General features: G+C 63.2%; 55 protein-coding genes (2 of these 55 only partly in view). 34 read left to right on the top strand and 21 right to left on the bottom strand.

The genetic code is table 11. The features are described 5' to 3' along the window. On the bottom strand, positions 1–822 hold the 5' portion of the coding sequence (locus NKH91_RS19465) for a glycosyltransferase family 2 protein (protein ID WP_352849480.1). 249 nt of this gene lie to the left of the window's left edge; the window shows 822 of its 1,071 coding nt (coding positions 1–822); its start codon is at positions 820–822; the stop codon falls past the left edge of the window. A 444-nt stretch (positions 823–1,266) separates the two neighbouring features. After that, positions 1,267–2,649, bottom strand: coding sequence for an FAD-binding oxidoreductase (locus tag NKH91_RS19460; RefSeq protein ID WP_352845198.1), 1,383 nt, complete (start codon positions 2,647–2,649; stop codon positions 1,267–1,269). Positions 2,650–2,875: 226 nt separating this feature from the next. Here NKH91_RS19460 and NKH91_RS19455 point away from each other — a divergent pair, with 226 nt between their 5' ends. Next, the gene (locus NKH91_RS19455) at positions 2,876–3,883 is read left to right on the top strand and encodes an AraC family transcriptional regulator (protein WP_352845197.1); all 1,008 of its coding nucleotides are present in this window, start codon (positions 2,876–2,878) and stop codon (positions 3,881–3,883) included. Positions 3,884–4,016: 133 nt separating this feature from the next. On the opposite strand, the gene efp is transcribed toward NKH91_RS19455, so the two are convergent. After that, positions 4,017–4,583, bottom strand: a complete 567-nt coding sequence (gene efp / locus NKH91_RS19450) for an elongation factor P (RefSeq protein ID WP_023717161.1) — start codon at positions 4,581–4,583, stop codon at positions 4,017–4,019. Positions 4,584–4,697: 114 nt separating this feature from the next. Here efp and epmA point away from each other — a divergent pair, with 114 nt between their 5' ends. From epmA to lpxK, 7 genes are all read left to right on the top strand, one after another. Next, positions 4,698–5,744 carry an EF-P lysine aminoacylase EpmA gene (gene epmA, locus NKH91_RS19445; RefSeq protein ID WP_352845195.1) on the top strand — a complete coding sequence of 349 codons (1,047 nt, stop codon included), beginning with the start codon at positions 4,698–4,700 and terminating at the stop codon, positions 5,742–5,744. 139 nt (positions 5,745–5,883) lie between these two features. Beyond that, positions 5,884–7,227 (top strand): TldD/PmbA family protein, encoded by a 1,344-nt coding sequence (locus NKH91_RS19440; protein WP_023717163.1) that lies wholly within the window; start codon positions 5,884–5,886, stop codon positions 7,225–7,227. Further along, a complete protein-coding gene (locus tag NKH91_RS19435) occupies positions 7,214–8,020 on the top strand; it encodes a 3'(2'),5'-bisphosphate nucleotidase CysQ (RefSeq protein ID WP_352845194.1) in 807 nt (268 codons plus the stop codon). The genes NKH91_RS19440 and NKH91_RS19435 overlap by 14 nt, the downstream gene beginning before the upstream one ends. 74 nt (positions 8,021–8,094) lie before the next feature. After that, complete coding sequence (locus NKH91_RS19430) at positions 8,095–8,340, top strand: DUF4170 domain-containing protein (protein WP_023717165.1); 246 nt, start codon at positions 8,095–8,097, stop codon at positions 8,338–8,340. A gap of 5 nt (positions 8,341–8,345) precedes the next feature. Then, entirely contained in the window at positions 8,346–9,125 is a 780-nt protein-coding gene (locus tag NKH91_RS19425; protein WP_023717166.1) for a lysophospholipid acyltransferase family protein, read from the top strand. Continuing rightward, positions 9,122–10,438: a lipid IV(A) 3-deoxy-D-manno-octulosonic acid transferase gene (waaA, locus tag NKH91_RS19420; protein WP_023717167.1), complete on the top strand. Its 1,317-nt coding sequence runs from the start codon at positions 9,122–9,124 to the stop codon at positions 10,436–10,438. The genes NKH91_RS19425 and waaA overlap by 4 nt, the downstream gene beginning before the upstream one ends. Before the next feature lies 1 nt (position 10,439). Continuing rightward, a complete protein-coding gene (lpxK, locus tag NKH91_RS19415; protein ID WP_352845193.1) occupies positions 10,440–11,468 on the top strand; it encodes a tetraacyldisaccharide 4'-kinase in 1,029 nt (342 codons plus the stop codon). A gap of 254 nt (positions 11,469–11,722) precedes the next feature. Here the strand turns inward: lpxK and NKH91_RS19410 are convergent, their stop codons facing one another. Both NKH91_RS19410 and NKH91_RS19405 read right to left on the bottom strand, forming a co-directional pair. Further along, complete coding sequence (locus tag NKH91_RS19410; protein WP_031193470.1) at positions 11,723–11,956, bottom strand: DUF2093 domain-containing protein; 234 nt, start codon at positions 11,954–11,956, stop codon at positions 11,723–11,725. A gap of 234 nt (positions 11,957–12,190) precedes the next feature. Next, the gene (locus NKH91_RS19405) at positions 12,191–13,096 is read right to left on the bottom strand and encodes a LysR family transcriptional regulator (protein WP_352481286.1); all 906 of its coding nucleotides are present in this window, start codon (positions 13,094–13,096) and stop codon (positions 12,191–12,193) included. 111 nt (positions 13,097–13,207) lie between these two features. Between NKH91_RS19405 and NKH91_RS19400 the strand changes: the two genes are divergently transcribed. Both NKH91_RS19400 and NKH91_RS19395 read left to right on the top strand, forming a co-directional pair. Next, entirely contained in the window at positions 13,208–14,101 is an 894-nt protein-coding gene (locus NKH91_RS19400) for a DMT family transporter (protein WP_352845192.1), read from the top strand. A 68-nt stretch (positions 14,102–14,169) separates the two neighbouring features. After that, complete coding sequence (locus NKH91_RS19395) at positions 14,170–14,988, top strand: hypothetical protein (RefSeq protein WP_352845190.1); 819 nt, start codon at positions 14,170–14,172, stop codon at positions 14,986–14,988. A 34-nt stretch (positions 14,989–15,022) separates the two neighbouring features. On the opposite strand, the gene mutL is transcribed toward NKH91_RS19395, so the two are convergent. Both mutL and NKH91_RS19385 read right to left on the bottom strand, forming a co-directional pair. Further along, the gene (gene mutL / locus NKH91_RS19390) at positions 15,023–16,882 is read right to left on the bottom strand and encodes a DNA mismatch repair endonuclease MutL (protein ID WP_352845216.1); all 1,860 of its coding nucleotides are present in this window, start codon (positions 16,880–16,882) and stop codon (positions 15,023–15,025) included. Positions 16,883–17,486: 604 nt separating this feature from the next. Continuing rightward, positions 17,487–18,389 carry a LysR family transcriptional regulator gene (locus tag NKH91_RS19385; protein WP_352845189.1) on the bottom strand — a complete coding sequence of 301 codons (903 nt, stop codon included), beginning with the start codon at positions 18,387–18,389 and terminating at the stop codon, positions 17,487–17,489. 103 nt (positions 18,390–18,492) lie between these two features. Here NKH91_RS19385 and NKH91_RS19380 point away from each other — a divergent pair, with 103 nt between their 5' ends. Next, the gene (locus NKH91_RS19380) at positions 18,493–19,482 is read left to right on the top strand and encodes a zinc-dependent alcohol dehydrogenase family protein (protein ID WP_352845187.1); all 990 of its coding nucleotides are present in this window, start codon (positions 18,493–18,495) and stop codon (positions 19,480–19,482) included. Positions 19,483–19,502: 20 nt separating this feature from the next. On the opposite strand, the gene NKH91_RS19375 is transcribed toward NKH91_RS19380, so the two are convergent. Then, positions 19,503–20,405: a LysR substrate-binding domain-containing protein gene (locus NKH91_RS19375; RefSeq protein ID WP_023717175.1), complete on the bottom strand. Its 903-nt coding sequence runs from the start codon at positions 20,403–20,405 to the stop codon at positions 19,503–19,505. Positions 20,406–20,496: 91 nt separating this feature from the next. Between NKH91_RS19375 and NKH91_RS19370 the strand changes: the two genes are divergently transcribed. The 5 genes from NKH91_RS19370 (at position 20,497) to NKH91_RS19350 (ending at position 26,081) form a co-directional block, all read left to right on the top strand. Continuing rightward, the gene (locus NKH91_RS19370; RefSeq protein WP_023717176.1) at positions 20,497–22,047 is read left to right on the top strand and encodes a trimethylamine methyltransferase family protein; all 1,551 of its coding nucleotides are present in this window, start codon (positions 20,497–20,499) and stop codon (positions 22,045–22,047) included. Positions 22,048–22,088: 41 nt separating this feature from the next. Further along, positions 22,089–23,738 (top strand): ABC transporter substrate-binding protein, encoded by a 1,650-nt coding sequence (locus NKH91_RS19365; protein WP_352845186.1) that lies wholly within the window; start codon positions 22,089–22,091, stop codon positions 23,736–23,738. Between the two features lie 105 nt (positions 23,739–23,843). Next, entirely contained in the window at positions 23,844–24,323 is a 480-nt protein-coding gene (locus NKH91_RS19360; RefSeq protein WP_352542343.1) for a DUF3828 domain-containing protein, read from the top strand. A gap of 4 nt (positions 24,324–24,327) precedes the next feature. Next, positions 24,328–24,885 (top strand): hypothetical protein, encoded by a 558-nt coding sequence (locus NKH91_RS19355; RefSeq protein ID WP_352845185.1) that lies wholly within the window; start codon positions 24,328–24,330, stop codon positions 24,883–24,885. Between the two features lie 11 nt (positions 24,886–24,896). Beyond that, entirely contained in the window at positions 24,897–26,081 is a 1,185-nt protein-coding gene (locus tag NKH91_RS19350; RefSeq protein WP_352845183.1) for a mandelate racemase/muconate lactonizing enzyme family protein, read from the top strand. A 29-nt stretch (positions 26,082–26,110) separates the two neighbouring features. On the opposite strand, the gene queF is transcribed toward NKH91_RS19350, so the two are convergent. Further along, a complete protein-coding gene (queF, locus tag NKH91_RS19345; RefSeq protein WP_023717181.1) occupies positions 26,111–26,572 on the bottom strand; it encodes a preQ(1) synthase in 462 nt (153 codons plus the stop codon). Between the two features lie 114 nt (positions 26,573–26,686). On the opposite strand from queF, the gene NKH91_RS19340 reads away from it, so the two are divergent. After that, positions 26,687–28,732, top strand: a complete 2,046-nt coding sequence (locus NKH91_RS19340; RefSeq protein WP_352640007.1) for an oxidoreductase — start codon at positions 26,687–26,689, stop codon at positions 28,730–28,732. Positions 28,733–28,873: 141 nt separating this feature from the next. Here NKH91_RS19340 and NKH91_RS19335 read toward each other — a convergent pair whose 3' ends face one another. Continuing rightward, a complete protein-coding gene (locus NKH91_RS19335; RefSeq protein WP_023717183.1) occupies positions 28,874–29,281 on the bottom strand; it encodes a hypothetical protein in 408 nt (135 codons plus the stop codon). 117 nt (positions 29,282–29,398) lie between these two features. On the opposite strand from NKH91_RS19335, the gene NKH91_RS19330 reads away from it, so the two are divergent. Together NKH91_RS19330 and NKH91_RS19325 are read left to right on the top strand one after the other, a co-directional pair. Next, positions 29,399–29,827: a MarR family winged helix-turn-helix transcriptional regulator gene (locus NKH91_RS19330; RefSeq protein WP_023717184.1), complete on the top strand. Its 429-nt coding sequence runs from the start codon at positions 29,399–29,401 to the stop codon at positions 29,825–29,827. 20 nt (positions 29,828–29,847) lie between these two features. Next, the gene (locus NKH91_RS19325) at positions 29,848–30,090 is read left to right on the top strand and encodes a type II toxin-antitoxin system Phd/YefM family antitoxin (protein WP_023717185.1); all 243 of its coding nucleotides are present in this window, start codon (positions 29,848–29,850) and stop codon (positions 30,088–30,090) included. A 5-nt stretch (positions 30,091–30,095) separates the two neighbouring features. On the opposite strand, the gene NKH91_RS19320 is transcribed toward NKH91_RS19325, so the two are convergent. Next, the gene (locus NKH91_RS19320) at positions 30,096–32,168 is read right to left on the bottom strand and encodes a putative bifunctional diguanylate cyclase/phosphodiesterase (RefSeq protein WP_352884105.1); all 2,073 of its coding nucleotides are present in this window, start codon (positions 32,166–32,168) and stop codon (positions 30,096–30,098) included. Positions 32,169–32,433: 265 nt separating this feature from the next. Between NKH91_RS19320 and NKH91_RS19315 the strand changes: the two genes are divergently transcribed. Both NKH91_RS19315 and tdh read left to right on the top strand, forming a co-directional pair. Further along, positions 32,434–33,621, top strand: coding sequence for a glycine C-acetyltransferase (locus NKH91_RS19315; protein WP_352845178.1), 1,188 nt, complete (start codon positions 32,434–32,436; stop codon positions 33,619–33,621). 68 nt (positions 33,622–33,689) lie between these two features. Then, positions 33,690–34,724, top strand: a complete 1,035-nt coding sequence (gene tdh, locus NKH91_RS19310) for an L-threonine 3-dehydrogenase (RefSeq protein WP_023717188.1) — start codon at positions 33,690–33,692, stop codon at positions 34,722–34,724. 199 nt (positions 34,725–34,923) lie between these two features. Here the strand turns inward: tdh and NKH91_RS19305 are convergent, their stop codons facing one another. Further along, on the bottom strand, positions 34,924–35,373 hold the full coding sequence (locus NKH91_RS19305) for a MarR family winged helix-turn-helix transcriptional regulator (RefSeq protein WP_023717189.1): 450 nt from the start codon (positions 35,371–35,373) through the stop codon (positions 34,924–34,926). A gap of 137 nt (positions 35,374–35,510) precedes the next feature. On the opposite strand from NKH91_RS19305, the gene hmgA reads away from it, so the two are divergent. The 5 genes from hmgA to NKH91_RS19280 are packed head-to-tail and all read left to right on the top strand — an operon-like array spanning position 35,511 to position 39,654. Then, on the top strand, positions 35,511–36,824 hold the full coding sequence (gene hmgA, locus NKH91_RS19300) for a homogentisate 1,2-dioxygenase (RefSeq protein ID WP_352588463.1): 1,314 nt from the start codon (positions 35,511–35,513) through the stop codon (positions 36,822–36,824). A 10-nt stretch (positions 36,825–36,834) separates the two neighbouring features. Next, complete coding sequence (locus tag NKH91_RS19295) at positions 36,835–37,734, top strand: MBL fold metallo-hydrolase (protein ID WP_352481276.1); 900 nt, start codon at positions 36,835–36,837, stop codon at positions 37,732–37,734. Between the two features lie 48 nt (positions 37,735–37,782). Continuing rightward, positions 37,783–38,805, top strand: a complete 1,023-nt coding sequence (locus NKH91_RS19290) for a fumarylacetoacetate hydrolase family protein (protein ID WP_023717191.1) — start codon at positions 37,783–37,785, stop codon at positions 38,803–38,805. Continuing rightward, the gene (locus NKH91_RS19285) at positions 38,802–39,095 is read left to right on the top strand and encodes a hypothetical protein (RefSeq protein ID WP_352481275.1); all 294 of its coding nucleotides are present in this window, start codon (positions 38,802–38,804) and stop codon (positions 39,093–39,095) included. The genes NKH91_RS19290 and NKH91_RS19285 overlap by 4 nt, the downstream gene beginning before the upstream one ends. Before the next feature lie 4 nt (positions 39,096–39,099). Next, complete coding sequence (locus NKH91_RS19280; RefSeq protein ID WP_352588457.1) at positions 39,100–39,654, top strand: DinB family protein; 555 nt, start codon at positions 39,100–39,102, stop codon at positions 39,652–39,654. On the opposite strand, the gene NKH91_RS19275 is transcribed toward NKH91_RS19280, so the two are convergent. From NKH91_RS19275 to hppD, 3 genes are all read right to left on the bottom strand, one after another. After that, positions 39,655–40,032: a type II toxin-antitoxin system VapC family toxin gene (locus NKH91_RS19275; protein WP_023717194.1), complete on the bottom strand. Its 378-nt coding sequence runs from the start codon at positions 40,030–40,032 to the stop codon at positions 39,655–39,657. Then, on the bottom strand, positions 40,029–40,253 hold the full coding sequence (locus NKH91_RS19270) for a type II toxin-antitoxin system Phd/YefM family antitoxin (RefSeq protein WP_023717195.1): 225 nt from the start codon (positions 40,251–40,253) through the stop codon (positions 40,029–40,031). The genes NKH91_RS19275 and NKH91_RS19270 overlap by 4 nt, the downstream gene beginning before the upstream one ends. Before the next feature lie 69 nt (positions 40,254–40,322). Next, positions 40,323–41,438, bottom strand: coding sequence for a 4-hydroxyphenylpyruvate dioxygenase (hppD, locus tag NKH91_RS19265; RefSeq protein WP_352845177.1), 1,116 nt, complete (start codon positions 41,436–41,438; stop codon positions 40,323–40,325). A 153-nt stretch (positions 41,439–41,591) separates the two neighbouring features. On the opposite strand from hppD, the gene NKH91_RS19260 reads away from it, so the two are divergent. Next, a complete protein-coding gene (locus NKH91_RS19260) occupies positions 41,592–42,059 on the top strand; it encodes an Lrp/AsnC family transcriptional regulator (protein WP_352816030.1) in 468 nt (155 codons plus the stop codon). 12 nt (positions 42,060–42,071) lie between these two features. Here NKH91_RS19260 and NKH91_RS19255 read toward each other — a convergent pair whose 3' ends face one another. From NKH91_RS19255 to aztA, 4 genes are all read right to left on the bottom strand, one after another. Further along, on the bottom strand, positions 42,072–42,410 hold the full coding sequence (locus NKH91_RS19255) for a protein tyrosine phosphatase family protein (RefSeq protein ID WP_023674411.1): 339 nt from the start codon (positions 42,408–42,410) through the stop codon (positions 42,072–42,074). Positions 42,411–42,596: 186 nt separating this feature from the next. Continuing rightward, the gene (aztC, locus tag NKH91_RS19250) at positions 42,597–43,523 is read right to left on the bottom strand and encodes a zinc ABC transporter substrate-binding protein AztC (protein WP_352845176.1); all 927 of its coding nucleotides are present in this window, start codon (positions 43,521–43,523) and stop codon (positions 42,597–42,599) included. Positions 43,524–43,545: 22 nt separating this feature from the next. Then, complete coding sequence (gene aztB, locus NKH91_RS19245; protein ID WP_352481316.1) at positions 43,546–44,421, bottom strand: zinc ABC transporter permease AztB; 876 nt, start codon at positions 44,419–44,421, stop codon at positions 43,546–43,548. Then, positions 44,421–45,227 carry a zinc ABC transporter ATP-binding protein AztA gene (gene aztA / locus NKH91_RS19240; RefSeq protein ID WP_352845174.1) on the bottom strand — a complete coding sequence of 269 codons (807 nt, stop codon included), beginning with the start codon at positions 45,225–45,227 and terminating at the stop codon, positions 44,421–44,423. Before aztA ends, aztB begins: the two co-directional genes overlap by 1 nt. 212 nt (positions 45,228–45,439) lie before the next feature. Here aztA and NKH91_RS19235 point away from each other — a divergent pair, with 212 nt between their 5' ends. Next, positions 45,440–45,784: a RidA family protein gene (locus tag NKH91_RS19235; protein ID WP_023674415.1), complete on the top strand. Its 345-nt coding sequence runs from the start codon at positions 45,440–45,442 to the stop codon at positions 45,782–45,784. A gap of 181 nt (positions 45,785–45,965) precedes the next feature. On the opposite strand, the gene hutC is transcribed toward NKH91_RS19235, so the two are convergent. Both hutC and NKH91_RS19225 read right to left on the bottom strand, forming a co-directional pair. Further along, positions 45,966–46,727, bottom strand: a complete 762-nt coding sequence (gene hutC / locus NKH91_RS19230) for a histidine utilization transcriptional repressor HutC (protein ID WP_352481271.1) — start codon at positions 46,725–46,727, stop codon at positions 45,966–45,968. Continuing rightward, positions 46,724–48,076, bottom strand: coding sequence for a formimidoylglutamate deiminase (locus tag NKH91_RS19225; RefSeq protein WP_352481270.1), 1,353 nt, complete (start codon positions 48,074–48,076; stop codon positions 46,724–46,726). Before NKH91_RS19225 ends, hutC begins: the two co-directional genes overlap by 4 nt. Positions 48,077–48,174: 98 nt before the next feature. On the opposite strand from NKH91_RS19225, the gene hutI reads away from it, so the two are divergent. The 6 genes from hutI to NKH91_RS19195 form a co-directional block, all read left to right on the top strand. Continuing rightward, positions 48,175–49,425, top strand: coding sequence for an imidazolonepropionase (gene hutI, locus NKH91_RS19220; protein ID WP_352588448.1), 1,251 nt, complete (start codon positions 48,175–48,177; stop codon positions 49,423–49,425). Beyond that, the gene (gene hutH, locus NKH91_RS19215) at positions 49,422–50,957 is read left to right on the top strand and encodes a histidine ammonia-lyase (RefSeq protein WP_352495270.1); all 1,536 of its coding nucleotides are present in this window, start codon (positions 49,422–49,424) and stop codon (positions 50,955–50,957) included. Before hutI ends, hutH begins: the two co-directional genes overlap by 4 nt. Positions 50,958–51,447: 490 nt before the next feature. Then, positions 51,448–52,257, top strand: a complete 810-nt coding sequence (gene hutG / locus NKH91_RS19210; RefSeq protein WP_352481267.1) for an N-formylglutamate deformylase — start codon at positions 51,448–51,450, stop codon at positions 52,255–52,257. Positions 52,258–52,289: 32 nt separating this feature from the next. Then, positions 52,290–53,960 carry a urocanate hydratase gene (gene hutU, locus NKH91_RS19205; protein WP_352481266.1) on the top strand — a complete coding sequence of 557 codons (1,671 nt, stop codon included), beginning with the start codon at positions 52,290–52,292 and terminating at the stop codon, positions 53,958–53,960. Between the two features lie 8 nt (positions 53,961–53,968). Then, complete coding sequence (locus tag NKH91_RS19200; protein WP_023717208.1) at positions 53,969–54,556, top strand: HutD/Ves family protein; 588 nt, start codon at positions 53,969–53,971, stop codon at positions 54,554–54,556. Between the two features lie 268 nt (positions 54,557–54,824). After that, positions 54,825–56,101: the 5' end (the start) of a glycoside hydrolase family 94 protein gene (locus NKH91_RS19195; protein WP_352884113.1), read on the top strand. 7,300 nt of this gene lie beyond the right edge of the window; the window shows 1,277 of its 8,577 coding nt (coding positions 1–1,277); it begins with the start codon at positions 54,825–54,827; its stop codon lies beyond the right edge, outside the window.

Genomic DNA, 56,101 nt, shown 5'->3' with positions numbered 1-56,101 from the left:
GATCCCGGTTTCAAAAAACCAGGCAAAGACGGCGTAGGCGCCAAAGACCCCCGCAAGCGCGGAAATGACCAACCCGCCCCAGAGCGCCAGGCGCAACGGCTTCTCGGAGAAACTGACGATGCCGTGAACCGCAAGGTGCATCATCTTCCAGAACGGGTATTTGGTCTGGCCCAGGGTTCGTGCGTGGCGCTCAAATGGCACGGCCGTCTGCTTGAACCCCATCCAGCCGAACATGCCCCTGACGAAGCGGTCATGTTCGGGCATACGCTTGAAGGTTTCCAGCGCCTTGCGGCCGACTAGGCGGAAGTCGCCGACGTCGCGCGGAATATCGACCGACGTCATTTTCTCCAGCAGGCGATAGAAAAGACTTGCCGTAAAGCGCTTGAACCAGGATTCGCCCTCGCGCTTGACCCGGCGGGCGTAGACGATCTCGAAACCTTCCTTCCACTTAGCCACCAGATCGAGAACGACTTCCGGCGGATCCTGCAGGTCCGCATCCATGACGATGACGGCATCGCCCGCAGCGGCGTCCATGCCGGCGGTAATCGCCACCTGGTGGCCGAAATTGCGGGACAATTCGATCAGCCGAAAGCGCGGCTCGGCGGCGACCACTTTTTGAAGGTATTCGACGCTTCCATCGCGGCTTCCGTCATCGACGAAGATGGCCTCCGTTTCGCCGTCCAGCCGGCCGATAAGCGAACTGATCCGCTCGATCAGCCGAGGCAGCACCTGTTCTTCATTGTATACGGGCAGGACCAGCGAGTAGCGCGGCGGTGACCTGTTCACCGTTATTCCCGGGCCTTGGACCACAGACTCTCGCATGCGGTTGAAAATGGAACGCAAGCTACAAAGTTCCAAAGGCAATTAAGAAACTGCTAATTTATCTAGTTCTTAAGGGGATACCGGTCCTCGAGGAGGACTGAAGGGTGTCGTGGTGACGTCGGACGTCCGCATCGAAGCGTGAAATTGTCGGTAGGCTGCCGGCGCGATCGGCCTGGCGAGAAGCAGTCGCTGAGGCATAACCCGTTGACCGCATTGCCTGCTCCCGGACTTGCCTGTTGAAGCAGCGCTACGGGTGACCTGAGCGTGCGGGCCGACCGCTTCGACGCGTGTCAGACATGGCTCATGGAACATGGTCGCCGAGCCCGGCCGAGTATCGCGCTTGTAGGCCGCCGAGCGTCCTGACCGGCAACCTATCGTACCGCCCGGGCCTTTGCTGCCCCGGCCGGTACGATACAACACTTGCTGGCCTGACGAGGGCGGCCGTCAAGCAGCCGGCCGGATGTTTTGGTTCACCCGGAAGAGGTTGTTCGGGTCGTATTTCTTCTTCAGCGAGGCCAGGCGCTCGTAGTTATCGCCATAAGCCGCCTTGAGCCTTCCCTCGCCCTCGTCATCCATCATGAAGTTCAGATAGGCGCCACCCAGATCGAACGGATGCACGGCCTCCCAGTAGGCCTTGGTCCAGCGCGTCACCGGCCCCGCTTTCTGTGGGTCCGGATCGATCCCGGCGATGACCATCGACCAGGTCGCATCACGGTAATTCCAGGGTGTCTCGTCTTTGCCGACGCGATGGACGGCGCCGTCGATCGGATAGAGATGCATGAGCGATAGCTCGCTCGGCGTCTTCGCCGCCTGCTCGAGATGAGCGTCGATCGCCTCGTCGGACAGAGTCTTGACGAAATCGCCCCGCCAATACCACTGCATCCCCTTCGGATAGAGCCCATCGAACATGCTCTGCACCGCGGGATAGGGCATCATTCCCATCCAATTGAACCAGGGCGCGGGGAGCGCACCGAGTAGCGGAGCCAGCGCCTCTCTGCCCTTTTCCTCCGGGCCGTTGTAGCAACACATCAGCAGACACATCCGCTTTCCCCAAAACTCTTCCGGGAACGGTGCGCTCGACAGGATCGTCTTGAGCCCGAGGAAGATCCCGAGTTCCTCGGGCGCGCGCGGCAGGAACTCGCGATAATGCTGCATGATGGTGCGGGCCTGGCGCTGATCCCATGCGATCGGCCCCGCAAAGACCATGCTGACCTGGTGGAGCTTGAACACAAAGCTGGTGACGACGCCGAAATTGCCGCCGCCGCCGCGAAGCGCCCAGAACAGGCTAGGGTTCCGCTCCTTGCTGGCGGTGACGAAGCTTCCGTCGGCAAGCACGACATCGGCCTCGACCAGATTGTCGATGGTCAGGCCATATTTGCGCGTCAGATAGCCATGGCCGCCGCTCAGCGTCAGTCCGGCGACCCCGGTGGTCGAGATGATGCCCGCCGGTACGGCCAGGCCAAAGGCATGGGTTGCGTGGTCGAGGTCGCCCTGAGTGCAGCCCGGACCCACCCGCGCCGTACGGGCATCCGGATCGACACGCACGCCGTTCATCGCCGACAGGTCGATCACCAGACCGTCGTCGCAACTCCCCAATCCTGGTCCGTTATGGCCGCCGCCACGTACCGCAACCAGCAAATTGTTGTCGCGGCCGAAATTCACCGCTGTGATCACGTCGGCCACGTCCACACAGCGGGCGATGATCAGCGGCCGCTTGTCGATCATGCCGTTGTAGAGCTTGCGGGCCTCATCATAGCGGGCGTCGCCGGTCCGGATGACTTCGCCCCGCAGGCTTGCTGCGAATTTGGTGATGTCTTCATCGTGCATGACATTCCTCCCTGTTATTGGACCTGTCGGCCGGTCGATGAAACGCTAATCCCGTCCGCTGTTCCCGCAAATGTCACATCGTCCATTTCTGTTGCCCGATCGTTCAGAGTAGGATTAGACCGGATGGGTAGTTGCTCGGGCGGCTGTATTGCCGGATAGTTCGAGATGTCTGGCCGAAAAACTCGTTGTCAAAGGGAGTAGCCGATCGTTTCCGGAGGTGTAGTGCATGGATGTCCTTTCCGATGTGCTCCGAGCCGTCCGCCTCACCGGTGCGATCTATTTCGACGTCGACGCCAGCTCTCCCTGGGTCGGCGAGTCGCCGGGCACGGCCGACATTGCCGCCGCCATCATGCCGGAGGCAGAGCACATCATTTCTTTTCATGCCGTGATGTCGGGCTCGTGCTGGGCCGCGCTGGCAGACGATTCGGTGCCCCCGGTGCTCGTGAACGCCGGTGATGTCGTTGTCTTCCCCGGTGGTGTTCCGAACGTCTTGAGCTCTTCGCCCGGAGCGCGGGGCGAACCCAATATGGCGATGTATTATCGGCCGATTGACGAGAGCCTGCCGTTCGCGGTGATCCATGGTCGCGGGGGAGACGAGCGGACCCGGTTCATTTGCGGGTATCTTGGCTGCGATGCACGTCCCTTCAATCCTCTCCTCGCTGCATTGCCGGCCATCCTGTGTGCCCGCAAGCCCGCCGATGGAAGCAGCTGGGTTATCGACCTGTTTCGGCTGGCGCTGGCCGAAGGTGGCAGTGGGCGGGCGGGCGGTGAAACGATCCTCGCCAAGCTGAGCGAGCTGATGTTTGTCGAGATCATCCGCCGCCATCTCGAGACCCTCCCCGGCGATTCGCGCGGCTGGCTGTCAGGCCTACGGGATCCACATGTCGGCGAGGCGCTCCGGCTCATCCACGCTCGCCCCAGGGAGGAATGGACATTGGACCGGCTCGCCCGCGAAGTAGGGCTCTCGCGCACGGCGTTTGCGAGCCGCTTTACCCACTATGTCGAGGTCTCGCCGATGCACTATCTTGCTCGCTGGCGTCTGCAACTGGCGGGACGTTTGCTCGAACGGCCCGAAATGAGCATTGCGCAAGCGGGTGCCGAGGTCGGCTACGAGTCGGAAGCCGCCTTCAATCGCGCCTTCAAAAAGTTCGTCGGCATTCCACCTGGCACCTGGCGAAAGGGACGGTCGGCGTTGCTCGAGGCTCAAAGATTGCCCGCTGGCGTCGTGCAATAGGAAAGAACTGGCCGGGCGTTGACGCTGCGGTCTGCGTGCCGCGTCCCAATGCTCGAAAGCCCCCTGGCACAAAGCGGTCGACGATGACCGGCCGCCTCGGCGCGCTAGCGCGAGGCGTTTCAGGCTTCGCGCCTCAATCCTTCGCGCGCTCGACATACGCGCCATCCGCCGTCATCACCACCACGCGGGTGCCGGCGCTGATGTGTGGTGGCACCAGGGTACGCACGCCGTTGGACAGCGTTGCCGGCTTGTAGGACGAGGACGCCGTCTGGCCCTTGGTCACCGGCTCGGTCTCGACCACCTCGAAAGTGGCGCGCTGCGGCAGTACCAGCGAGATGGCGATGCTGTTGTATTGCGAGATCTGCACCGGCATGCCTTCCACCAGATAAGGCGCCATGTCGCCGACCACGCTCTCCGGCACCGCCACCTGGTCGTAGCTCTCCGGGTTCATGAAATGAAAGCCTTCGCCGTCCTGGTAGAGGAAAGTGTGCTCGCGCTCCTCGACATAGGCGCGCTCGACCTGCTCGGTGGTGCGGTAACGCTCGGAAACTTTAACCCCGTCGGAGATACGCCGCATGTCGAGCTGGGTGACCGGCGTACCCTTGCCAGGATGAATGTTTTCGGCAAAGAGGATCACATAAAGCTTGCCGTCCTTTTCGACGACGTTGCCTTTGCGTAAGGAGCTGGCGATGACCTTCACGGGTTTCCATCCTGATAAAATTTGTTGGCGCAAATCGGCTGGAGAGGCCGTTGGGTGCGGCCTAGCGCATCTTGGCCGCAATCGCCAGCCCTCTGTGCAATTCGCCTGAAGCCGATGACCGCCGCTTCGCCATGGTGGACGCCGCATGTCCATGCCGACCGTCGGCCGCGGCTGATCCTGCGCAACGCCATTGCCGCCGGCATGCGCGACTGGTTCGCCCGCCGTGACTTCGTGGAGGTGGAGACATCGGCCCTGCAGATCTCGCCCGGCAATGAAGCGCATCTGTCGGCCTTTGCCACCGAGGCGATCGGGCCGGACGGGCAGCGCCAGCCGCTCTACCTCCACACTTCGCCGGAATTCGCCTGCAAGAAGCTGCTTGCCGCCGGCGAGGAGCGCATCTTCAGCCTCGCTGCTGTGTGGCGCAACCGTGAGCGCGGCCCCTTGCACCATCCGGAGTTCACCATGCTCGAATGGTACCGCGTCGGCGAGGCCTATGAGAGCCTGATGCGCGATTGCGCCGAGCTCGTCGCGCTGGCGGCCGAACGGGCGGGCGCAAAGCGTTTTAGCTTCCGCGGCCGCGAGGCCGACCCGTTCGCCGAGCCGGAACGGTTGAGCGTCGCCGAAGCCTTCATGCGCCATGCCGGCATCGATCTGCTGGCGACTGTGGCAGCCGATGGCAGCACCGACCGAGCGGGGTTGCATGCCGCCCTGGTCCACGCCGGATTGCGGACCGCGCCCGACGACAATTGGGCCGACCTGTTCAGCCGGGTGATGGTCGAAAAAATCGAGCCGGTGCTGGGGCAGGGGCGCGCCACCATTCTTTTCGGATATCCGATCTCGGAGGCGGCATTGGCCAGGCCGAGCGCCGACGATCCACGCACCGCCGAGCGTTTCGAGCTATATTGCTGCGGCGTCGAGCTCGCCAACGCCTTTGGCGAGTTGACCGATCCGGCCGAGCAGCGCCAGCGCTTTGCCGCCGAAATGGACGAAAAGCAGCGTGTCTATGGCGAACGCTACCCGATCGACGAGGATTTCCTCGCCGCGCTCGCGATCATGCCGCAAGCGAGCGGCGCGGCGCTCGGCTTCGACCGGCTGGTGATGCTCGCCACCGGCGCGCTCAGGATCGACGACGTGATCTGGACGCCGGTGGCCGCTTCCTGAGGGATTGTCGATCTCGCCGTTGCCGCTCACCCGCCTGACACCGCTTTGCGCCTTCTCCCATTGCAGAAGCCGCACCGGGACAATAGATGGTGCAGCAGCGGCTGCCCTTCAGCCGGCCGGAAATAACAGGATTATGCGCATGACCGATACGCTCGACGCAGCGAAACTGACCGATCGCGTCGCGGCCCTGGTCGAGGCTGCCAAACGGGCCGGGGCCGATGCCGCCGATGCGGTTGCAGTACGCGGCCGCTCAACCGGTGTGTCGGTGCGGCTTGGCAAGGTCGAAGGCACAGAGGCGTCCGAGAGCGAGGACGTCTCGTTGCGCGTCTTCGTCGGCAGACGCGTGGCGAGCGTTTCGGCAACGGCGGCATCCGACCCCAATATGCTGGCTGAGCGCGCCGTCGCCATGGCCAAAGTGTCGCCCGAAGATCCCTATCAGGGTCTCGCCGATCCGGCCTTGCTGGTCAAAAAGCCGCGCGATCTCGATCTGTTCGACGCCACCGAGGTATCGGCGGACCAGTTGAAGGAAGCAGCCCTTGCCGCCGAGGCGGCGGCGCTTGCCGTCAAGGGCGTCACCAATTCGGCCGGCAGCGGCGCCAGCGCCGGGCTCGGCGGCCTTGTGCTCGCCACTTCGCATGGGTTTGTCGGCCATTATGTCGCGTCGCGCTTTTCGCGCTCGACCAGCGTGATCGCCGGCGAGGGCACCGGCATGGAGCGCGATTACGAATTCTCCTCGCGCCAGCATTTTTCCGATCTCGACGCGCCGGAAGACATCGGCCGCAAGGCCGGTGAGCGCGCCGTACGCCGCATTGGCGCGCGCAAGGCGGCGACCGGGCCGGTCGACGTGGTGTTCGATCCGCGCGTCGCGCGCGGCATTGCCGGCCATCTCGCCGGTGCCATCAATGGCGCCGCGGTGGCGCGCAAGACCAGCTTTCTGCGCGACATGATGGGCAAGAAGGTGGCTTCGGCCGCAATCACCGTCACCGACGAGCCGCTCCGGCGCCGCGGCCAGGCCTCGCGCCCCTTCGACGGCGAAGGCGTCGAGGGCGAGAAATTGTTCATGGTTGACAAGGGCGTGCTCAACCACTGGTTCCTGTCGACCTCGGCGGCGCGGGAACTCGGCCTCGTCACCAATGGGCGCGGCTCGCGCAGCGGCTCGTCGGTCTCGCCATCGTCGACCAATCTCGCCATCGAGCCCGGGGAAAACACGCCGGAAGAGCTGATCAAGTCGCTCGAGACCGGCTTCTACGTCACCGAAGTGTTCGGCCAGGGGGTCGACATGGTGACGGGCGAATATAGCCGCGGCGCTTCCGGCTTCTGGATCGAGAATGGCGAGCTGGCCTATCCCGTTGCCGAGGTGACCATCGCCTCCAATTTGAAGACGATGTTCCTCAACATGGTTCCGGCGAGCGATCTCGACCGCAATTTCGGCACTGCCGCGCCCACGCTTTTGATCGAAGGGATGACCCTTGCCGGAGCTTGATCCGGCCGTCTCGGCCGGCGCTACTGAAGACCTGCAGCTGCTGCGCGACGCTGCCCGCGAGGCGGGGCTCATCGCCATGCAGTACTTCAACAACAATCCGCAAGTGTGGATGAAGGGCGGCACCTCGCCGGTCAGCGAAGCTGATCACGCCGCCGACAAATATCTGCGCGAGACCTTGCTGGCGGCCCGGCCGGACTATGGCTGGTTGTCGGAGGAAACCGTCGACGACCCGGTAAGGCTTGTCGCGCGCCGCACCTTCGTCGTCGATCCGATCGACGGCACGCGCGGCTTCCTCGAAGGCCTGCCCACATGGTGCGTCAGCGTCGCGGTGGTCGAGAACGGCCGCACGCTTGCCGGCGTGCTCGACTGCCCGGCGAAGGGCGAAATCTATTGGGCGCTGCCGGGCGAGGGCGCATTCCTGAATGGCAAGCGCATCGGCGTGCGTCCGCCGTCGGAAACGGCCGAAATCGCCGGACCGAAGGCGATGATCGACCTGATGCCGGCGAAATGGCACAAACGGCTGAAGTGCGTGCCCTATATTCCTTCGCTCGCCTACAGGTTGGCGATGATCGCCGGCGGCCAGCTCGATGCCACCTTCGTCAAGGCCAACGCGCATGACTGGGACATCGCCGCGGCCGACCTCATCCTGCGCGAGGCAGGCGGCGCCGTGCTCGATCGGCACGGCCGCGCGCCGCTCTATGCCGGCGAAGTGATCCGCCACGGCGCGCTTGCCGCCGGCAGCGGCGAACTCCTCGCTGTGCTCGCCGGCGTCATCGCCGGGCTGGACAATTGACCATCATCAATAGTTCCAAAGTCGGCGGCTTTGGTCTAGACCTGTCCCAAACTCACGATATGTGAAGGATCGACATGGCCGCTGAAGACGGAAAGAAACAGCTTTTGCACCTGGTGTTCGGCGGCGAACTCAAGAAGCTGGGCGGCACCGAATTCCGCGACCTCGACGCGCTCGACGTAGTCGGCATCTATCCCGACTATCAATCGGCGCACGCCGTCTGGAAGGCCAAGGCGCAAGCCAGCGTCGACAATGCCCATATGCGTTATTTCGTCGTTCACCTGCACCGCCTGCTCGACCCCGAAAACAAGGCTGCCGGTTGACATCGATGAACCATGAAGCGGTCAAGCGATCAGCCCCGCGGTCGGCGGTCAGACGTCGCAAGCCGAAGACGTTCTGGCGCAAGATCCGCGAACCGCTGGCGCAGTCGCGATTCGTCAAGAATGCGCTTGCCGCGCTGTTTGCGTATTTCGTCCGCCTTGTCCGCCTGACCAACCGCATGGTCGACGGATCGGCGAAGTTTTCCGGCGGCGCCTATGCGCAGCTCGAGCCTGGCATCATCGCGCTCTGGCACGGCCAGCATCTGCTGACGCCGGCCTATTATCCCAAGGGACGGCCACTGGTTGCCATGGTGTCGCGCAGCGCCGATGCCGAGCTCAACGCGCTGATGGTCGAGAAATTCGGCATCGAGGCGGTGCGCGGCTCTGGCGGGCGCGAAAGCGCAAGGCATCTCGACAAGGGCGGCGCCAAGGCGCTCATCGCCCTCAAAAAGTCGCTCGCCACCGGCAAGAATGTCGCCATGATTGCTGATATTCCCCACGGCACGCCGCGCGATGCGGGGCTCGGCGTCGTCCTCCTGGCGCGGCTGTCCGGCCGGCCGATCCTGCCTGCCGCGATTGCCACCAGCCGCCGCAAGGTGATCGAGGGCAGCTGGGACAAGACGACGATCAACTTGCCCTTCGGCCGCTCCTCGATTGTCGTCGGCACGCCTGTCTTCGTGCCGGCCAACGCAGACGCCGCGGAAATGGAACGCAAGCGCCAGGAGGTCACGGCCTCGCTCAATGCCGCGACCGCCGAGGCCTATCGCCTTGTGGACGGTTCGAAATGAGTATGCGCTGGGCGCGCGCCTTCCTGACGGCATACCGCTTCGCCGGGGCCGCCGCCTACCCGCTGGTCGGACCTTATGTCGCCTGGCGCACATCCAGAGGCAAGGAGGATCGCATTCGCCGGCGCGAGCGCTACGGCGTCGCCGGACGTGAGCGCCCCGAAGGCCCGGTGATCTGGATCCATGCAGCCAGCGTCGGCGAGACCATCGCCGTCGTGCCGCTGGTCGAGAGCATTCTCGACTACGGCGTAAACATCGTGCTGACGACGGGCACCGTCACCTCGGCGCAGGTCGCCGAAGAACGGCTGGGCGGCCGCATCATCCACCAATATGTGCCGCTCGACCTCAAGCCGGCGGTCAGCCGCTTCCTCGATCATTGGCAACCGGACCTGGCGATCATCGCCGAATCGGAGATCTGGCCGATGACCATCCTGGAACTCGGCGCCCGCCGCGTGCCGCAGGTTCTGGTCAATGGCAGGCTGTCCGACCGCTCCTTCAAATCCTGGAAGAAGCGCGCCAACATCGCCGAAGCATTGTTCGAAAATCTCGCCCATGTCGTCGCCCAGTCGGATCTCGATGGCGAGCGCTTCCTTTCGCTCGGCGCCCGGCCGGTCACCGTGTCCGGCAATCTCAAGGTCGACACCGCGCCGCCGCCGGCCGACGAACGGGCATTGGCGGCGCTGAAACGCCAGATCGGCGCTCGCCCGACCTGGGCGGCGATTTCGACCCATGACGGCGAAGAGGCGGTCGCGGCCGAAGTTCACGCCATGCTGCACAAGCGGCACCACGGGCTTTTGACGATCATCGTGCCGCGCCATCCCGAACGCGCCGGGCAGCTGGCCGCCCAGATTTCCGGCATGGGCCTGAAGCTGGCGCAGCGCAGCAAGGGCGACAGGATCACCGCCGATACCGATATTCTGCTCGGCGACACGATCGGCGAGATGGGGCTTTATCTGAGGCTGACGGAAATTGCCTTTGTCGGCCGTTCGCTGACTTCCGAGGGCGGCCAAAACCCGCTGGAACCGGCCATGCTGGAGACAGCGGTGCTTGCCGGCCGCAACGTCCAGAATTTTCGCGAGGCCTATCAGCGCCTGCTCGACAGTGGCGGCGCCAAGCTGGTGCGCGACCGCGATATGCTGGCCGGCGCCGTCAATTTCCTTTTGACCAACGAGGTGGCTCGTCACGAAATGATGGCGGCGGGTGCGGCGACGGTCGACGAGATGCGCGGTGCGCTGGCACATACGCTCAGGTCGCTCGAGCCCTATATCCAGCCGCTGGTCGTCAAGTCGCGCCTGAAGGGCGCGAACGGGCGTTGACGTGACCTCGGAAGCGCCGCCCTTCTGGTGGGAAGAGCCGGACTGGCGGGTCGTGGCGCTGTCGCCGCTTTCCGCCATCTATGCGCTTATCGCCGGTCGCCGCATGCGGCACGCGCCGCGCGAAAAAGTCGAGGCGCCGGTGCTCTGCATCGGCAACTTCACGGTCGGCGGCACCGGCAAGACGCCGGTGGCGATCGCATTGGCCGAGCAGGCCCGGCGCATGCAGCTCAATCCGGGTTTCCTGTCGCGCGGCCATGGCGGCTCCTTCGCGCGGCCGCATATCGTCGATCCGCACCATGACGCCGCCAAGCATGTCGGCGACGAGCCGCTGCTTCTGGCCGAACATGCGCCGGTCGCGGTGACGCCGAACCGGGCCGCCGGCGCCAGGCTTCTGCTGGAGAAGCTCGGCTGCGATTTCCTGATCATGGATGACGGTTTTCAGAGCGCGCGCATCCACATCGATTATGCGCTGGTCGTCGTCGACGCGCGCCATGGCATCGGCAATGGCCGCGTCATCCCCGGCGGACCGCTGCGGGCGAACATCGTCGACCAGCTGGTCTTCACCAGCGGCTTGCTGAAGATGGGCGAGGGCACCGCGGCCGATACGGTCGTGCGCCAGGCAGCGCGCGCCGGCAGGCCGATCTTCGAGGCGCACACCGCCCCGAGCAGCACGGTGACGCTGGCCGGCAGGCGGTTCCTGGCGTTCGCCGGCATCGGCCATCCCGACAAGTTTTTCGACACCGTAGCCGAGGCCGGCGGCGAGCTTGCGCTGACCCGACCGTTTCCTGACCATCATTTCTACAGCGCGGACGAGCTTGCCGAATTGGCGGCGACGGCACGTAAAGCCGGGCTTGGCCTGATTACCACTGCCAAGGATGCTGCCCGCCTGCGTCACGGCGCAGCGCCGCCGGAATTCCTCGACCGGCTCGATGTGCTGGAGATCGACACCGTCTTCGAGCTCGACCATGTGCCGCAACGCATCATCGACGAAACGCTGGATGCCTGGCGGCAGCGCAGGCTTAAAGGCTGACCGGCAGCTTGAGACCGAGGCAATGCGGGGACCGGAATTTTTCCGCCGGTCGAGTGTATTTTGTTCTTGCTTTGTGCCGGCAGCTATGCTACTAATTTGTATATGGTGATGATTCGCCGACGACCCGCCCTCGAGCCCCGAGGCGGGTTTTTTATTTCAAGATAACTTCTAAGGTTTCGGTGTCGCTGGCTTGACGTCGCGGCAGGAGACGGCGCGCGAAGGATCGCAACGGGGCGACTTGCATTTGCGTCAGACTACCGTCGGCGGCGCAGTTCCGGATGCGCTTCGATCTCGCGGCGCAATGATGCAGCGGCATTCAGATAGGGTTCCTGCCTGGCGACACTCCAATATTTGAGCTCGTCGAGCGGGATGCTCTCGCCGGTCACCGCACAGCGAACGAAGGCGCCGGGGCTAGTCACCTGGAAGTCGCCGTCGAGATAGCGGATGCGGGCTTCCTTGCCGCCGGGGCCTTCGAAACGGTTCATCATGGGGTGGAGCCGAAATTCATGACGATGTCATCGCCACAAATTGCGGCGAGGTCAAGCTTGGTTGGCGTTGCCTGCCTCTGTTTCTGGTGACACTTGCTCGAACAAGCCGGCAAAGCGGATGCCAATGCATGTCGCGCAAAAGTGTGCAGCGGTTTTGCGATAACGACATGCATAAACACAAGAACCTGAAGCGCGTCGCATGAGGCCGGTCGAACGCGACGCGCTTCAGGCATCTCATTCTTCGGCGATGATAAACTCTTCGATCCTCTCCGCTGGCAGCCCGGCCTGGACTGCGATGCGACGAGCAAGTTCGGCTGCCGCGGCGCGCGGCCGCCCCAGCGGCCGGTCGAGCCAGTAGGATATCGGGCTGAGGGCACGGCGCTCGTCTACGGCGACGATGCGGCCCGATTTCAATTGGTCCACCGTCAATGGCGGACGCGCCAGCGCAATGCCGAGCCCGTGCGCGGCGGCGTCGAGCACGAGGTTGTAATCCTCGAAACGGCGGTCGTGCGGCCGCGGCCGATAGTCCATCTCCTGCGCCGCAAACCAGGCGCGCCACGCCGAAGCGTCGGAATCGTTGATCACCGGAAATTCGAGCAGCCGGGCCGGATCGCCGCGGCCGATCTCCCTGGCCAATTCCGGCGAGGCGACCGGGAACACATATTCTTCGAAAAGCTGCACCGAGATCCGGCCCGGAATGCGGCCGCGCCCGCAGCGGATCGACAGGTCGATGCCCTCGTCGGCAAGATCGCCCTGGCGGATGTCGACGTCGAGCACGATGCGCAGCTTGGACGGGTGGTTCTCCAGCGCCGCCATGCGCGGCATCAACCACAGCCCGCTGACCGAGGGGATCGAGGTCAGCCGCACCACCGCCGTGCCGCGCGGCTCGACCCAGCGATCCGAATTGCTGGCGATCAGGGCGAAGGCTTCGGTGGTGCGCAGATGCAGGCGATTGCCCTCGACGGTCAGCGAGACGCCGCGCGCGCCGCGATCGAAGACTTTCAGCCCGAGCCAGTTCTCGAGCTTGGCGATCTGCCTGCTGACGGCGCCATGGGTGATGTTGAGCTTCTCGGCCGCCGCCGAAAAGCTGCCTGCCCGCGCCGCGGCATCGAAGGCGCGCAGGGTTTCAAGCGGCAGCATCGAGTCTGAGCTGTGATCCATAGTCACAGGTGATACTCGATTTGTTCGTTTGTCAATCGACGCGCAATAGCGTTTCTCTACTTCATGGCATTGGATCGCGAGGACACCGAGATGAGCGTCTATACCGGCACGTTGAATACGACACAGCGTATGGATGCCACAGCTGCCATCGCGGTGGCGCTGACGGTGGTCGGCTGGGCTTCGGCCTTTCCGGCGATCCGCGCCGGCCTTGCCGCCTTCGGGCCGCTGGAACTTGGCGCGTTGCGCTTTGCCATCGCCGCGGTTCCGGCGGCGATCTTTCTCGCGGTCAAGCGGCCGGCTCTGCCCAGGCTCGACGAACTCTGGCGCTTTGTCTTCGGTGGTGCCGTCTTCGTCGCGCTCTACACTGTGATGCTCAATTTCGGCGAGCTGACCGTTTCGGCAGGTGCGGCCGGCTTCATCATCAATATCAGCCCGATCTTCACTGCGATCATGGCCATGGCGCTGCTCGGCGAACGCTTCTCAGGCCTGGCCTGGGCCGGCACATTCCTGTCCTTCGCCGGTATCGGCATCATCGCCATGGGCGAGGGGCAAGGCTTGCATTTCAACAATGGTGCGCTGCTTGTCCTCGGCTCGGCGCTGTGCTCGGCCGTCAACACCATCGTCCAGAAGCCGCTGTTTGGTCGCCACCACCCGCTGACCATCTCGGCCTCGAACATGGTGCTCGGCGCGCTCTGCCTGTCGCCGTTCCTGCCGAGCGGCCTGGCGCAAGCGGCTGCCGCCAACACCGCCGGGCTCGGCGCCGTCATCTTTCTCGGCATCGTGCCCAGTCTCATCGCCTACGCTGCCTGGGCAACAGCACTTTCCCGGCTGCCGGCGGCGCGCGCATCGAACTTCCTCTATCTGGTGTCCCCGGTGGCGACGCTAATCGGCTTCTTCTGGCTGGGCGAGGTGCCGACGCTGCTCGGCATCCTCGGCGGGGCGCTGGCGCTGGGCGGCGTCATCGTGGTGAATTTGAGGAGGTGATTCAGATAATTGAAGCTTTTTCCCGACTCAAACCATGAGCCGTTACTGACGACCATTGCGATGCAGACATGAGCCAGGCCGGCGTCTATGTTGATTGCGTTTGCGAAGCGTGGCGAGGGGTCGACATGGGAATGCAGTTTATCTCCGCAATTTTTTTCTTGTTGCTGTTCAGCCAAAATGCCGTCGCGGGTTGGTATCAGATCGAAAACTACGAAGGTTTCATTGGGCCTAACCCAGTCCATCTGTCGCTGCAGAGGAATGACAGTTTCGGCAGCGGGATTACGGTCGAGGGGAGCTATTTCTACGACGCGAAGCAAAGCCCGATAGAAGTGTACGGCAAGATCAACGGCACCAGCGTATCCCTTTGCGAGATTGCGGACGACAAGGAATTCGACCGGGTGCTGGTCATGGGTTCGAAAACGCCCGTCGACACCAGTGGATGCCCATTTTCTCTCGACATTGGTGAAAGCGGCGCAACAGGAACCTGGAGCAAGGGTGCGGACAAACATCCCGTCACGCTCAAGAAAGTTGCTAGCCTGGACGATACCGGCGACGGGAAGATTGACGGAACCGTTGAGATCCCGTTCTGGGCGCAGACCGACACCGACAGGTTTTCAGGCATCTACGCGAAAACCGAAGCCGGAATTTGCATGCGAAAATTGCAAGTCATCGGCAAGCGAAGCAAGAAAGTCTATCAAGAGATCGAGTTCGATGACGACAATTGCGACGCGGGAATGCTGATGACGCCAATCTACAGGAATGTTCAAAAACAGACGGAAAAAATCGCCGAGATCATTTCAGTAAACTTTCGTGGCGGCGGCGCTGGCTATACAATGGACTATGTTTTCTCTCTTAAAACTAGGAAGTATCATCAATTGGTGAACTGAGCGGGTGCCTCGCTTGGCATTGCGCAGGTAATGCTTACCGTCGCCCGAACAGCCTCTCGATATCCGCCAGCTTGAGCTCGATGTAGGTCGGGCGGCCGTGGTTGCAGGTGCCGGAGCCGGGCGTCGCCTCCATCTGGCGCAGCAGAGCGTTCATCTCTTCCGGTTTGAGCAGGCGGCCGGAACGTACCGAGCCGTGGCAGGCCATGGTCGCGGCTATCCTGTCCAGCCGCTCCTTCAGCGTGTCGACCGTGTCATTGTCGGCGATCTCGTCGGCGAGGTCGCGCACCAGCTGCTGGACGTTGGTCTCGCCGAGCATCGACGGCGTCTCGCGTACCGCAACGGCGCCTGGGCCGAAGCGCTCGATGCCGAGGCCGAAGCGGGCCAGCGTCTCGGAGTGCATGGCAAGCCGCTCGGCGTCTTCCTCCGGCAGGTCGACAATCTCGGGCAGCAGCAGCATCTGCGACGGCACCGCGCGTGAGTGGAGGGCGTTCTTCAAGGCCTCGTAAACCAGTCGCTCATGCGCCGCATGCTGGTCGACGATGACAAGCGAATCCCTGGTCTGGGCGACGATATAGTTCTCATGCACTTGCGCGCGCGCCGCGCCCAATGCCGTGCCGAGCAGCGTCTCTGCCGCCTGATCCTGTCCGGCGCGCGCGTCGGCACTGTGCAGTGGGCCGGCGTCGAAGGCCGCCTGCTCGTCCTCGCCGAAGCCGCCATTTGCAGAGCCCATATCGAGCGGCCGCTGCGGCGAACGGGCAGGGTCGAAACCCGCAAAGCCCGACGCCCGATAGGCGGCCTCGTAACTGCGGTGACCGTTGGCCGGGCCGCCATGCGCATAGGATGCCGCGCCCGGCCGGAACGCTGCCATCATGCCGGCGGCACCGGTGGTGGCGGCGCGGATCCCGGCATGGGCCAGTGCTTCGCGGATGGCGCCGACGATCAGGCCGCGCACCAGCCCCGGATCGCGGAAGCGCACGTCGGCCTTGGCCGGATGGACGTTGACGTCGACGATCGCCGGATCGAGCGTCAGGAACAGCACGGTGACGGCATGGCGGTCGCGCGGCAGCACGTCGGCGAAGGCGCCGCGAATGGCGCCGGCGATCAACTTGTCACGCACCGGGCGGCCGTTGACATAGGCATATTGCTGCAGGGCGTTGGCGCGGGTGAAGGAGGGCACCGAGACATGGCCGGCGAGGTGCACGCCGTCCCGCACCGCGTCGATGGCGATCGCATTGTCGGGAAAGTCGGCGCCCATCACCTGTGCCACCCGGCGCAGCCGGCCTTCCGGGCTGTCCTCGGTCGCCGGCAGCTCCAGCGTCGAGCGGTCCGGGCCGGCCAGCGTGAAGCGCACGGCGGGAAAGGCGATGGCGATGCGCTTGACCACGTCGCCGATGGCCGAGCCTTCGGCGCGCTCACCCTTCATGAATTTGAGCCGCGCCGGCGTGGCGAAGAACAGGTCGCGCACCTCGACCGTGGTGCCGCGATTGGCCGCCGCCGGCCTGACGGCGGAGACGCGGCCGCCGGCGATGCCGATCTCGGCGGCGTTTTCACTGGACGCTGTGCGCGAGCGGATCGACAGCCGCGCCACCGAGCCGATCGACGGCAAGGCCTCGCCGCGAAAGCCGAGCGAGCGGATGTCGTGAATATTGTCGGCGAGCTTCGAGGTGCAATGGCGCGCGATCGCCAGCGCCAGTTCCTTTTCCGGAATGCCCGAGCCGTCGTCGCTGACGCGGATCAGGTTCAGCCCGCCACCAGCGGTGACGATCTCGACACGCGTGGCGCCGGCATCGAGCGCGTTCTCGACCAGTTCCTTGACCACGCTTGCCGGACGCTCGATGACTTCGCCGGCGGCGATCTGGTTGATCATCGTTTCGGAAAGCTGGCGAATGGGCATGGCAGCACTATAGGCGGATTCGTGGCCGATGCGGGAGGGGGAGAATAGCGTTGATTGTTGCAAGGCAGGGAGACTGCTCCGTTGCGCTCCGTCCCACCCCCCCTCTGGCCTGCCGGCCATCTCCCCCGCAAGGGGGGAGATCGGATGTCGCCTCGGCCTCCGCCAGTCTCCAATGTCTCAAAGGTTGGCGGGACGCATGAACCGCCAATCTCCCCCCTTGCGGGGGAGATGGCCGGCAGGCCAGAGGGGGGTGCTGTCCCGCCACGATGTAGAGATAGGAATATTGTTGAAGTGAATGGGCTTGGCCCCCAATTGACTTAGTGGATTTAGTCGGGCGAAGGCCAAAATCTGAAGCGAATGGCCGTTGGAGGCGACATTTGGACGTCATCCTAGATTACTTAATGGTAAACTTCGCTCGATGGATACAGCGTCGAAAGAGTCGTATTGCGAGAGTAATTTTGTTCACTATTTGGACGATTATTTCGATATCGCTAACAGTTGTTCTGGTTTACCTCCTGTATATTCGAAATCTTACCATATAGATTATTGTTCAATCGTCGGGTCGTTCTCGAGGAAATCCACGCAGCTGACCGCGACCGTGCCTTCAACTCATGAGCTTGGGCAGCGCTGCCGCCAGTGCATCGACGGCAAGGCGGACTTTCATCGGCAGATGTGGCGTCTGCAGCCACAGCGCATGGGCGTCATAGAGAAACCTCGGCTGTTCCGGCAATAGCGGGACAAGTACGCCCGCCTGAATGCGCTGGCGAACCAGCCAGTATGGCAGCCAGGCGAGCCCCATGCCGGCGGCCGCGGCATCGGCGATGGCATCGAGATCGTCGAGCCGCAATCTGCCAGCGAGCCTGACCTCCGTCGCAGGCTGGCCATTGCGTGGAAACAGCCACGGCTGAACGGCACGCCCGGAACGGCGGTAGATGATCGCGTGATGGCTGCCGAGGTCATCTATCGCCTGCGGCTGGCCGTGCCTGTCGAGATAGGATGGCGACGCGCAGACGACCATGTGCTGGCGCGCGACGCGCCGCGCCATCACCCCGGCCTGGTCCTCCAGATCGCCCGTTCGGATGGCAAGGTCGCAGCCGTCCTCGGCGAGGTCGGCGAGGGCGTCGCTGAACGACAGGTCAAGTTCCAGCGCCGGATATTGCTGCGCAAGCCCGAACAGGATCGGGGCAACGCAGCGCCGGCCGAAATGCACCGGCATGAGGACGCGCAGCTTTCCGCGCGGTTCGGCAAGCTGGTCGGCGGCGAGTGCATCCGCGGCCTCCGCTTCGGCAAGCACCAGCCGGCAGCGTTCATAATAGGCGCGCCCGAAATCCGTCAGGCTTTGGCGGCGCGTGGTCCGGTTGATGAGGCGCACGCCCAGGCGCTCCTCGAGAAACCGGACATGCTTGCCGACCATCGGCCCGGACAGATCAAGAGCCGCCGCCGCGGCCGCGAACGAGCCCAGGTCGACGGCTTTGACGAACACGGCCATGCTGGTAAGGCGATCCATATTCAAAACCCACAGTTTCCACTGATCTACTCAAGCGGCTATTTATTCGCCTGATTGCCGCTGGCATAGCACATTCAGTGCAAATATTTTGGAGTTGTGACCGATGCCGCGTGTCGTTCGTTTTTATGAGCTGGGTGGTCCCGAGGTTCTGCGCATCGAGAATGTCGACATGCCTGCGCCGGGACGAGGCGAGATCCAGATCCGTGTCAAGGCGTTGGGTCTGAACCGGGCCGAGGCGTTGCTGCGTTCAGGCAGATATATCCAAACCGCGCCGTTGCCTTCCGGTCTTGGGCTTGAGGCCGCTGGCCTCGTCGAAACGGTCGGCGAAGGCGTGGACGGGTTTGCGCCGGGCGATGCCGTCAGCATCGTGCCGCCAGTGTCGATGGCCCGCTGGCCTGCCTATGGTGAGATTGCCACATATCCCGCCGAGCTCGTCGTCAAGCATCCACCATCGCTGAGCTGGGAAGAGGCCGCCGCTGCGTGGATGCAATATCTCACCGCCTACGGTGCGCTGATCGACATTGCCAAACTCGGCAGGAAGGACTTTGTCGTCATCACTGCGGCATCGAGCAGCGTCGGACTGGCGGCGATCCAGATTGCCAACCTGGTTGGCGCGACGCCGATCGCCGTCACACGGACGTCCGCCAAGAAGCGGACTCTGCTTGAGTTCGGCGCGGCCCACGTCATCGCCTCGGCAGAGGTGGATCTGGAAGCTAGGTTGAAGGAAATCGCCGGCCCGGACGGCGTGCGCGTGGTGTTCGACGCGGTCGGCGGGCCGATCTTCGAGCCTCTGACGGCAGCGATGGCACTGGGTGGCATTCTCATCGAATATGGCGGCTTGAGCCCCGACCCGACACCTTTTCCGTTACCTGCAGTGCTAGGCAAGACGCTGACGCTGCGCGGCTATCTCGTCCACGAGATCGTGCGCGATCCGGCCCGGCTGCAGGCCGCCAAGACATTCATCCTTGATGGACTGAAATCGGGTTCGCTGAAGCCCGCAATCGCTAGAACCTTTCCGTTTGATCAGATCGTCGAGGCGCATCGTTATCTCGAGTCGAACGAACAATTCGGCAAGATCGTCGTGACGGTTTGACCGGGCATTGTGGGATAGCCTCACGCTTGCGCCGCCAGCCAGTCCCGCACCTTGCGGGCGTTGTCGCTGAGCTCGCGGTTCCTCGACCAGATGACATGAAAGCCCTTGCCGGTCGTCATTGTGTGGCCGGTGACGCGCACCAGCAGCCCTGATGCCAGCAGCCGCTCGGCGAGATGACCCCAGCCGAGCGCGATGCCTTGCCCTTCCATGACTGCCTGGATCACCAGCGCATAGTCGTTGATGCGCAAGCCACGCCCGGCATCGGCGATGTCGACACCGGCCGAGGCGAACCATTCGTCCCAGCTGGCGGCCTCGCGAAACGGCTCTTCGAGATGAATGAGACGATGCGATGGAAGGTCCTTCACGTTCGCCGGCAGCCCGAACCGGGCCACATAACTAACGCCGGCGACGGGGAATATCACTTCATCGGCCAGCGGCAGCGAATGATAATCCGGCCATTCCTTGGGCTCGCCGCCGCGGACGCCGAGCGGAATGTCTTCGGCGATGATGTCGAGATCGCGGTCCGCGGTCTGGATGCGCAGGTCGATGCCCGGCAGTTCGTCGCGAAACTGCTGCAGGCGCGGCATCATCCAGAACGAGGCGAATGCGGTCGAGGCGGCGAGCGTCACGTGAGCGCCGACGGCGATCTGGCGCAGATCTTCCGCCGACTTGCGGATGTGCGACAGGCCGAGCGAGACGTCGGCGTGAAAGCGATCGCCGGCCTCGGTAAGGCTGACTTGCCGGTGGCGGCGCTGGAAGAGTTTGGCGCCGAGCTGCTCCTCGAGCCCACGGATCGCATAGGAGACGGCAGCCTGCGTCATGCCGAGCTCCCGCCCGGCGGCGGTAAAGCTCGACAGCCGGCCGGCGGCCTCGAAAACGATCAGGCTGCCGGCCGAGGGCAGCAGATGGCGCAAGCTTCGCATAAGCTGAGCTTATACAAGAGATCAGGATTTTCCAGCGTCACAGCTGCATTTTGTCTGGCTAGATTGATCGAGACAGGAAGATGGAGCCTCCATGAACGCACCGGCCGTTGAAGTGAGCGAACATACCAATCGTCGCGCGGGTGGCCGCCTGGGGCGCAAGGCGCTGCGGGGAGCTCCCGTAGCGTCATTTCCGACCCTGGTTCGCAAGATTCCGGTGTATCAGATGGTCCCGGACGAGGCGGTGGAGCTCATCCACCAGGAGTCGCTCAGCATCCTCGAAGAGGTGGGATGCGAGTTCCGCGACGACGAGGCTATCGCAATGTGGAAGGCGGCGGGCGCCGATGTCTCCGAGACAAGGGTCCGGATCGACCGCGCCCTGCTGATGGACCTCGTCTCGAAGGTCCCGTCGGAGTTCACGCTCAATGCGAGGAATCCCCAGCGTTCCGTACGTGTGGGTGGAAACAACTCCATCTTCGTGCCGATGTACGGGGCGCCTTATGTGCGCGACCTCGACAACAACAGGCGCTACGGCACACTCGCCGACCTCAACAATTTCCACAAGCTCGCCTACATGGCGCCGGCGCTGCATTCGTCGAGCTCGATCATCTGCGAGCCGATGGAAATCGCGGTGCCGAAGCGTCACCTCCACATCATCCATTCAGCGCTGAAGCACTCCGACAAGCCGTTCATGGGCATCGTGACCTCCAAAGATCGAGCCGAAGACACGATGGCGATGGCAGGCATCGTGTTCGGCGAGGACTATGTCCGCGACAACCCGGTCCTGGTGGCGATCACCAACTGCAATTCGCCGCTGGTCTGGGATGCCACCATGCTGGACGCGATGAAAGTCTATGCGCGCCACAACCAGCCGCTGATCCTCGCGCCCTTCGCCCTTTGCGGCGCCTCGACTTCGGCCTCTGCAGTCGGTGCGGTCGCGCAGGTCAATGCCGAAGCGCTGGCGGGCGTCGCGTTCACACAGCTCTTGCGTCCGGGTTCGCCGCAGATCTACGGACAGTTCATGGTGACGGTCGACATGAAGACCGGCGCTCCCATGGGCGGCACGCCGGAGGCGGCCCAGATGATGTATCTCATGGGCGCGCTGGCGCGGAAGTATCGGCTGCCGTGGCGCACGTCCGGTTTCCATGTCGGTTCGAAGCTGAACGACGCCCAGGCGGGCTACGAGGCGAACATGCTGATGCATGCCGCCATCCTTGCCGGCGCCAACTACATCTGGCACTCCGCCGGTTGGCTCGAGGCCGGCCTGACCTGCGGCTATTCGAAATTTGCCACCGACTGCGAGCAGCTTGTCGGCTGGTACAAATATGCTGGCGGGCTGCCATTCGACGATTTCAAGGAGGCTATGGCGGCTATCCGCGAGGTCGGACCGCAGGGGCATTTCCTCGGCACCCAACACACGCTCCAGCATTTCGAGTCCGCCTTCTTCATACCGAGCATCATGGACTTCAATTCGTTCGAACAGTGGAAGGCGGAAGGAGCAAAGGACCACGACACCCGCGGCCGCGAGAAAGCGCGCAACATGCTCGCCGATTATGAGGAGCCGAAGCTCGATGAGGGCATCGCCGATGGTCTCAAAGATTTGATTGCGCGGCGCGAGGAGAAACTACCGGACAGCGTTAGTTGATAACGGGCGAAGACCCGAAGGGAACCATAACGGAGGAAAAAATGACACTCTTCAGAAGCAATGGTGATCGCGTGCCGAGCGCCATCGAAGCGATGGCCAGCGAAGCGCGTGCAGGTCATGTGGATCGGCGCGAGTTTCTGGCTCTGGCAAGCGCTTTCGGCGCATCGACAGCTCTTGCTTACGGCATGATCGGTCTTGCTGTGCCGGAACAGGCTTTGGCTGAAGAGCCGAAGAAAGGCGGAACGCTGCATGTTTCGATGTCGGTGAAGGCACAAAAGGACCCGCGCACCTACGACTGGGTGGAACTTGCGAACATTTCACGCTGCTGGCTGGAGCCGCTTGTCCGCTACACCCGCCAGTTCACATTCGAGCCGGTTTTGCTCGAAAGCTGGGAGGTCAATGACGACGCCACCGAATATGTGCTGCATGTGCGCAAGGGCATCACCTGGACCAATGGTGATGCTTTCGGCGCCGATGATGTGGCCTACAATCTGACGCGCTGGTGCGAAAAGGCTGCCGCCGGCAATTCCATGGCCGCGCGCGTCGGTGCGCTGATCGACGCAAAAACCGGCAAGGCCAGGGATGGCGCGATCACCAAGGTCGACGACAACACGGTCAAGCTGAAGCTGAACGAACCGGACATCTCGCTGATCCCGAACTTCACCGATTATCCAGCGCTCGTGGTCCATCGCAACTTCGACGCCGACGGCGCCAATCCGATCGAGAAGCCGATCGGCACCGGGCCGTTCGAACTAGTGTCCTATTCGGTCGGCCAGAAAGCGGTCGTCAAGCGTCGGGAGACTGGCAAATGGTGGGGCGGTGAAGCGCTTCTCGACGGCGTCGAATTCATCGACTACGGAACCGATTTCAACGCGTCGATAAATGCATTCGACTCCGGCGAAATCGATCTCAACTTCGAGACGCCGGCCGACTTCATAGACATTCTCGACAAGATGGGGCTGGTCAAATCGGAGGTTGCGACAGCGACCACGCTCGTCGCCCGGACCAACATCACGAACAAGCCCTATGACGACAAGCGGGTTCGCAACGCCCTCCAGATGGCCGTCGACAACAAAGCGGTGCTCGAACTTGGCTACGCCGGGCGAGGCACTGTTGGTGAAAACCACCACGTCAGTCCGATTCATCCGGAATACTACGCGCTGCCCAAGAAGACACGCGACGCCGCGGGCGCCAGGAAGCTTATGGCCGATGCCGGGCAGGACGACTTCGAGCATGAACTGATCACCGTCGAGGACGATTGGCAAAAGAACACCGGCGACGCTATTGCCGGCCAGTTGCGCGATGCCGGGATCAAGGTGAAGCGCACCGTGCTGCCGGGATCGACATTCTGGAACGACTGGACGAAATACCCCTATTCGATGACCATCTGGTACATGCGCCCGCTTGGCGTACAGGTGCTGGCGCTCGGCTATCGCACCGGCGAGGCCTGGAACGAAACCGGCTACTCGAACCCTGATTTCGACGCCAAGCTCAAGCAGGCTCTTTCGCTCATCGACGTCGAGAAGCGCCGCGAGGTCATGAAGGACATCGAGCAGATCCTGCAAGATTCGGGCGTCATCATTCAGCCGTTTTGGCAGAAGCTGTTCAGCCACATGAACGAGAAGGTGAAGAACTACGGTGTCCACCAAACCTTCGAGATGGATCTCCAGAACGTCTGGCTGAACGCCTGAGTTGCCAGCAGAGGACGCGTTGCAGGATTTCATGGACCGCAAGAAGGCCGACGGGCAAGATGCGTGGTACTGATAGCTTCCGTCAGTGAACAATCGGGGACACCCATGAAACTGCCACTTTTTGTTGCCGCGCTTTCGATGGCCGTGCCGGCGGCCGCGTTTGCCGGCCCTGCTGCCAACGCCGTGAAGTTCTTTTATGTCCCGTCGGTCAAGTTCGAGGCCGATGCGCAATATCGCGACCGCTTCACCGCGCCGGTGACGAAACTGTTCGAATTGAACGACAATGCGGCAAAGAACCATCCGGATGAAGTTCCCTGCATCGACTTCGCCCCTGGTCTCGATGCGCAGGACTATGACGAGAAGACCGTGGCCAAGACGCTGACGCTGGCCGAAACGCTGGACGGCGACAGCGCCGAGGTGACGGCGACGTTCAACCTTTTTCCGGAAGGCGATGGTTCCAAACGCGAAATGGTCTGGTCGTTGAAGAAGATCGACGGCCAGTGGAAGGTCGCCGACATTACCTCGAAGACCAGCGGCTGGACCCTGAGTGCGCTCGAATGCCTGGCCGGACAGTCGCCGGAGTGATGCCGTGCTTCGCTGCCGTCCCTGGATTTTGGCGACTGCGTGCCTGCTGGCCGGATTGAGCAGCGCCGCCGCTCAGGGCCTATTCGGCGCGCCGCCCGCAAATGCGCCGGCCGACAGTGCGGCACCTCCGCCGGCAGTTTCGCCGCCGGCAGAAAACGCGCCGGCCGCAGCCGTGCAGCCGGGCTCGCCGACCGCGGTGGTGAAGCCGTTCTACGAGCATGCCGGGCTCGAGGTCGATCCGGCTCAGCGGGGTCATTTCACCGACCCGGCAAAGTCGGTGCTGGACAAGAGCGACGCGCTGCGGAGGTCGGGGCAGGGCGAGTGCCTCGATCCCAACATGGCGCTCGACAATTCCGAATACGAAAAGGCGGAGATCGACAAGAGCCTGAAGACCATCGAAGCGATCAAGGGCGACGAGGCCAAGGTCGTCGTCGCTTTTGTCGTCTCCGGCAATCCGCACCGGCTGGAATGGAAGTTCAAAAAGATCGATGGCGACTGGAAGATATCGGACCTGCTCTCGGTGACCGGCGAATGGGCGCTAAGCCAATACCAGTGCGAGTGAGAACGGAACCGATGAAGATCACCAACGTCCGCGTCACCCACGTCAACGTCCCGCTCGATGCTCCGTTCTGGTGGACGGCTGGTCTCTACGGCGGCGCCTCGAAATCGATCATCGAGGTCGAGACGGACGAAGGCGTGGTCGGACTGGGCGAGGCGCCATGGTGGCATTTCGGCGAGGTGATCAAGGCCGAGATCGCGCCGGCGCTGATTGGCGCCGATCCGCTCGACATCGCCGACTGCGAGGCGCGCTGTGTGCCGCCCTGGCAGATCACCGCCAACACCGGCGAGAACGCAGCCACGGTGGCGTTCGGCGCCATCGAACTGGCGCTCTGGGATATAAGAGGCAAGGTCTTCGGCATGCCGCTCTATAAGCTGCTCGGCGGCGCGGTGCGCAAGGACATTCCGTTTTCGGAATATTTCGCCTTTCGCCCCGCTCAAGGCGGAGCCGGCGGCGAGATGACCGCCGAAGCGATCGTCGACTATTGTCTCGGCATGCGAGAACAGCACGGCTCGACGATCTTCGAGGGCAAGCTGATCATGGGCGATCCCGAGCTCGAGATCAGGACAGTGCGCATGCTGCGCGAGGCGCTTGGCGATAAGGCGCAGATCAAACTCGATTCCAACATGCAGTGGTCGCTGACCACAGCGCGCTGGGTACTGCGCGAGATCGAGCCGTTCAACATCCGCAATTACGAGGATCCGGTCGCGACCTTCGAGGAGATGGCAGCGCTGCGCCAGCATTCGCGCATTCCGTTCTCCACGCACATCCCGGATCTCAGACGGGCAGTCGCGCTCGGTGCGCCGGATTACTTCGTCTGCAATTTCGCAGCACTCGGCGGATTGTCGAAAACTCTGAAATTCATCGCCGCCTGTGAGGCGATGGGCAAGGGGTTCTGGTGCTATTCGAACGATCTCGGCATCATGACATCGGCTTATCTGCACGTCGTGGCGGCGACACCGTGGATCACCGAAGCATCGCAGTCGCTGTTTCGCTGGCAGATCGGCGATGTCATCAAGGACGGTCCTTTCCGCCAGACGGGCAATACGGTGCGCGTGCCGGAGGGTGACGGGCTGGGCGTCGAACTCGATCCGGCTGCGATGAAACGCTGGGCGGGCCACTTCGCCGAACACGGGCCGATGGGCCATTTCAGCGACCCGAACAATCCCGGCCGCTACCGGCGGCTCCCGCTCAACTGATGCAACGTATTTTCCTCAGAAACTCAGGCTCACCCGCGCCCGCGATAGGGGGCGACGCCGGTGTCGGGCAGCCACACACCTTCCGGCGGGGCGCCCGTCTGCCAGAACACGTCGATCGGAATGCCGCCGCGCGGATACCAGTAGCCGCCGATGCGCAACCACAATGGCTTGGTCGCGGCGATGATGCGGCGGCCGATCATGACGGTGCATTCTTCGTGGAACGCGCCATGGTTGCGAAACGAGGTCATGAACAGCTTGAGCGACTTCGATTCCACCAGCAGCGCATCGGGTGCGTAGTCGACGACGATATGGGCGAAGTCCGGCTGGCCGGTGACCGGGCAGAGCGAAGTGAATTCCGGGCAGGTGAAGCGAACGATGGCCGGCGGGCCGTCGCCGCGCGAAAATGGCACGGTTTCCAGGACTGCCGCTTCAGGGCTCTGTGGCGCCTCGACGTTGGTGCCGAGCTGGGTGAGGTTTTTCGTATCGGTCATGAGCAGGTTCCTTGCTGCATGTCGCCCAAAACTGCGCAGCGATTTTGGGATAGCGACATGCGTAAAAACAAAAATTTGCCGCTCATTAGCACAATTTGAAACAGCAGGAAGACGATGACTAACAACGACCCGCTCCTCCAGCCCTATCAGCTCAAGCATCTGACGCTGAAGAACCGGGTGATGTCGACCAGCCATGAGCCGGCCTATTCTGAGGACGGCATGCCAAAGGAGCGGTACCGGCTCTACCATGCCGAAAAGGCCAAGGGCGGCATGGCGCTGACCATGACCGCCGGCTCGGCGATCGTCTCGCGCGACAGCCCGGCCGCCTTCGGCAATCTGCATGTCTATGACGACCGCATCGTGCCGTGGCTCGCCGAGCTTACCGATGCCTGCCACGAGCATGACTGCAAGGTGATGATCCAGATCACCCATCTCGGCCGCCGCACCGGCTGGAACAAGGCCGACTGGCTGCCGGTGCTGTCGGCTTCGCCGGTGCGCGAACCGGCGCATCGCGCCTTTCCCAAGATTATCGAGGACTGGGATATCGAGCGCATCGTCGCCGACTACGCGGCGGCCGCCCAGCGCTGCCAGGCTGCCGGCCTCGACGGCATCGAATTCGAGGCCTACGGCCACCTGATGGACGGCTTCTGGTCGCCGGCCACCAACCAGCGCGACGACGATTTCGGCGGCTCGCTCGACAACCGGCTGCGCTTCACCGGAATGGTGCTCGATGCGGTGCGTGCCGCGGTCGGCGAAAAGTTCGTCGTCGGCATCCGCATGGTCGCCGACGAGGATTTCGAGAAAGGCCTGTCGAAACAGGAAGGCGTCGAAATCGCCAGGCGGCTGGCCGGCTCCGGCAAGGTCGATTTCCTCAACATCATCCGTGGCTCGATCGAGACTGATGCCGCGCTGACAAAAGTCATTCCGGTGACCGGCATGCGGTCGTCGCCGCATCTCGACTTCGCCGGCGAGGTGAGGGCGGCGACGAAATTCCCGACCTTCCATGCTGCGCGGATTTCCGACGTCGCCACCGCGCGTTACGCCATCGCCACCGGCAAGCTCGACATGGTCGGCATGACGCGCGCCCATATCGCCGACCCGCACATCGTCAAAAAAGTGATGGAGGGCCGCGAGCACGAGATACGTCCTTGCGTCGGTGCAACCTACTGCCTCGACCGCATCTATGAGGGCGGTGAGGCGCTGTGCATCCACAATGCGGCAACGGGCCGCGAGGCTGATATCCCGCATATCATCCCGAAAACCGAGGGACCGAAGCGAAAGGTGGTCGTGGTCGGCGCCGGCGCCGGCGGGCTGGAGGCAGCGCGGGTCGCCGCCGAGCGCGGGCACCAGGTAACGGTGCTGGAAGCATCGAGCCAGGCCGGCGGCCAAGTGCGGCTGGCAACGCAGAACCCGCGCCGCAAGGAATTGATCGGCATCATCGACTGGCGGTTGGCCGAGCTGGACCGGCTCGGCGTCGAGATCCGCTACGACACCTGGGCGGAGAAGGACGACGTGCTGGCGCTGTCGCCGGACGTGGTGGTGATCGCCACCGGCGGCCTGCCGCAGAACCCGCCTCTGACTGCGGGCGACGATCTCGTCACCTCGAGCTGGGACATCATGGCCGGCAGCGTCAAGCCGGCCGAGAACGTGCTGCTCTATGACGACAATGGCGGCCATCAGGGCATGGGTGCTGCCGAACTGATCGCCAACAGCGGCGCCAGGCTGGAGCTGGTTTCACCAGAGCGCTTCTTCGCGCCGGAAATGGGCGGCATGAACCATGTGCCTTACATGCGCGCCTTCCAGGAAAAGGGTGTCACGGTGACCATCAACACACGGCTGCGTTCGGTGCGGCGCGAGGGCAACCAGCTGATCGCCGAGCTCGCCTCCGACTTCGCTGATGGCTGGCGCGGAGAGCGCCGCGTCGACCAGGTGGTGGTCGAGCACGGCACGCTGCCGCTCGACGATCTCTATCTGGCGCTGAAGCCGCTGTCGAAGAACGCCGGCGCGATCGACTACGAAAAGCTGGTCAATGGCGGCGACATCTTTCCCGTGCGCAATCCTCACGCCGGTTTCGTGCTCTTCCGCATCGGCGATGCAGTAGCCTCGCGCAACATCCACGCCGCCATCTATGACGGCATCAGGTTCGGCTTGCGAATCTGAGGAATATTTTGGATTGATTGGTGGCGCGCAGCCGAACCTCCGTACGGAGAGCCACCACGGTACTTCGGCTCGTTCTGCGCGCCGCGCACGCCGCCGGCTTGCGGCCGGACACCGTACGATCTTGCGATTGCGGCAGGCCGCTCAAAACATCCTGGCGGTAGCCATGCAGAACACGGTGATGACCAGCAGCCCGCCGGCGATGCGTTCGCCTTTTGTCATCTTCGCGCGCAACTGGGTTTGCGTCGCCGCATCAGCGCCGGCCAACTGCCTGCTGGCGGAACCCACCAGTGCGCCCTGGACCCCGGCGGCAATCAAGGCAGTCAAGATGCCCAGCGCCAGGACCTTCTCCATCGAGCCGAAGGAGCCGTTGTGGAAGAAATACCAGAGCAGCAAACCCGTGAGGAAAACCACGCCGGCCGCGCCCATTTGCGGCCGGAAGAAACGTTCCGCCCGGATCTCCGGTTCGCGGGCAACCGCGATGGTGGTGCCGGCCCAGAACACACCCGCCATGACGTGAAGGCCGAGGACGATGATGTAGACATATTGCATGACCGCATTTCCTCTCTTGCCCACCGCTAACCATATGGATAGATATCAAATGATTAGATGTCAACGCATAAGCTCGAGCCGGTTCCATAGGCTTTGCCCTTGTTCTAGTGTCGGATCATGACGCCCTTTGACCGCCCGCCGATCGGGATGAATCTCGCCCGCACCGCCAAGCTGGTCGCGCAGGCTTTCGACGCTGCCCTGGTCGAGGCGGGGGGCACGCTGCCGGTCTGGGTGACTTTGCTGTCGGTCAAGTCGCGGGAGCTGGCCAACCAACGCGAGCTCGCCGGCATGATCGGTATTCGGGGCGCAACACTGACCCATCATCTCAACGCCATGGAGACGCAAGGCCTGCTGATACGGCGCCGCGATCCCGAAAATCGCCGGGTTCACCAGGTGGAGCTGACCCAAGCCGGAGAAGCGCTGTTCCTGAAATTGCGCACCGCCGCGTTAGCCTTCGACAAGCGGCTGCGGAAGGGATTATCCGACGACAGGTTGGCGGAGTTTGCACAGGTGCTGGCCGCGCTGCGGGCCAATGTCGAAGGTTAGAATTAGGCTAGGAAAACGCTATGCGCGAAATTTCGCTGAAGGATGCCAGGACTACACTCTCGGCGCTGCTCGATCAGGTCGTCGCGGGAGAACCGGCGGCCATCACGCGGCGCGGCCGCAAGCAGGCGGTCATTTTGTCATTTCAGGACTACGAAAAACTGGCGCGTGTGCCCAACATTGGACAATTGCTGGCAGCATTTCCCGGTGATGAGGATGACCTTCCGCCTCGGCTCATCAGGTCGGTTCGCAAGCCCGAACCATGACGGATCTACGCCCGGCTGCCCTGCAGCACCGTCAGCTTGGCCTTCTTGGGCGCCCGGGCCACCAGCCATTCGCGCACCCTGTCCGGTGGCATCGGGAAAGCGATGGAATAGCCTTGCACCTGGTCGCAGCCGATCGCCATCAGCGAGTCGAGCTCGGCTTCGGTTTCGGCGCCCTCGGCGACGATCGAGATGCCGAGACCGCGGGCGAGCTCGGTGAGGGCACGCACGATCTTGGTGTTGCCGCTGTTCTCGTTGATGTTCTGGACGAAACGGCGATCGATCTTCAGCCGGTCGATCTCGTTTGGATTGACATGGCTGAGCGATGCGTAGCCGGTGCCGAAATCATCGAGCTCAAGATGGATGCCGGCGGCGCGGATGTGCCGCAGCTTTGCCGCGATACCGGTCTTCTCGTCATCGAGAATAACGGATTCGACGATCTCCAGCGATAGTTTGTGCGCGGGCAGGCCAGCCCTCTCCAGCGTACCGAACAGGAAGACTTCGAAATCTGTCTCGCGCAGCTCCGAGCCGGACACATTGACGGCGATCCGTCCGAAGGCGATGCCTGCGCGGTTCCATTCGGCTGCTTCGTCGATCGCCTTGGCAATAACGATGCGGCCGATCTCGGGCATCAAGCCGCATTTTTCTGCGATCGGAATGAACTCGCCCGGCGCGATCATGCCGCGCTCGGCATGCCTCCAGCGAACCAAAGCCTCGATGCCACTGATAGCGCCATCCGACAGCGACACCTGCGGCTGGAAATAGACTTCGAACGCCTTCTCAGAGATGGCGATCCTGATGTCGAGTTCGAGCTGCTTGCGATTATCAAGTTCGCGCCTCAGCTCATCGGAGAAGAACGACAAACTGCCGCCGCCCTGCCTCTTGGCTGAATAGAGTGCCAGATCGGCATGGACGAGCAGGTCCTGCGCATTGTCGGCGTCGACGGGGTAGACCGCAATCCCGGCACTTACGCCTGGATGGATCGTCGTGCCTTGGAAGATGACCGGCTCATTGAGTTTGGCCAGCATGCGTCTGGCGACGATATCGATGTCCGCGGTGCTGCCGGCGTCGTTGAGGACGACAACGAATTCGTCGCCTCCGAGACGCACGTTGAGATCCGACGTCCGGCAGGAATCGCGCATGCGCTGCGCGGCCACCACCAGCACATAATCGCCAGCGGCGTGGCCGAGCGTGTCGTTGATCTGCTTGAACCGGTCGAGGTCGAACTGCACTACGGCGACCCGCTCACGCCTTCGCTGCGCACCACTGATGAACGTATCGAAATGGTCGGTCAGGAAGGTACGGTTGTGCAGGCCGGTCAGCCCGTCATGCACGGCAATGAAGGCCATGGAATTGCGTGCATCGACCAGCTCGCGCGTCCGGCGCAAGATGGCATTCGACATCGGCCGGAAAATGAAAAGTGCCACCAGCAGGATGACGCCGATGGTCGAATGGAACAATGTGCGATGAAGATCGAGGAGCCTTTCGGAGCGCTGGTCCGCGTAGGCGCTGATGCGCTGGCCGAGTGCTGCGTAGCCCGACAATGTTGCGTTGGCAACGGAAGCGTCCAGATTAACGCGCTCCTCTCCGCCCTTGTAGCCGCCGCTGCCGGTCGTGTTGAGCCGCGATTCGAATGAAGAGATCAGACGCTCGCCGTTGGCGATAAGCCCGACCGAGAAATAGTCGAGATGGTACGGCTTGGCGAAAAGCACGCTCTCGATCGATTTCGGATCGAATCTTGCCGGCGACACCGGATCGGCGGCGGTCCGCTCGAGCAGCAGATCGTAGTTCTTCTCGAACTCCACTGTCGCTTGCTTGAGCGCGCTAACCAGGGCGTGCTGTTGATCGCGCGAGGCGCTGCCTGTTGCGCCGGCAAGGAAGACGATGCGCTGCGACAGGGCTTTTTGTGTGCTGACGATATCGAGCAGCGCCTGATTGTGCCGTTGGGTCGCCATCACCTGTTGCAGCAGGATGAAGGACGCCACTACCATGGCGGCTATGATCAGCAGAGCCAGCCAGTAGCCGGACTTGATCAGGAGTATAAGCCTGCCCGAAACGGCGTGCACCGGCTGCTGCGACATTTTCCGAGTCGGCCCTCTCGCCAACGAATTCTTGTGCGACAACCTTTGGCTTCAAAGTGTTAACAGCTTTGGGATGGCAACAGGCCGGCGGCGACGACCGTGGCGGGAAACCCGCAAAGTGGTTATTGCAATCTTTCGCGGCGCCTCTGCATTTGAACATCGTGGCCTCTGCCGTGCCATTGCCGCCACCGAAGCGGTCGCTTTTGCGATGGATTTTTCATCCGCGCGGCGCGACAGTCCTCATCGATCTCAACAGGGCCTGATCATGACCGAAGCATTCCTTTTCCACATCGACAGCGAGCTTGAAGGACTGAAATCGGCAGGTCTCTACAAATCCGAGCGGGTGATAACCTCGACCCAATCGGCCGAGATCGAGGTGGGCGGCGAGAAGGTGCTGAATTTCTGCGCCAATAATTATCTCGGCCTCGCCGACAGCGCCGAACTGCGGGAAGCAGCCAAGCAGGCGCTCGACCGTTACGGCTACGGCATGGCGTCGGTGCGCTTCATCTGCGGCACGCAGGAAGAACACAAGCAGCTCGAGGCGACCATTTCTGATTTCCTCGGCATGGAGGACACTATCCTCTACGGCTCCTGCTTCGATGCTAATGGCGGCCTGTTCGAGACGCTGCTCGGCGAGGAGGATGCGGTCATCTCCGATGCGCTGAACCACGCCTCGATCATCGACGGCGTGCGGCTGTCGAAGGCAAAGCGCTTCCGCTACGCCAACAACGACATGGCCGATCTGGAGGCGCGGTTGAAAGACGCGAGCGACTGCCGGTTCCGGCTGATCGCCACCGACGGCGTGTTCTCGATGGATGGCACCATCGCCAATCTGAAGGGCGTCTGCGACCTCGCCGACAAATACGATGCGATGGTGATGGTCGACGACAGCCATGCAGTTGGTTTCGTCGGCAGGAATGGCCGTGGCTCGGCCGAACATTGTGGCGTCGAGGGCAGGGTGGACATCATCACCGGTACGCTCGGCAAGGCATTGGGCGGAGCGTCGGGCGGCTACACGTCGGGCAGGAAGCCGGTGGTCGACTGGCTGCGCCAGCGCTCGCGGCCCTATCTTTTTTCCAACACGCTGATGCCGGCGATCGCCGGCGCCTCGATAAAGGTCTTCGAACTGATCAAAGTCGGGGATGGATTGCGGAAGAGGCTCTACGACAATGCCGGGCATTTCCGGTCCGAGATGGGCAAGCTCGGCTTCACCCTGGCCGGCGCTGACCACCCGATCATCCCCGTGATGCTTGGCGATGCGACGCTGGCGCAGGAGATGGCGGCGCGGATGCTGAAGCGCGGCATCTATGTCATCGGCTTCTCGTTCCCGGTGGTGCCGAAGGGCCAGGCGCGCATCCGCACGCAGATGTCGGCCGCCCATTCCAGCGCAGACATCGATCGCGCGGTTGAGGCGTTCGCCGCAGTCGGTCGGGAACTCGGCGTGATTTCCTGAACGGCCGGAACCGAAAAGCGATTCCGGATCAAGAGGTTCAAGCGACTAAGGTTCTGGGGAACAAAAGAATGTCGAACATGATGAAGGCGCTGGTCAAGGCCAAGGCCGAGCCGGGCATCTGGATGGAAGAAGTGCCGGTGCCGGAGATCGGCCCCAACGACGTGCTGATCAAGATCAGGAAGACGGCGATCTGCGGCACCGACGTCCACATCTATAATTGGGACCAGTGGGCGCAAAAGACCGTGCCGGTGCCGATGGTTACCGGCCACGAATTTGTCGGAACCGTCGCCGATTTCGGTGCGGCGGTGACCGAGTACAAACTCGGCCAGCGCGTTTCCGGCGAAGGCCATATCGTTTGCGGCCATTGCCGCAACTGCCGGGCGGGCAGGGGGCATTTGTGCCGCAACACGCTCGGCGTCGGCGTCAACCGGCCGGGCGCCTTTGGCGAATACCTGGCGATCCCGCAGCACAATGTGGTGCCGATCCCCGACGACGTGCCCGACGAGATCGCGGCGATCTTCGATCCCTTAGGCAATGCTGTTCACACCGCATTGTCCTTTGATCTCGTCGGCGAGGACGTGCTGGTCACCGGCGCCGGGCCTATCGGCATCATGGGTGCACTGGTGGCGCAGTGCGTCGGCGCGCGAAAAGTGGTCATCACCGATATCAACCCGGTGCGCCTGGCACTGGCGAAAAAGCTTGGCGTTCAGCATGTCGTCGACGCATCGAAGGAAAAGCTGCGCGACGTGATGCCGGCGCTTGGCATGACCGAGGGCTTTGACGTCGGCCTCGAAATGTCGGGCGCAGCCCCTGCCTTCCGCGACATGATCGACACCATGAACAATGGCGGCAAGATCGCCATTCTCGGCATCGCGCCGACCGGCTTCGAAATCGACTGGAACAAGGTCATCTTCAAGATGCTGCATCTGAAGGGCATCTACGGCCGCGAGATGTTCGAGACCTGGTACAAGATGATTGCGCTGGTGCAGGGTCCTCTCGATGTCAGCGGCCTGATCACCCACCGCATCGGCATCGACGACTATGTTTCCGGCTTCGAAGCGATGAAGAGCGGCAATTCCGGCAAGGTGGTGATGGACTGGTAGGCGATCAGAAATGTTGGCGGGACAGCACCCCCCTCTGGCCTGCCGGCCATCTCCCCCTCAAGGGGGGAGATTGGCAGCTTCGCCGACATCGCTCTTCTTTGGAGATTGGCGAAAGCCGAAGCGACGTCCAATCTCCCCCCTTGAGGGGGAGATGTCCGGCAGGACAGAGGGGGTGTGAACGATCGCTGCGTAGCAGCTTTCACAGCTCCTTTCGTCGATCCGGCAACGCCATCTCCAGGGCCGCCACTCCGCTGACAACGGCCGCTCGCTGTTCCGTGCTCAGCCTCGCAAGCAATTCCAGCTCGAACGCTTTAGCCAGCGGCACCATCTCGCGATAGGCGACAAGGCCAGCTCGGGTCAGCGTCAGATGCTCGACCCGCCTGTCTTTTCCATCCGGTGTGCGAGTGAGCCAGCGGCGCCGTTCGAGCTCGGCGACGGCTCGCGAAACCTTGGTCTTGTGCATGGCCGACTGCTCGCCGAGTTCCGTCGCGGTCATGGTGCCGTGCTGGCCGAGCCCGGCCAGCGTGCGCCATTCGGGTCGGGTCAGGCCGTGACGGTCCTTGTATATCCTGGAGAATTCCCGGCTGACGGCATCGGCGAGACGGTAGAGCCGGTAGGGCAGGAAGCTTTCGAGTTCCAGGACGTCCATGATTTTGTATCCCGGCAGACGCCGTGGTTGATAGTTACATTTTCAATGGTTACAGATGAAACCAGTTTGGTCAATGCTTGAGTGCCGCAGCCATCGGAGGCGAGGAGCGCGCTCTGTCAGTATCCAGGGAGGATGCCATGGCCTATTCCTACATGCCGGGTTTCGGCAACGACTTCGAGACCGAGACTTTGCCGGGCTCGCTGCCGCAAGGACGCAACTCGCCGCAGCGGCCGGCCTACGGCCTCTACGCCGAGCAGCTTTCGGGCTCTCCTTTCACTGCGCCGCGCGGCACCAATGAGCGCTCCTGGCTTTATCGGATAAGGCCGAGCGTCAGGCATACCGGTCGCTTCAAAGCGGCGAATTATCCGCTGTGGAAAAGCGCGCCGAACGTCGGCGACCACCAGCTCGCTCTCGGCCAGTATCGCTGGAGCCCCGTGCCGATGCCGAAAGAGCCGACAGACTTCATCGCCGGCATGCGCTCGATCACCACCGCCGGCGACGTGCTCGGCCAGACCGGCATGGCGGCACATGTCTATGTCGCCAACCGTTCGATGGCCGACGACCATTTCTTCAACGCCGATGGCGAGTTGCTGGTCGTGCCGCAGGTTGGAGCCTTGCGCTTCGTCACCGAGATGGGCGTCATCGAACTCAGGCCGGGCGAGATCGCCGTGCTGCCGCGCGGCCTGGTGTTCAAGGTCGAACTGGTGGATCCGCAAGTGCGTGGCTATGTCTGCGAGAATTACGGCGCCAAGCTGACGCTGCCGGATCGCGGCCCGATTGGCGCCAACTGCCTGGCCAATCCGCGCGATTTCAAGACGCCCTGTGCCTGGTTCGAGGACAAGGAAACACCGTGCCGGCTGATCGCGAAATGGTGTGGCCAGTTCCATGTCACCGAGATCGATCATTCGCCGCTGGATGTGGTGGCGTGGCACGGCAATTATTCGCCCTACAAATATGATCTTGCGACCTTTTCGCCGGTCGGCGCGATCTTGTTCGATCATCCTGACCCATCGATCTTCACCGTGCTGACCGCGCCGAGCGGCGAGGAAGGCACCGCCAATATCGATTTCGTCATCTTCCCGCCGCGCTGGCTTGTGGCGGAAAACACTTTCCGGCCGCCGTGGTATCACCGCAACATCATGAGCGAGTTCATGGGCCTGATCCATGGTCAGTACGATGCCAAGGAAGAGGGCTTTGTGCCCGGCGGCATCAGCCTGCACAACATGATGCTGGCCCACGGACCCGATGCGCCTGGCTTCGAAAAGGCCTCGCGCGCGGAGCTGAAACCGGTCAAGCTCGCCAACACCATGGCCTTCATGTTCGAGACACGCTTCCCGCAGATGGTGACCCGCTATGGCGCCGAGCTCGAAACCCGGCAGGACAATTATATCGACTGCTGGGCCGATCTGAAGAAACGCTTCAACGGCACGCCCGAGGGCGACTGGTCTTGAGCGCCGTCGCATGATGGATCGTCTGGTGCTTCTTGGCTCGAAGGGTGGTCCGGCGCTCCGGCCGGGCGGACCGTGGCCGAGTTCATCGCTGCTGGAGATTGGCGGCCGCACCCTCGTCGTCGATTGCGGGCTGGGCGTAACGCGCGGGCTGACCGATGCCGGCGTCAGTCTGAAGGCGCTTGACCTGATCTTCATCACGCATTTGCATTCAGACCATGTGCTGGAACTCGGACCGTTGATCCACACCGCATGGACGGCCGGCCTGGGGACAAAGGTCACCGTATTCGGCCCGCCCGGCATCGGCTACTACTGGCAGCGCTTTTGCCAGGCGATGGAGTTCGACATCGAGATCCGCATCGCCGACGAAGGGCGGCCGGATCTCCGCGACCTGGTCTCGATTGTCGAGTTTGGTGAAGGGCAGGTGGCGGAAGAGCGCGGTCTCAAAATATCGGCCTTGCGTGTCGACCACCCGCCGGTGACGGACTGCTTTGCGCTGCGCTTCGAGCAAGCCGGGCAAAGCATCGTCTTCTCGTCCGATACGGCGTTCTTTCCGCCATTGTCGGATTTCGCCGAAGGCGCCGACGTCCTGGTCCACGAGGCCATGCTGGAAGAGGGCATCGAGCGGTTGGTCGCGAAGACCGGCAACGGTGCAAGACTGAGGGAACACCTGCTTGCCAGCCACAGCTTTGCCGAGGAAGCGGGCCGCATCGCCAGCGATGCAGGCGTCAAAAGACTGGTCCTCAACCATCTCATTCCCGCCGACGATCCCGAGATCGGCGAGGCCGACTGGATTGCCGCCGTCAGGAAAACATGGGCCGGCGACTTGACGATCGCCCGCGACGGCCTTGTTGTGGGGCTGGAGCATGATCTCGAAAAGTGGAAACCGGTTTTCGGAAGAGATCATGCCTAGAACAAAAAATCAAAGCAGCACCAAAGCTGCGCCAGGAGAGGAAACCGCATGAAGCTTGCCACCTTGAAGGACGGGACGCGCGACGGAAAACTCGTCGTCGTCTCGCGCGACCTGACGCGGTTTACCGATGCGTCGTTCCTGGTGCGGACGCTGCAGGCCGCGCTCGATGACTGGCGTCGGATCGCGCCGCATCTCACCGCCATGGCCGAATCGCTGGAGAACAATGCGGTGCCGTCGGCTCGCTTTCACGAGCACGACGCCCATTCGCCGCTGCCGCGCGCCTACCAATGGGCCGACGGCTCGGCCTATGTGAACCATGTCGAGCTGGTGCGGAAGGCGCGCGGCGCCGAGATGCCGGCAAGCTTCTGGACCGATCCGCTGATCTACCAGGGCGGTTCGGACGCCTTCCTCGCACCGCGCGACCCAATCCGCATGATCGACGAGACCCTTGGCATCGACCTGGAAGGCGAGGTCGCCGTCATTGTCGACGACGTGCCGATGGGCGCTGGCCTCGACGAGGCGCGGGCAGCGATCCGGCTGGTCATGCTGGTCAACGACGTGACGCTGCGCGGCCTGACCGGACCCGAGCTTGCCAAGGGGTTCGGCTTCTTCCAGTCGAAACCGTCATCAGCCTTTTCGCCGGTTGCGGTGACGCCGGACGAACTGGGCGATGCCTGGGACGGCGGCAAGGTCAGCCTGCCGCTGCTGGTCGATCTCAACGGCAAACCGTTCGGCCGGGCGAACGCCGGCATCGACATGACCTTCGACTTTCCGGCGCTGATTGCCCATGCCGCAAAAACGCGGCCGCTGGCCGCCGGCACCATCGTCGGTTCGGGCACCGTCTCCAACAAGCTCGATGGCGGGCCGGGCAAGCCTGTCTCGGCGGGCGGCGCCGGCTATTCCTGTATCGCCGAGTTGCGTATGATCGAGACCATCGAAGCCGGCGAACCGAAGACGCCGTTTCTGCGCTTTGGCGATACCGTGCGCATCGAGATGAAGGACAGGGGCGGGCATTCGATCTTCGGCGCCATCGAGCAGAAGGTCGAGAAATACGAGGGGGCAAGAGAATGACAGGCGAGACATTCTATCTCCTGTGCGGTGTCTGGGCCCTTGTCATGCTGGCGATCTTCATCCCGGCGATCCGGCTGAGCTATCGCATCGAGGCGCGCTCGCCCGGCCTGACCAACCGCAGCGGCTTTCCGCGCAAGGCGATGATGTTTCACACCGTCACCAACACGAACGTCGCGCGTGACCAGGAAACGCAAGGCATGCGGCGGCGCATGATCGGGCTGCTGCTGATTGTTCTCGCTGGATTCCTGCTAATGGGGGCAGGCTTGTCGTTGGTCCGGTCAGCTGCGTGAAGTCATGGACCTGCTGAACCATTTCCGCCGCATGGCGCGCAACAATCTCTGGTCGAACGACCGGCTTTATGGCGCCGTACTGCAGCTTAAGCCTGGTGAATTCGAAGCCGAGCGAACCAGCTTCTTCCCGTCGATCAAGGCAACGCTGAACCACATTCTGGCGGTCGATCACCTCTATCTCGATTTTCTCGAAGAGGGCGGCGTCGGCGCCGCGGCCTATGATGAGTTCTTGCGCTTCGACGAAGCGGACACGCTCTTTGGCAAGCGGGCGGAGGCCGACCGGCGGCTGATCGCTTTTTGCGACCGCCTGTCGGCGGACGATCTCGAACGCCGCGTCGTCACTGATCGGCGCGAGGACGGCATGATACCGGAGCGGATCGGCGATTTGCTCGCCCATCTCTTCATCCACGACATCCATCATCGCGGCCAGGTGCACGCGATGCTGTCTGGCACCTCGGTGAAACCGCCACAACTCGACGAGTTCTTCCTCGATTACGATGTTAAGTTGAGGAAAGCCGAAGTCGAGCGGCTGGGACTGCGAGACCAACTGCTTGGCTAATTATGCCAAAGCCACATCGTAACTGGCGAAATGCGGGTCGGATGTAAGGATGGTGAGATTCTCCATTTGCGCCTGCGCAATCAGAAGTCTGTCGAACGGATCACCATGGTGGTGGGGTAGGCTGCCGACGGCGTTTGCGTGCTGGAAGGTTACGGCGAGCGGCTGAAATTGCATCCTTGGAAGCAGCGTTGGCAGGTCGTCCGGCGCATCGAGTTTTCTGATCGAGCGTTTGATGGCAATTTCCCAGACGCTAGCCGCGCTCGCGAACACCACCGCTTCCGAAGCCAGAATAGCGCGGTGGTGCTCGCTGAGACGCCGATCGTCCGAAATCGACCAGAGGATGATGTGTGTGTCGGCGAGAAACGGGCCGACCGTCATTTCACGTACTCATCCCACTCGGGACCGAGTTCATCAAAATCGTCCGCAATCCAGATCTTGCCCTTCAATGCGCCGATACGCGGCAGGGATTCGGCCACTGCCGGAGGTACGATACGCGCCGCCACCTTGCCGTGGCGTGTGAGCACGATCTCCTCGCCGGCTTCCGCACGGCTGACGAGTTCCGACAATTTGGCCTTGGCTTCGGCAATGGAAACATTCATGACTCGATCCTTTATGACCAGAATTTAGGTCATAACTGATCAAACCACAAGGCACCTCGGCCGAACTGGCTACGCTGCCTTGCCGTCCACCTTCAGCACGCCGCGCTTGATCTGGTCCTGCTCGATGGATTCGAACAGAGCGCGGAAATTGCCCTCGCCAAAACCTTCGTCGCCCTTCCTCTGGATAAACTCGAAGAAGATCGGCCCGATCACAGTCTTTGAAAAAATCTGCAGCAGGATCTTGGTCGTGCCGCCGTCGACGACGCCTTCGCCGTCGATCAGGATGCCGTGCCTTTTCATGCGCTCGATCGGCTCTTCATGGCCGTTCACGCGGGCATAAGACATGTCGTAATAGGTCTCGGGCGGGCCCGGCATGAACTTCAGGCCGTTGGCGGCCAGCCTGTCGGTGGCGCCGTAAATGTCGTCGGTGCCGACGGCGATGTGCTGGATGCCCTCGCCATTGTACTTCTTCAGATATTCGGCGATCTGGCTGGTCTCGTCCTTGGACTCGTTGAGCGGGATGCGGATCTTGCCGCAGGGCGAGGTGATGGCGCGGCTGACCAGGCCGGTGATCTTGCCGTCGATGTCGAAGAAATGGATCTGCTTGAAGCCGAACAGGTCGCGGTAGAAATCCCACCATTTGTCCATCTGGCCGCGATAGACATTGTGGGTCAGGTGGTCGAGATAATAGAAGCCGACGCCTTCCGGCCTGGGATCGCGCTCGCCCAGCCAGTCGAACTCGGCGTCGTAAGCCGAGCCCTTCTCGCCATAGGTTTCGATGAAATAGAGCAGCGATCCGCCGATACCGACGATCGCCGGCACGTCAAGCGCCTTCTCGGCGCCTTCATAGGGCGTCGCGCCCTTGGCCACGGCGTGGTCGAAGGCATGCCTGGCATCGACCACCCGCCACGCCATCGAGGCGGCGCAAGGGCCGTGCTTGTCGACGAATTTCATCGCATGCGAGCCGGGTTCGGCATTGACGACATAATTAATGTCGCCCTGCCGCCAGACGGTGATGTCCTTGCTGCGGTGCTTGGCCACCGGCACGTAGCCCATGCGGGTGAAAAGCTCGGCGAGCTTTTCCGGCTCGGCATGCGCGAATTCGACGAATTCGAAGCCGTCGGTGCCGGCGGGATTGGTTTTGCTGATCTTGGCGGGCGGTGCGTCGTGCGGGAAGGGACCCATGGCATTGCTCCGAAATCTGGCCCGAAATCTGGCATTGGTCGCATCGGCCATATCTGAGCCCAATCATAGCGCGGAGCGAGTGCAAATTGCTTGCATTCAAACGCTTGAAATGGTCTTATCATGCGCGAGTTGTGCACTGCGGAGCGGATATTCATGGATGACGCGCGCATCGACCAGTTTGACCGCAAGATAATGGCTCTGCTGCAGGGCGATGCACGGCTGACCAACAACGATTTGTCGGAACGGGTGAACCTGTCCGCGTCGCAATGCTCGCGCCGTCGCCAGCGGCTGGAGGAAGACGGTTATATCAAGGGCTACCGGGCGGTGCTCGACCGCGACAAGCTCGGCTTTTCCCTGGTCAACGTCATTTCGGTGACGCTCGCCACCCACAACCGCGACAATGCGCGGCGTTTCGGCGAATTGGTGGCGCGGCTGCCGCAAGTGCAGGAAGCGCACGCGCTGACCGGCGAGATGGATTATATATTGAAAGTGGTGACGCCGGACCTGAAGTCGCTGTCGGAATTCGTCAACAGCGTGCTTCTCCCGCACGAATCGGTTCAGCATGTGAAGACGGCGATCGTGCTGGAGACGTTGAAGGAGACCGGCGCGCTGCCGATCTGAGGGCGCGAACGTTCACCCCTTCGACTGCTGGATCAGCCCATAGAGATTGGTGCAGCGGGCGCCGGACCGGCAATAGGCGAACACCGGGCCTTCGAGTTCGTCGAGCGCCTCAGCCTGGTCCTCGACATTCTCGGCCGTGATCTGGCCGCTGATGACGGGGATGTAGCGGAAGGCGAGCCCGGCGCCCTCGACCGCCGCCTTGACGGTGTCGGCCGATGGCTGGCCGGGCTGCTCGTCGTCCGGCCGGTTGCAGATCACGCTCTTGAAGCCGGCGGCCTTGATGGTCGCGACATCCTCGGGCTGGATCTGGCCCGAGACCGAATAGTCCTCGCTGATCTGACGGTATTCCATGGCTGGGGTCCTCGCAATCTGGTTAGCGGCAGTCTTGCCACTCCCTGACCCGGTCGGCAATCCGCGCGAAAAGAAATCCATCCGCGCAGATAGAGATTTCGATGCCGGAAATCCAGCCGGGCTAACGCCGCATGTCGCCAGGACGCATCATGCGCCAGCCCGGCTGGATGAACCGGATCGGTCGGCTCAGCTGCCGAGGATCGCGCCTTTGATCTGGGCGATGTTGTTGTGCATCAGGTCGATATAGGTCGAGGCCGGGCCGTCGGGCTGTGAGAGCGCATCGGAATAGAGCGTGCCGCCCACCTTGATGCCGGTCTCGCTGGCGATCTGCTCGATCAGCCGCGGATTGGTGATGTTCTCGACGAAGATCGCCGCCGCCTTGTCCTGTTTCACCTGGCTGACCAGCTTGGCGACGTCGGCGGCGGAGGGCTCCGACTCGGTCGACACGCCTTCCGGGGCCAGGAACGTCAAGCCGTAGGCCTGCTCGAAATAGCCGAAGGCATCATGCGAGGTGATGACGACGCGCTTCTCTTGCGGGATCGACTGGATCGCTGCCTGTACCTCGCCCTCGAGCGCATCGAGCTTTTGCGTATAGGCGGCTGCATTGGCCTTGTAGCTGTCGCAACCCGCAGCGTCGGCCGTGCAGAAGGCGTCGGCGATGTTCTTCACATAGATCCTGGCATTGGCGATCGACTGAAAGGCGTGCGGATCGGTTGCCGTCTCACCATCGGCGTGGGCGTCGGCCTCGGCGAATTCGGGCTTGAAATTGATCGGCGTGACGCCCTTGGTCAGCACGGCGATGGTCGCCTTGGTGGCGCTGGCGTCGACCAGGCGCTGCAGAAAACCTTCGAAATGCAGGCCGTTGACCAGCACGATGTCGGCCTTAGCCATCGCCACCGCATCGGCTGGGCTCGGCTCGTAGACATGCGCGTCGCCGTCCGGCCCGACGATGGTGGTCAGATCGATCCGGTCGCCGCCGACGTTCTTGGCGAAGTCTCCGATGATGGTGAAGCTGGCGACCACTTTCAACGGCTCAGCGAAGGCCGACGACGCGCCAAGGGCGGTTAATGTTATAACGCTCACGGCCAAGGCGGCGCGGATCGATTTCTGCATGGACGGGTCTCCTTTGTTGGGATCAGGCAGTTCTGTGGCGGTGGTGGATGATGCGGGCGCGCAGGATGCCGCGCGTCCCGAACAGGATCGAGGCGAAATAGACGACGCCGGCGGACAGGATGATGGCCGGGCCGGAGGGCAGCGACGCATGATAGGACAACAGCAGCCCGGCAATGCAAGAGGCAAAGCCGATCACTGTCGCCAGCACGCACATCGGCTCGACGCGCGAGGTCCAGAAGCGGGCCGCCGCTGCCGGCAGCATCATCAGCCCGACCGACAGCAAGGTGCCGAGCGCCTGGAAGCCGCCGACGAGGTTGAGCACGACGAGGCCGAGAAAGATGAAATGCACCGGGCTGCCCATCCGGCTGACCGAGCGCAGGAACAAGGGGTCGAGGCATTCGGCGACCAGCGCCCGCCAGAAGATGGCGAGGCTGACCAGCGTCACCACGACGATGCCGCCGATCAGCGTCAGCGCCTCGTTGTTGAGCGCCAGCACGGTGCCGAAAAGCACATGCATGAGATCGACGCTGGAGCCGCGGATCGACACCATAAGCACGCCGATCGCCAGCGAAATCAGATAGAAGGCCGCCATCGAGGCGTCCTCGCGCTGGATGGTGAAGCGCGAGACGGCGCCGGCGCCGAGCGCCACGATGATGCCGGCGATCAGTCCGCCGATGGTCATCGGCAGGATCTCCAGGCCATAAAACAGGAAGCCGGCGGCAGCACCCGGCAGGATGGCATGGGCCATGGCGTCGCCGGACAGGCTCATGCGCCGCAGCATCAGGAACACGCCGACCGGGCAGGCGCCGAGCGACAGCATCATCGAACCGGCGAGCGCCCGCTGCATGAAGGCGTAGTCGGCAAACGGGGCGACGAAAAGACCGTAAAGCACGTCCATCATGCCGCCCTCGGCCCGGAGCCGTGATGATGGTCATGGCTATGCTCGTGGCTGCTGTGCTCGTGGTCATGCTCGCCAGGCTCGCACCATGGCGCGTTGTCCTCCCAGGCTTCGTGGAAGCGGCGCGCGCGCAACAAATTCTCCGGCCGCAGCGTCTCCCTGGTCTCGCCCCAGGCGACCGGCTGGCGCGCCAGGAGCAGTGTTTCGGGGAAATTCTGCCGCACCAGGTCGAGATCGTGGACGACCACCATGATGGTGCGCTCCTCGCCATGCCAGCGCTTGATCAGTGCGATCAGGTCGCCGACGGTCTTGGTGTCTACCGCGTTGAACGGCTCGTCGAGCAGGATGAGCTCGGCATCCTGCAACAGCACGCGGGCAAACAGCGTGCGCTGCAGCTGGCCGCCCGACAACGTGTCGATCGGCCGCTTCTCGAAACCGCCGAGGCCGACGGCCATCAGCGCCTTGCTGACCGAGTCGCGATCTTCCGTGGTATAGCGGCCGAGCATGCCACGCCGCGGCCACAGGCCAAGCGAAACCAGGTCGACGACCCGGGCCGGAAAGGAGCGGTCGAGCTCGGACTGCTGCGGCAGGTAGGCGGCGCGCACGCCGGGCGCCCGGATCACCGCGCCGGCCATCGGCTTCAGGACGCCAACGATGCCCTTCATCAGCGTCGACTTGCCGGAGCCGTTGGCGCCGACGACCGCCGTCAAGGACCCCTTGCGGATCGTACCATTGAGGTGGTGGATCGCAGGATGGCTGTTATAGCCCAGCGTCAGGTCGCGGAAGGTCAGGCAGGTTTGGCTCATGTGACGATCCATGGGGCGACGATCGGTGCTGCAGGGGCGGATTCGATATGTGATGTTATTACATTAGTCAACAAGCCAATCGGGCGGAATTGCGGCCGGGCCGTCATGTTGTCCGCTTTGGCTTGGCTCAAGAGGTTCCGCTCGAGCGGCCTTGCCCCCGGCGAACCTGGCCCCTAAACAGGCGCAACTGGCAAGAGAAGAAGGAATATCCAATGAGCATTCGTCGCATCGATGTGGGCCCGCGCATGAGCCAGATCGTCATCCACGGCAACACCGTCTATCTGGCCGGTCAGGTCGGCAAGCCGGGCGGAAACGTCGGTGCCCAGACAAGGGACATTCTGGCGGCGATCGACGAATTGCTGGCCAAGGCCGGCACCGACAAGACCAAGATCCTGCAGGCGATCATCTGGCTGGCCGACATGAGCACCTTTGCCGAGATGAACGCGGAGTGGGACAAATGGGTACCACAGGGCAACACGCCGGCCCGCGCCACCGGCGAGGCCAAGCTTGCCGGACCGGAATATCTGGTCGAGATCATTGTCACCGCGGCGATTTGAGCAGCTCCGTAGGTTCCCCCTCATCCGGCCGCTTCGCGGCCACCTTCTCCCCGAGGGAGAAGAGACTGGCGCTGGCACCAGCGATCTCCTCTCCCCTCGGGGAGAGGTCGGATTGCCCCGAATGCTCTTCGCAATTCGGTCGGCAATCCGGGTGAGGGGGTCTGACCCTCAGTTGAAATGCTCACCCCTGCGACGGCGTGAACCGCGCCACCAGCGTGTGGCTCTCGGCCGCGTAGGTGAACCGGACATGGGTGACGGGGTGCTCGGCGCTCCATGTTCGCCGCTCGATCACCAGGCACGGCGCGCCGGTCGCGATGTCGAGAGCCGCCGCGATATGCTTGTCGGCTGCAACCGCGCGGATGCGATGCTCGGCCGCACTCCATGGCACACGGCCGATCAGCCACGGACCGGGCGCCGTGTCGAAAAACGCCTCTTCGGCGGCCTCCGGCACGGCAGCCAGGTTGATCAGCCGCTGCTCGTGGGCGAACGGCCGGTTGCCGGCGAAATGCCGGCATTCCAGCGCCAGCACCGGCCCGGCGACGTCGAGTTCCAGCAGGGCGCGATCGTCGGCACTGCTGCGCCTTCTGCTTCCCGCCACGCGCTCGTAGCGGTAGGGCAGGCCAAGTGCCTCGACCTCGATTCGGATGTCGTGGATTTCGAGAACGGCCGCCTGCGATTGCGGCCGGCGGACAAAACTGCCGGAGCGACGCCGGCGCTCGATCAGCCCGGCCTTGGCCAATTGCGACAGCGCCTTGTTCACCGTCATGCGCGAACATCTGTATTCTTCCGTCAGTTCATGCTCGAACGGAATGCGGTGGCCGGGCGCCCAGGCGCCGGACAGAATCCGTTCGCTGATGTCCGACAGGATGCGCCGGTGTAGCGAAAGGGCCTCGCCGCCGTCCGCGCTTCCAGAATCCGCGCTTATCGCCTCGATCATGCTCATGCCGAAAGCGCCGTCATCACCTTGCGGAAGCGCTCGGCAATGGCATCGCGTCTTGCATGCCTGCCGTCGCTGACCAGTTTCCTGCCATGCACCCAGACGCAATCGATCTTGGTGCCGTTGGCAAAAATCCAGGCGTCGAGGATCGCATCACCTGCCTTGCCCGCCAACGATGGATGCTTGCCGTCGAGCGAGACGAGATCGGCCGAGGCACCGGCAGTGATCCGCGAGGCGCCGGCGCCCAGCGCGGAACTGCCACCCTCGAGCGCCGCATCGAACAACGCGCGACCGGTCGATCCGCCGGCCACCGCCAGCACGTTGCGGGCGCGGTGGGCGAGGCGCTGCGAATATTCGAGCTGGCGCAACTCGTCGGGCAGGCCGATCAGCACGTTGGAATCCGAGCCGATGCCGAAGCGGCCGCCATGCTGCATAAAAAGGGGCGCGGCAAAGGTGCCGTCGCCGAGATTGGCCTCGGTGATCGGGCAGAGGCCGGCAACGGCGCCGCTTTTCGCCATATCGGTCGTCTCGGTGTCGGTCATGTGGGTGGCGTGGATGAGGCACCAGCGCTGGTCGACCTTGGCATTGGCAAGCAGCCATTCGACCGGCCGCGCCCCGGACCAGGCAAGGCAGTCCTCGACCTCCTTCATCTGCTCGGCGATGTGGATGTGGATCGGCCCCTCCGGCGCCATCGCCGTGATGTTTTCCAGTTCCTCGGGTGCCACGGCACGCAGGCTGTGTGGGGCCACGCCGACGACAGCCTGAGTCGACGCGCGAAGGGATTCGCGGCTTTTCTCAACAAGCCGCGAGAACTGGTTCACATCGTTGATGAATCGCCGCTGGCCTTCATTTGGCGCAGCGCGGTTGAAAGAGGAATGCGCGTAGAAGACGGGCAGCAAAGTCAGCCCGATGCCTGTCTCGGACGCTGCGGCAACGATGCGCTCCGCAATCTCGGCGATATTGGCATAGGGCCGCCCGTCGCGGTCGTGGTGTAAATAGTGAAACTCGCCGACGCGCGAGAACCCGGCCTCCAGCATCTCGACATAGAGTTGCGCCGCGACCGCCTCGACCTGGTCCGGCGTCATCGACAGCGCGAAACGATACATCACCTCGCGCCAGCTCCAGAAACTGTCGGCGGAAGGGCCGCGCAATTCGGCAAGGCCGGCCATGCCGCGCTGGAAGGCATGGCTGTGCAGGTTCGGCATGCCGGACAAAAGGATAGAATGGCGCTCGTCGCCAGGCAGAGGCGAGGTATCCGCCTCGACCGTTGCGATCTTGCCGTCGGAGACTACGATCCGCACATCGCTGCGCCAGCCGTCGGGCAGAAGTGCCTGTTCCGCAAAAATCGCCGTCACGTCTTTCTCCAAATCCCGGTTGGCCATGTGATGATAGCGCTTGCAGTGCCTTTTGATATGTATATACATAATAACTCCCGATTGAAACGGAAAAGATGATGGCTGGAGAGAGCAAAAACCGGGCACGGGAGCTTCGCCTTTGGCGCAATGCGCGCCTCGCGACCATGGCTGATAGCAGCGCCGGGTTAGGCGTCGTCGAGCACGGTGCAATCGCCGTGCGCAACGGCCGGATCGTCTATGCCGGGTCGGAAGCCGACATGCCGGCAGCGCTCCGCCCCAGAGCACTTGGCAAAGACGCCGAGGCGACCGACTGCGAAGGCCGCTGGATCACGCCTGGCTTGATCGACTGCCACACCCATCTGGTCCATGCCGGCAACCGTGCCAATGAATTCGAGATGCGGCTGGCCGGCGCCACCTATGAGGAGGTCGCCAAGGCCGGCGGCGGCATCGTTTCCTCGGTCAAGGCACTGCGCGCCGCGAGCGAGGACGAGCTGGTCGCCCAGTCGCTGCCACGCCTCGACGCGCTGATCGCCGAAGGCGTCACCACCGTCGAGATCAAATCCGGCTACGGTCTCGACCTCGAAAACGAGAAGAAGTCGCTGCGCGCCGCGCGACGGCTGGGCGGTGAGCGGCCGGTGACGGTCAGAACCACTCTCCTCGGCGCTCATGCGCTGCCGCCCGAAGCAAAAGGCGACAAGGACGCCTTTATCGATCTTGTCGCCAACGAGATTTTGCCGGCCGTCGCTGCCGAGGGCCTGGCCGATGCCGTCGACGGCTTTTGCGAAGGCATCGCCTTTTGGCCGGAGCAGATTTCTCGCGTGTTCGATGCGGCCAAGGCGGCGGGCCTGCCGGTCAAGCTTCATGCGGACCAGCTGTCCAATCTGCACGGCGCGGAACTTGCGGCACGCTATGGTGCGCTATCGGCCGATCACCTCGAATATACCGACGAGGCGGGCGCGGCGGCGATGGCGAAGGCAGGAACCGTGGCGACCATCCTGCCCGGCGCCTACTACTTCATCCGCGAGACCAAGAAGCCGCCGATCGCCCTGTTTCGCCAGCATGGCGTCAGGATGGCCGTTGCCACCGATAACAATCCCGGCACCTCGCCGCTGACCTCGCTGCTGCTGACCATGAACATGGCGGCGACATTGTTCGGCCTGACCGTCGATGAATGCCTTGCCGGCGTCACGCGCGAGGCTGCCCGCGCGCTCGGGTTGCTTGGACAGACCGGTACGCTGGAGGTCGGAAAATCCGCCGATCTGGCGATCTGGGACGTCGAACGCCCGGCCGAACTCGTCTACCGCATGGGCTTCAACCCGCTGCATGCCCGCATCTGGAGGGGACAATGACCGAACTCAAGCTCAGGCCAGGCAATGCCAAGCTGGCCGATTGGCGCGCCATCTATCGCGGCGCCGCACTGAGGCTCGACGATGCCTGCCGGCCGAAGATCAAGGCCAGCGCCGAGGCCGTCGCCAGGATCGTTGCCAAGGGCGAGCCGGTCTACGGCATCAACACCGGCTTCGGCAAGCTGGCCAGCGTGCGCATCCCCGCCGCCGACCTCGAGACGCTGCAGCGAAACATCGTGCTGTCGCATGCCGCCGGCGTCGGCGAGCCGATGCCGCTGGCAATTTGCCGGCTGATGATGGCGCTGAAGCTGGCCAGCCTGGCCCAGGGCGCCTCCGGCGTGCGGCCGCGGACGATCGAGCTGCTCGAGGCGATGCTGGCCAACGACGTTATCCCCGTGGTGCCGGCGCAAGGCTCGGTCGGCGCTTCCGGCGACCTCGCGCCGCTGTCGCACATGACCGCGGTGATGATCGGTGTCGGCGAATGCTTTACCCCGCATGGCCGCTTCCCGGCCAAGGTCGCCTTTGTCTCGCACGGCCTGGAGCCGGTGATATTGGGCGCCAAGGAAGGCCTTGCGCTGCTCAACGGTACGCAGTTTTCGACCGCCTATGCGCTGGCGGCTTTGTTCGAGGCGGAAGTGCTCTATCAGTCAGCGCTGGTCGCCGGCGCGTTGTCGACCGATGCCGCCAAGGGCTCCGACGCGCCGTTCGATCCACGCATCCATCTGCTCAGGAAACATCGCGGCCAGATCGAGACGGCCGAGGCGTTGCGTAATTTGATGGCCGGCAGCGCCATCCGTGAATCGCACCGCGTCGGCGACGAGCGCGTGCAGGACCCATACTGCCTGCGCTGCCAGCCGCAGGTGATGGGCGCAGCACTCAGCGTGCTGCGTCAGGCCGCCGATACGCTCGGCACCGAGGCCAATGGCGTCACCGACAATCCGCTGATCTTTGCCGAGGACGACACAGCGCTTTCTGGCGGAAATTTCCACGCCGAGCCGGTGGCCTTCGCCGCCGACATGATCGCGCTCGCCGTCTGCGAGATCGGCTCGCTGTCGGAACGGCGCATCGCCATGCTGGTCGACCCGGCGCTGTCGGGCATGCCGGCCTTTCTGACGCCCAAGCCGGGTCTGAATTCCGGTTTCATGATCCCGCAAGTGACAGCCGCGGCGCTCGTCTCGGAAAACAAACAAAAAGCGTATCCGGCCAGCGTCGATTCGATCCCGACCTCGGCCAACCAGGAAGACCACGTCTCGATGGCGGCACATGGCGCGCGCCGGCTCATCGGCATGGTCGAGAATGCGACGGCCGTCATCGGCATCGAATTGCTGGCCGCGGCGCAAGGCTGCGATTTCCATGCCCCGCTGGCCTCGAGCGCGGCACTGGAGGCGGTGCGCCGGCTGGTCAGGGCAGAGGTGCCGCATCTCGACAACGACCGGCACTTCCATCCCGACATGGAGAAGGCCATCGCCATGGTACGCAGCGGCGCGGCGGTGGAAGCGGCAAGCGCGGTAAAGCTGCCGGGAGTGACGTCGTGAGACTGTACGCCGCCACAGGTCGGACGTTGGCGAAACCCTCGACGCCAGCTGATCTCCCCCCAAGTGGGGGAGATGTCCGGCAGGACAGAGGGCGGCGCTGTCCCGCCAACCTCAGCCCGGCAATACCGAAATTTTCAAAGTCAAAAACAAAAAACCCGCCTCGAGGGCGGGTCGTCGGTGACAATCATCACCATACCCATATTAGTAGCATAGCTGCCGGCACAAAGCAAGAACAAAATACGACACGGCCGGCAAAAAGCGAGGTCGGTGTTCACGGACAATTGCAAGGTCGCGTTCTGCCGCGCCCCCCTCTGCCCTGCCGGGCATCTCCCCCACGAGTGGGGAGATTGGCCGTTACACTGGCTTTCGCCAATCTCCAACGTTGCAGGACTGAGCGAGGCGCCGCAGCTGCCAATCTCCCCCCCTGTGGGGGAGATGCCCGGCAGGGCAGAGGGGGGCGCCGTAGAGCTCCAACGCGCGGAGACTTCTCATGACTTGGCTCACCGTCACCCGAGGCACGGCACCCCTGCTGGTTTCGATCCCGCATACCGGCATCGATCTGGCCGGCCTCGACAACCGACTTATCTCGCCCTGGCTCGGCCGCCGTGACGCCGACTGGTGGATCGACAAGCTTTATGATTTCGCCGAGAGCCTTGGCGCGACGGTGGTGCATACGGCGATCTCGCGCACCGTCATCGACGTCAACCGCGATCCGTCTGGCGTTTCGCTCTATCCCGGCCAGACGACGACTGGGCTCTGCCCGACCGAGACCTTCGACGGCGATCCGCTCTACCGCGAAGGCGAGGAGCCGGGGCCGTCTGAGATCGACGAACGCCGCGAAAAATTCTTCGTGCCCTATCATGCCGCGTTGCAGGCCGAGATCGACAGGCTGCGCGCTTTGCACGGGAAGATCGTCGTCTATGACTGCCACTCGATCCGTTCGGTGCTGCCGCGCCTGTTCGAAGGCAAATTGCCGGTCTTCAATCTCGGCACCAATGACGGCAAGAGCGCCGATCCGGCGTTGCAGGAGAAAGTCACGCAGATTGTCGCAGAAACCGGCGAGAGCTTTGTCGTCAACGGCCGCTTCAAGGGCGGCTGGATCACGCGTCATTTCGGCCAGCCGCAAGCCGGCGTCCACGCGCTGCAGATGGAGCTCTCCAACCGTGGCTATCTGCGCGAGCCCGAAGGCAAGGGCGAACCGGATAACTGGCCGGTGCCTTACGACGCCGAATTCGCAGCGCCGATCCGCGTCACGCTGAGAAAGATCCTGGAAACGGCGATCGCCTGGGCTGAACGCTGACGCACGGCGCACCTCACTCGAAAGGGACAATCATGACCGATCCTCGCCACAATATCCGTGAAGTGCGCAGCCCGCGCGGCAGCGAGCTCAACGCCCGCACCTGGCTGACGGAAGCGCCGTTGCGCATGCTGATGAACAATCTCGATCCGGACGTCGCCGAAAATCCCAACGAACTGGTCGTCTATGGCGGCATCGGCCGGGCGGCGCGCACCTGGAACGATTTCGACCGCATCGTTGCCTCGCTGAAGACGCTTGCCGACGACGAGACGCTGCTGGTGCAATCCGGCAAGCCGGTCGGCGTGTTCCGCACCCATGCCGATGCGCCGCGCGTGCTGATCGCCAATTCGAACCTCGTGCCGCACTGGGCGACATGGGAGAAGTTCAACGAGCTCGATAGAAAAGGCCTTATGATGTACGGCCAGATGACGGCCGGCTCATGGATCTACATCGGCACGCAAGGCATCGTGCAGGGCACCTACGAGACCTTCGTCGAGGCAGGCCGTCAGCACTATGGCGGCAATCTCAAAGGCAAATGGATCCTGACCGGCGGCCTCGGCGGCATGGGCGGTGCCCAGCCGCTCGCCGCGGTCATGGCCGGCGCCTGCTGCCTGGCGGTCGAATGCGATCCCGACCGCATCGATTTCCGGCTGCGCACCCGCTATGTCGATGAGCGCGCCGACACCCTCGACGAGGCGCTGGAGAAGATCGAGCGCTGGACCAAAGCCGGTGAGGCGAAATCGGTCGGCCTGGTCGGCAACACCGCCGACATCGTGCCGGAACTGGTGCGGCGCGGCGTACGCCCCGACATCGTCACCGACCAGACCTCGGCGCATGACCCGCTCAACGGCTATCTGCCCAAGGGCTGGTCGCTGGCCGAATGGCGCGAGAAGCGCACCAGCGACCCGAAGGCGGTCGAAAAGGCTGCCCGCGCGTCGATGCGCGAGCATGTCGAGGCGATGGTGGCGTTCTGGAACGCCGGCGTGCCGACGCTCGACTACGGCAACAACATCCGCCAGGTGGCGAAGGAGGAGGGGTTTGAGAATGCCTTTGCCTTCCCGGGTTTCGTGCCGGCTTATATCCGTCCGCTGTTTTGCCGCGGCATCGGCCCGTTCCGCTGGGCAGCACTTTCCGGCGATCCCGAGGATATCTACAGAACCGACGCCAAGGTGCGCGAGCTGACTCCTGGTAACACCCATCTGCACAACTGGCTCGACATGGCGCGTGAGCGCATCGCCTTCCAAGGGTTGCCGGCCCGCATCTGCTGGGTTGGCCTTGGCGACCGCCACCGGCTCGGCCTCGCCTTCAACGAGATGGTCGCCAGCGGCGAACTGAAGGCACCGGTGGTCATCGGCCGCGACCACCTCGATTCCGGCTCGGTCGCCTCGCCGAACCGCGAGACGGAGGCGATGAAGGACGGCTCCGATGCCGTCTCCGACTGGCCGCTGCTCAACGCCTTGCTCAACACCGCGTCCGGTGCCACCTGGGTGTCGCTGCACCATGGCGGCGGCGTCGGCATGGGCTTTTCGCAGCATGCCGGCATGGTTATCGTCGCAGACGGCACGCGTGAGGCGGCCAAGCGCCTTGAGCGGGTTCTGTGGAACGATCCGGCGACGGGCGTCATGCGTCACGCCGACGCCGGCTACGACATCGCGATCGAGTGCGCCAGGGAGAACCAGCTCAACCTGCCCGGCATATTGGGCTGAGCCGCGCCTTGCGCATCCTTCGGGCCTCGGAATACCGGTCGATGCCGTGGAAGAACGGCGGCGGCGTGACGACGGAGATTGCCGTCTCGCCGGCAGGTGCTGGGCTCGACGATTTCGACTGGCGCGTCTCGATGGCGCTGGTCGAGGGCGGCGGCCCGTTTTCCGGCTTTCCCGGCGTCGACCGGACTTTGGCCTTGCTGGAAGGCGAGGGCATGGTCCTCGATATCGCCGGCCGGCCGCCGGTCGAAATCACCAAGGCTTCCGCACCGCTTGCCTTTCCGGCCGACGTGCCAACGCAAGCGACGCTGATCGCCGGTCCGATCACCGACCTCAACGTCATGACCCGCCGGACCCGGGCGATCCACCAGATCGAGCGCCTGTTGATTTCGGCTCCGACGAAAATCCGGTTTGGAGCCGATGAAACACTCATCCTGTCCCTCGACGGCGAGCTTAGGGTGGCCGGCGCCGCGCCCGTGCAACTGGGGCCGCTCGATGCGCTGTTGCTCGGGCCGCAAGCGCCGGAACTGCGCCTTGATCCCGTCCGGCCGGCGATGCTGTTCGTGATCCGCATCGATCGCATTGCCGGCAACGATTAACGCCTGTTTCCAAACATGATCGAGACGCCGGTCAAATATTGCGTAAGCTGGTCCCTGCATCACGAAAAAGCCTGAATCTTCCGCCGATCAGAAGCCGAAACGATGCTCGGAGGCGCTCGCCTGGAAGTTGTCGAAAGACGACACCTTGTCGTGGTGCGGAAACAAACATTCGGCCAAGTGTTGCGATGCAACCAATTGCATTTGGACCGGTTTTAGGGACATTGCCGTGGCGGTGACGCCGCACTGCGTCCCCAACACGGAACCTTAGATGAATATCCAGACCAATCTCGCACAGATCGAAAAGACGAGCGCCAGCTTCCCGGCTGTCACCGACGAGCCGATACGCTCCCATTTCCTGACGGAAGATCGGCTGCGCGCGTTGGGCGCAGCCCTTGCCAATGGCGATGCCAAGGATTTGTTCGGGCTGACGCCTTTCGATTTTCAGGCGCGCATCCGCGACAGCGCCAGGAAGATTCTCGATGTCTACCGTTCCACCAACGCTGCCCAGGCGAGGGGCGAAACGATCACGCCCGCGGCACAGTGGCTGCTCGACAACAACTACCTGGTCGAGGAGACCATTTTCCAGGTCAAGCGCGACCTGCCGCGCCGCTTCTATCGCCAGTTGCCGACGCTGAAACTGTCCGACGGATCCAGCGTGCCGCGCGCGTTGGCGGTCGCATGGACCTATGTCGCGCATTCCGACAGTTCCGTCTCGTCGGCCATGTTCAAGGCGATCGTCGAAGGCTTCCAGTCCGTCGAGCCGCTGAAGATCGGCGAACTATGGGCGCTGCCGTCGCTGCTGCGCTTTGTCCTGATCGAGAATCTTCGCCGGATCGCGGTGCGCGTCAATCGCACGCGGGAGTTGCGCCAGATCGCCAACGAGGTCGCCGACCGTGTGCTGGCGACGGACGACAGCGCCGACCGGCAGACGATACTTTCCGGCTACAGCGCCCATGCGCAGGACACCACCTTCGCAACCCAGTTGCTCTACCGGCTGCGCGACGGCTCGCAAAATGCCGGCAGGGCGCTGGAATGGCTGGAGGGCGAGCTGGAAAGGACGGGCTCCGACGCCGAGGAAATCATCCTCAGCGAGCACCGCACGCTGTCCAGCGGCAATGTGACCACCGGCAACATCATCCGCGGCCTGCGCCTCATCAATGACATCGACTGGACGGTGTGGTTCGAGGGCGTCAGCCGCATCGACACTTTGCTGCGCGAGCGCACCGATTTCGCGGCGCTCGATTTCTTTTCGCGCGACCAATACCGGACTGCGATCGAGGAGCTGGCACGCCGTTCCGATCTTTCCGAATTTCGCGTTGCCGAACGGGCGATTGAACTCGCCGGCCATGCTGCCGATGCGCCGGGCTCCGAAACCGGTCCGATCGCTCACACCGACGTCGGCTTCTTTCTGGTCGGTCCGCGCCGGATGGAACTGGAGCGGTCGATCGGCTACCGGCCTACCATCGGCAAGACGATCAACCGGACGTTCCGCAAGACCGGATGGCTGGGCATCGTCGTGCCGGTGTTTGCGCTGACGGTCCTGCT

Source organism: Mesorhizobium sp. M0894 (genome assembly GCF_040319725.1).
Taxonomy (GTDB): domain Bacteria; phylum Pseudomonadota; class Alphaproteobacteria; order Rhizobiales; family Rhizobiaceae; genus Mesorhizobium.
Note: the sequence above shows the minus strand (reverse complement) of the source record. Positions and strands in the feature narration are given on the sequence as shown.

Excerpts from the sequence above, each read along its gene's own strand:
- hutH (WP_352495270.1), top strand. The coding sequence starts at position 49,422 with ATGACCGAACTCAAGCTCAGGCCAGGCAATGCCAAGCTGGCCGATTGG.
- NKH91_RS19290 (WP_023717191.1), top strand. The coding sequence starts at position 37,783 with ATGAAGCTTGCCACCTTGAAGGACGGGACGCGCGACGGAAAACTCGTC.
- hppD (WP_352845177.1), bottom strand. The coding sequence starts at position 41,438 with ATGGGTCCCTTCCCGCACGACGCACCGCCCGCCAAGATCAGCAAAACC.
- waaA (WP_023717167.1), top strand. The coding sequence starts at position 9,122 with ATGAGTATGCGCTGGGCGCGCGCCTTCCTGACGGCATACCGCTTCGCC.
- aztA (WP_352845174.1), bottom strand. The coding sequence starts at position 45,227 with ATGAGCCAAACCTGCCTGACCTTCCGCGACCTGACGCTGGGCTATAAC.
- queF (WP_023717181.1), bottom strand. The coding sequence starts at position 26,572 with ATGACCGATACGAAAAACCTCACCCAGCTCGGCACCAACGTCGAGGCG.
- NKH91_RS19405 (WP_352481286.1), bottom strand. The coding sequence starts at position 13,096 with ATGCTGCCGCTTGAAACCCTGCGCGCCTTCGATGCCGCGGCGCGGGCA.
- NKH91_RS19305 (WP_023717189.1), bottom strand. The coding sequence starts at position 35,373 with ATGGACGTCCTGGAACTCGAAAGCTTCCTGCCCTACCGGCTCTACCGT.
- hutU (WP_352481266.1), top strand. The coding sequence starts at position 52,290 with ATGACCGATCCTCGCCACAATATCCGTGAAGTGCGCAGCCCGCGCGGC.
- NKH91_RS19370 (WP_023717176.1), top strand. The coding sequence starts at position 20,497 with ATGAACGCACCGGCCGTTGAAGTGAGCGAACATACCAATCGTCGCGCG.
- NKH91_RS19375 (WP_023717175.1), bottom strand. The coding sequence starts at position 20,405 with ATGCGAAGCTTGCGCCATCTGCTGCCCTCGGCCGGCAGCCTGATCGTT.
- tdh (WP_023717188.1), top strand. The coding sequence starts at position 33,690 with ATGTCGAACATGATGAAGGCGCTGGTCAAGGCCAAGGCCGAGCCGGGC.
- NKH91_RS19395 (WP_352845190.1), top strand. The coding sequence starts at position 14,170 with ATGAGCCAGGCCGGCGTCTATGTTGATTGCGTTTGCGAAGCGTGGCGA.
- NKH91_RS19285 (WP_352481275.1), top strand. The coding sequence starts at position 38,802 with ATGACAGGCGAGACATTCTATCTCCTGTGCGGTGTCTGGGCCCTTGTC.
- hmgA (WP_352588463.1), top strand. The coding sequence starts at position 35,511 with ATGGCCTATTCCTACATGCCGGGTTTCGGCAACGACTTCGAGACCGAG.
- aztC (WP_352845176.1), bottom strand. The coding sequence starts at position 43,523 with ATGCAGAAATCGATCCGCGCCGCCTTGGCCGTGAGCGTTATAACATTA.
- NKH91_RS19235 (WP_023674415.1), top strand. The coding sequence starts at position 45,440 with ATGAGCATTCGTCGCATCGATGTGGGCCCGCGCATGAGCCAGATCGTC.
- NKH91_RS19400 (WP_352845192.1), top strand. The coding sequence starts at position 13,208 with ATGAGCGTCTATACCGGCACGTTGAATACGACACAGCGTATGGATGCC.
- NKH91_RS19270 (WP_023717195.1), bottom strand. The coding sequence starts at position 40,253 with ATGAATGTTTCCATTGCCGAAGCCAAGGCCAAATTGTCGGAACTCGTC.
- NKH91_RS19430 (WP_023717165.1), top strand. The coding sequence starts at position 8,095 with ATGGCCGCTGAAGACGGAAAGAAACAGCTTTTGCACCTGGTGTTCGGC.
- NKH91_RS19255 (WP_023674411.1), bottom strand. The coding sequence starts at position 42,410 with ATGGAATACCGTCAGATCAGCGAGGACTATTCGGTCTCGGGCCAGATC.
- NKH91_RS19260 (WP_352816030.1), top strand. The coding sequence starts at position 41,592 with ATGGATGACGCGCGCATCGACCAGTTTGACCGCAAGATAATGGCTCTG.
- mutL (WP_352845216.1), bottom strand. The coding sequence starts at position 16,882 with ATGCCCATTCGCCAGCTTTCCGAAACGATGATCAACCAGATCGCCGCC.
- NKH91_RS19330 (WP_023717184.1), top strand. The coding sequence starts at position 29,399 with ATGACGCCCTTTGACCGCCCGCCGATCGGGATGAATCTCGCCCGCACC.
- NKH91_RS19295 (WP_352481276.1), top strand. The coding sequence starts at position 36,835 with ATGATGGATCGTCTGGTGCTTCTTGGCTCGAAGGGTGGTCCGGCGCTC.
- NKH91_RS19360 (WP_352542343.1), top strand. The coding sequence starts at position 23,844 with ATGAAACTGCCACTTTTTGTTGCCGCGCTTTCGATGGCCGTGCCGGCG.
- NKH91_RS19380 (WP_352845187.1), top strand. The coding sequence starts at position 18,493 with ATGCCGCGTGTCGTTCGTTTTTATGAGCTGGGTGGTCCCGAGGTTCTG.
- hutG (WP_352481267.1), top strand. The coding sequence starts at position 51,448 with ATGACTTGGCTCACCGTCACCCGAGGCACGGCACCCCTGCTGGTTTCG.
- NKH91_RS19455 (WP_352845197.1), top strand. The coding sequence starts at position 2,876 with ATGGATGTCCTTTCCGATGTGCTCCGAGCCGTCCGCCTCACCGGTGCG.
- NKH91_RS19440 (WP_023717163.1), top strand. The coding sequence starts at position 5,884 with ATGACCGATACGCTCGACGCAGCGAAACTGACCGATCGCGTCGCGGCC.
- NKH91_RS19365 (WP_352845186.1), top strand. The coding sequence starts at position 22,089 with ATGACACTCTTCAGAAGCAATGGTGATCGCGTGCCGAGCGCCATCGAA.
- epmA (WP_352845195.1), top strand. The coding sequence starts at position 4,698 with ATGACCGCCGCTTCGCCATGGTGGACGCCGCATGTCCATGCCGACCGT.
- NKH91_RS19280 (WP_352588457.1), top strand. The coding sequence starts at position 39,100 with ATGGACCTGCTGAACCATTTCCGCCGCATGGCGCGCAACAATCTCTGG.
- NKH91_RS19385 (WP_352845189.1), bottom strand. The coding sequence starts at position 18,389 with ATGGATCGCCTTACCAGCATGGCCGTGTTCGTCAAAGCCGTCGACCTG.
- NKH91_RS19425 (WP_023717166.1), top strand. The coding sequence starts at position 8,346 with ATGAACCATGAAGCGGTCAAGCGATCAGCCCCGCGGTCGGCGGTCAGA.
- hutI (WP_352588448.1), top strand. The coding sequence starts at position 48,175 with ATGGCTGGAGAGAGCAAAAACCGGGCACGGGAGCTTCGCCTTTGGCGC.
- NKH91_RS19320 (WP_352884105.1), bottom strand. The coding sequence starts at position 32,168 with ATGTCGCAGCAGCCGGTGCACGCCGTTTCGGGCAGGCTTATACTCCTG.
- NKH91_RS19410 (WP_031193470.1), bottom strand. The coding sequence starts at position 11,956 with ATGATGAACCGTTTCGAAGGCCCCGGCGGCAAGGAAGCCCGCATCCGC.
- NKH91_RS19315 (WP_352845178.1), top strand. The coding sequence starts at position 32,434 with ATGACCGAAGCATTCCTTTTCCACATCGACAGCGAGCTTGAAGGACTG.
- NKH91_RS19350 (WP_352845183.1), top strand. The coding sequence starts at position 24,897 with ATGAAGATCACCAACGTCCGCGTCACCCACGTCAACGTCCCGCTCGAT.
- aztB (WP_352481316.1), bottom strand. The coding sequence starts at position 44,421 with ATGGACGTGCTTTACGGTCTTTTCGTCGCCCCGTTTGCCGACTACGCC.
- NKH91_RS19275 (WP_023717194.1), bottom strand. The coding sequence starts at position 40,032 with ATGACGGTCGGCCCGTTTCTCGCCGACACACACATCATCCTCTGGTCG.
- NKH91_RS19325 (WP_023717185.1), top strand. The coding sequence starts at position 29,848 with ATGCGCGAAATTTCGCTGAAGGATGCCAGGACTACACTCTCGGCGCTG.
- NKH91_RS19335 (WP_023717183.1), bottom strand. The coding sequence starts at position 29,281 with ATGCAATATGTCTACATCATCGTCCTCGGCCTTCACGTCATGGCGGGT.
- NKH91_RS19340 (WP_352640007.1), top strand. The coding sequence starts at position 26,687 with ATGACTAACAACGACCCGCTCCTCCAGCCCTATCAGCTCAAGCATCTG.
- NKH91_RS19460 (WP_352845198.1), bottom strand. The coding sequence starts at position 2,649 with ATGCACGATGAAGACATCACCAAATTCGCAGCAAGCCTGCGGGGCGAA.
- hutC (WP_352481271.1), bottom strand. The coding sequence starts at position 46,727 with ATGAGCATGATCGAGGCGATAAGCGCGGATTCTGGAAGCGCGGACGGC.